Origin of the sequence: Microbacterium sp. Nx66 (genome assembly GCF_904066215.1) — a bacterium.
Classification (GTDB): domain Bacteria; phylum Actinomycetota; class Actinomycetes; order Actinomycetales; family Microbacteriaceae; genus Microbacterium; species Microbacterium meiriae.
Genome location: NZ_LR880474.1, coordinates 2589597 through 2647267, shown reverse-complemented (window position 1 = coordinate 2647267; position 57671 = coordinate 2589597). Strand labels below are relative to the sequence as shown.

The following is a 57671-nucleotide window of genomic DNA, read 5'->3' as shown; positions in this document are numbered from 1 at the left end:
CGCCCGCATCCGGGCGCCGGCGTCTCCGCTCAGCTCGCGGCGCAGGATGTCCACGGCCGCGCGGTCCTTCGCCACCGAAGACGTCAGTGTGGTCTCCACCGGGTCCCGGCCGCGTCGCAGCCCCCGATCGGTGAGGTGCAGGCCGAAATCCGCGAGAGCTCCGCGCACGTGCTCCCATTGGCGCAGGGCGGTGGGGTCGGTGAGCAGGCGCGTCTGCGCGAAACGGGTGAGGACGGTGAGGAGGTCGTCGGTCGTGCAGCGGCCGAACAGCACCGGCGGCAGGAGCGCGCCGAGCGGATGCCCCGGCGCCGCGGCTCGGAGGACGACGCCGGCGGCCCGGGTGAGCGTGAAGTCCGTGGAGAGCGCGTGCTCCAGCCGTGCCCGCCGCGCGATGTCGGGGTCATCCGTCCCCGTCGGTGGCACGGAGCCCGCCGCCGGCTCCGGCTGCAACGTCGCCTCCAGATACGCCACGCCATCCGGCGAGGACAGCACCTGCCCGACGAGATCCGCGAGCAGGGCTTCGTGCCGGCGGATGAAGGCGGCCTCGGTCGGGTCCGGCCGGGTGAACCAGATCGAGTCCCGATAGGGCGCGAGGTGGCCCTCCTTCACCACCGCGGGGGCGGGCACCTCGTAGTCCACGTCTCCGAGCAGGCGCGTGTAGTTCTCGTACTCGACACCGTCGTCGGGGGAGGGGAGCGTCGCCGTCAGGCCGATCAGGACCGGGGGCGATCCCGCGGCCCGGATGCGCGCCGCCAGGTAGGCGACGACCAGCGCCCAATGGTCGAGCAGATGATGGCACTCGTCGAGGATGATCGTGCGCACTCCGGCGGCGACGATCGCGTCGATGAGCGCCACGGCGTTGGGGTGCAGCACCCGGGCCAGCTCCTCCGGGCGCTGCTGCGAGAACGAGCGGCGCACCCGGCGTACCCGCCGCCGCAGTCCTGAGCGGTAGCGGTCGGGGTTGTCGACCTCGAGTGTGGCGAGCCAGGTCGCCGCATCGGCCTCGGACCGATCGGTCTCGGCGAGCTCGGCGATCCACCGATGACGCGCCAGCTCCTCGAACGGCGAACCGTCGCCGGTGACGCTGAGGAGTTGGTAGGTCAGCACGGTGAGGTCTCCGAGCCGCCGCGGATCGTCTGAGACGGCGTCGTCCTCGGGGGCGAGCTTCCGCGCCTCCCGGAGCCATTGCTGGCGGATGGTGAGCGTCGGAGTCAGGACGAGCGTGCGGTGTCCCTCCCGCGCGGCGAGCAGCAGTCCGAGCAGGGTCTTGCCGGAACCCGGCGGTGCGACGACGTGCATCTTCTCGTCGGAGCCGACCTCGATGCGCTCCAGCACCTCGGCCTGGTACGTGCGCAGCGGTCCGCGGAACCGCCACGACGAGAGCGGGTGGGCGAGCGGATCCATGACCTGCACAGTCTCTCAAAGAGTGCGGTGTGTCATCGCGCCGGTCGGTGTCGGGTAGAGTGGACGACGGCTCTCCGCGTGGCGGCATCCAGGCCAATTCCCCCAGGGCGGAAACGCAGCAAGGGTAACCGGGCTCTGCTGGGTGCGCGGAGGGTCTTTTCTTTTGCCCGCGTCCAGCCGGCCGCAGGGTGCGCCTGCGACAATCGAGCGGTGACCGTTCCTCCGCCGGCCAGACCCGAGCATCCGCTGCGGCGATTCGCGTCGCCCGTGCTGCTGCTCGCGGCGATGTGGGCGGTGCAGTTCGCGGACGCCGTGCTGCCGGGCTCGTTCAGCGGCCTCGGCATCCGCTCGTGGGATCCCGCCGGGCTGCTCGGGATCGTGTTCGCCCCGCTGCTGCACGCGAGCTGGGCGCATCTGATCGCGAACTCCGTCCCGTTCCTCGTGCTGGGCTGCCTGGTGGCCGTCGAGGGCACGCGCCGATTTTGGGCGGTCACCGTGATCGTCGCGGTCGTCGGCGGGCTCGGGACCTGGCTCGTGAACGCGCCCGGCACGCTGACGGTCGGCGCCTCCGGACTCGTGTTCGGCTACTTCGGCTACGTGGTGATGCGGGTGTTCGCCCCCGGCCGCGTGGCGCATCGCATCCTCTACGCGGTGATCGCGGTCGTCGTGGTCGGCCTGTACGGCGGCACCATGCTGGCCGGGGTGTTCGGAGTGGCGGACGGCGTGTCCTGGCAGGGCCATCTGTTCGGTGCCATCGGGGGCGGTGCGGCCGCGCTCGCCGGACGGCGTCCCGACCAGCGCCGCGCCGTCGGACGATGACGGCTCCGCGCACGAGAGGGACGACGGGGACGCGGACCACGTCGACCCGGCGGCCCGCCGCGTCGCGCGAGGCCGCCAACCGCCGACGCCGCGAGGCCCGCCGTCGAGCCGCCCGGCGCGCACAGCGGAAGCGGATCCTGCGGCGCGTCGCCGTGTCCGCCGCCGTGATAGCCGCGGGGGCGGCGCTGCTCGTGCTCATCCCGCTGGGGCTGGCGAGGGATCCGGCGCCGGTCTGCCTCGACCGTCCGTCGACCTTCCCCCAGGCAGGGGTGGCCGGATGGAGCGGTGAACAGCTCGAGAACGCTGCGACCATCATCCGCACCGCCGACGAGCTCGGGTTCGCGCGGGACGGCCAGATCCTCGGCGTCATGACCGCGATGGGCGAGAGCAGTCTGCGCAACATCGACTACGGGGACTGGGAGACGCGCGGCTGGACCAATCCGGATGGATCGCGCACGACGAGCATCGGCCTCTTCCAGCAACAGGACTGGTGGGGGAGCGTGGAGCAGCGGATGGATCCGGCCACCGCCGCCCGGTTGTTCTTCGAGCGCCTCGGACGCGTGCCCGACTGGCCGTCGATGGCGCCCTCGCATGCCATCCACCGGGTGCAGGTGAACACCGATCGGGACTACTACACGCGGTATCAGGAGGACGCGACGGCGGTCGTCGACGTGCTCTCCGGCCCGTGCGAGTGACCGCCGCGATTGTCACGGCAGCTGTGGGGTGCGGTGTCGGGGCGCCCGCCTAAGCTGGAGCCGTGTCGCGGAGCATCTACATCACCTCGGCCGAAGGCCACACCGGGAAGTCGACGATCGCCCTGGGGGCGCTCGACGCGCTGATGCGCGTGTCACCGCGCGTCGGGGTCTTCCGCCCGATCGCCCGGGCGGTCGCGGAGCGCGACGAGATCCTCGAGCTGCTGCTCGCCCATGACGGCGTCCAGCTCGACTACGAGGACTGCATCGGCGTCACCTACGACGATGTGCGCGCCGATCCGGAGGGCGCGCTGTCGACCATCGTCGCCCGCTTCAAGGCCGTCGAGGCGCAGTGCGACGCGGTGGTGATCGTCGGCAGCGACTACACCGACGTCGCGAGCCCCGCCGAGCTCGGCTTCAACGCCCGGATCGCGGCGAACCTCGGCGCCCCCGTCCTGCTCGTGCTGAGCGGGCGCGACCAGCAGCGGCAGGCCGAGCAGCTCGGCACCACGACCGCGCGGGTGCCTGCCGCCGTGGGCCAGATCGCCGCCCTCGCGCTGCCGGAACTCGCCGAGGAGCGCGCGGAGCTGTTCGCGGTGGCCGTGAACAGGGCCGACCCGGACGGGCTCGATGCCATCGTCGACGCGGTGCGCGCCGTCCTTCCCGCCGGCACCCCGGTCTGGGCGCTGCCCGAGGACCGCGCGCTCGTCGCACCGTCCATCCGCGGCATCGTCTCCGCCGTCGACGGGACGCTGCTCAAGGGCGACGAGGATCGCCTGACCGCGGTCGCGCTGTCCATCGTCGTGGCCGGGATGTCGATGGTGAACGTCCTGCCGCGTCTCACCGACGAGGCCGTCGTCGTGATCCCCGCCGACCGCACCGAGGTGCTGCTCGCCGCCCTCCTCGCCGACTCCTCCGGCACGTTCCCGCGGATCGCCGGGATCATCCTCAACGGTCCCTTCCCCCTGCCCGGACCGATCCTCCAGCTGCTCGACGGCTTCGCCTCCTCGGTGCCGATCATCACCACCGACCTCGGCACCTACGACACGGCGGTACGGGTGATGGGCGCCCGCGGTCGCATCTCCGCCGACTCGCGCGGTCGCTACGACCGGGCACTCGGACTCTTCCAGGCGCATGTCGACGTGGCCGAGCTCACCGAGCAGCTCGGGCTCGCCGAGTCGCACGTCGTCACACCGCTCATGTTCCAGTACGGACTGATGGAGCGCGCGCGGTCCGACCGTCGCCATATCGTCCTCCCCGAGGGCGACGACGACCGCATCCTCCGCGCGGCGGCGGCGCTGCTGTCCCGTGAGGTGGCGGAGCTGACCATCCTCGGCGACGACGGCGCGATCCGTGCGCGGGCGGCGGAGCTCGGCCTCGACATCGCCGGTGCGCACGTGGTGAGCCCCACCGACCCGGCCCTCGTGGAGCGCTTCGCCGCCGAGTACGCCCGGTTGCGCGCCCACAAGGGGATCACGCTCGCGCAGGCCGCCGACACCGTCACGGACGTCTCCTACTTCGGGACGATGATGGTGCACCTCGGACTCGCCGACGGCATGGTCTCCGGTGCCGCGCACACCACGGCGCACACGATCCGTCCGTCCTTCGAGATCATCAAGACGAAGCCGGGTGTGAACGTCGTCTCCAGCGTGTTCCTCATGGCCCTCGCCGACCGCGTGCTCGTGTACGGCGACTGCGCGGTCATCCCCGATCCCACGGCCGAACAGCTCGCCGACATCGCGATCTCGTCCGCCACCACCGCCCGGCAGTTCGGCATCGACCCCCGCGTGGCGATGCTGTCGTACTCCACTGGTGAGTCCGGGTCGGGAGCCGACGTCGACAAGGTCAGGGCGGCGACGGCACTCGTGCGCGAGCGCGCTCCCGAACTCCTGGTGGAGGGCCCCATCCAGTACGACGCCGCCGCCGACGCGGCGGTCGCCAAGGCCAAGCTGCCGGACTCGGCGGTGGCGGGGCGGGCGACCGTGTTCGTCTTCCCCGACCTCAACACCGGCAACAACACCTACAAGGCGGTGCAGCGCTCCGCCGGCGCCGTGGCCATCGGTCCAGTGCTCCAGGGGCTCAACAAGCCCATCAACGACCTGTCCCGCGGTGCGCTCGTCGACGACATCGTGAACACGGTGGCCATCACGGCGATCCAGGCCCAGGGCGACGAGCGATCGGGGGAGGGGGCGTGAGCGCGATCCTCGTCATCAACAGCGGGTCGTCCTCGCTGAAGTACAGCCTCATCGACACCGCGCACGAGGACGAACTCGCCAGCGGGCTCATCGAGCGCATCGGACAGGAGTCCAGCCCTGTCGCCCACACCGTGCGCCCGGAGCCGGGTGACGGACCGTCGGCCACGATGCTCGACGCCACCTACCGCGACGAGCAGCCCATCCCCGACCACGCTGCGGCCTTCGAGGTCATGCGCGCGCAGTTCGCCGCGCACGGTCCTTCGCTCGATGCCCATCCGCCGGTCGCGGTGGGGCATCGGGTCGTGCACGGTGGGGCGCGCTTCTACGCGCCGACCCTGATCGACGCCGACGTCGAGCGGCAGATCGACGAGCTCGCCGTGCTGGCACCGCTGCACAACCCCGCGAACCTCGCCGGCATCCGGGCGGCCCGCGCCGTGTTCGCCGACGTCCCGCACGTCGCGGTGTTCGACACGGCGTTCCATCAGACGCTCCCGCCGGCGGCCTACACCTACGCGATCGACGCGCAGCTCGCCGCCGCGCACCGGGTCCGTCGATACGGCTTCCACGGCACGAGCCACCAGTACGTCAGCGCGGCCGCCGCGCGTTTCCTCGGGCGCGATCTCAGCTCCCTGCGGCAGCTCGTGTTCCACCTCGGCAACGGCGCCTCGGTCACCGCGATCGAGGGCGGCCGCTCGGTGGAGACGTCGATGGGACTCACCCCGCTCGAGGGGCTCGTCATGGGGACGCGCTCGGGCGACCTCGATCCGGCCGCCCTCGTGCACCTGTCGCGCCGTGCCGGCTACACGATCGACGACCTCGACGCGCTCCTGAACACCCGCAGCGGGCTGGCCGGCCTCGCCGGTCGCAGCGACATGCGCGACATCCTCGCCGGGGTCGCTGCGGGCGAAGAGGCCGCGACACTCGCTTTCGACGTGTACGTCCACCGTCTCCGGGCCTACGCCGGCGCCTACATCGCCCAGCTGGGCGGGGTCGACGTCGTGTCCTTCACCGCCGGCGTGGGCGAGAACGCGGCCCCTGTGCGGGCAGCGGCGATGGCGACGCTCGGCTTCGCGGGGATCGAGATCGATCCCGCCCGCAACGAGGCGAAGGAGCGCGGCATCCGTGTCATCTCCACGGATGCGTCCGCCGTGACGGTCCTCGTCGTCCCCACCGACGAGGAGCTGCAGATCGCCAGGCAGACCGCCGAGATGCTCTGATCCCGGTCCGGGGTTACCCCGCGCGCGTCACCGCCATTACGCTTGCACAGTGGCACGGAGAGGTGCCGACCCTACCCTCGTCCTTCTCCTGGAGGCTCTGTGCCACACGCGCTGCCCGACCTGTTCCACGCCGACGGTGTGCTGTTCGACCTCGACGGCGTCCTCACGCCGACCGCCGAGGTGCACATGCGCGCCTGGAAGGCGGTCTTCGACGACGTCTTCGCCCGCTGGGACATCACTCCGCCGTACACCGACGAGGACTACTTCGCCTACGTCGACGGCAAGAAGCGCTACGACGGCGTCGCGAGTCTGCTGCGCAGCCGCAACGTCGAGGTGCCGTGGGGCTCGGTGGACGACGACCCGTCGGCCGAGACCATCTGCGGGATCGGCAACCGCAAGAACGCCGCGTTCGCGACCTCCCTCCGCAGCCAGGGCATCGCTCCGTTCCCCGGCTCCCTCGCCGTGGTCGAGGCGCTGCACGCCGCCGGGATCCCGCTCGGCGTCGTCTCCAGCTCGAAGAACGCCGAGGAGGTGCTGGCGGCCGCCGGCATCCGCTCCTTCTTCCGCGTCGTGATCGACGGCGTCGTCGCCGAGCGCGAGCACCTCGCCTCCAAGCCCGCTGCCGACATGTTCGCCGCCGGCGCCACGGCCCTCGGCGTCGACCCGGCCCGCAGCATCGCCGTCGAGGACGCCACCTCCGGTGCCGCCTCCGCCGCCGCGGCGGGGTATGCCGTGGTCATCGGCGTCGACCGCGGAGCGGGCGCCGACGCGCTCCGGGCCGCCGGAGCCACCCACGTCGTCGACGACCTCGGCGTCCTGCTTCCCGCCACCCGTACCGACACCCCGGAGACCGCATGATCGACCGCGACCGCTTCCCCGTCGACCCGTGGCGTCTCATCGAGACGCGCTACTCGGAGGAGGGCGTCGGCGAGACGCTGTTCTCGGTCGGCAACGGCTACCTCGGGCTCCGGGGCAACCACATCGAGGGGCGTGGCGCGCAGGAGCACGGCACCTTCATCAACGGTCTGCACGAGACCTGGCCCATCCGGCACGCCGAGCAGGCCTACGGCTTCGCCGAGGTCGGCCAGACCATCGTCAACGCCCCCGACGCCAAGGTGATGCGGCTCTACGTCGACGACGAGCCGATCTCCCTCGACGACGCGGACGTGCGCGAGTACGCCCGCACGCTCGACATGCGCACGGGCGTGCTGGAGCGGCGCGTGGTCTGGGAGACGCCTTCCGGCAAGCGGGTGCGCATGCGGGATCAGCGTCTCGTGAGCTTCGAGGAGCGCCACCTCGCGGTGCTGCGGCTCGAGGTCGTCGTCGAGAACGCCAACGCCCCGGTCACGATCAGCTGCCAGCTCCTCAACCGTCAGGACGGGGCGGGCGTGTATGCCGGCTCTCCGATGACGACCAAGGGCGCCGCCTTCGACCCGCGCAAGGCCGAGCGCATCGCGGACCGTGTGCTGCAGCCGGCCGAGCACTGGCAGGACGGCCTGCGCTCCGCCCTGTCGTATCGGGTCGCCGCGTCCGGGATGACCGTCGCCGTCGTCGCCGATCACATCATCGAGACGGAGAACGACTACAACGTCCGGACGCTCATCGAGCCGGACATCGCCAAGAACGTCTTCCGTGTGCAGGCGAAGGCCGGCGTCCCCATCACGATCACCAAGCTCGTCAGCTACCACTCCTCCCGCGGGGTGCCCCCGCGGGAGCTCGTCGACCGCTGCCGTCGGTCCCTCGACCGGGCCGCGGACGAGGGCGTGGAGACGGTGTTCCGTCGTCAGCGCGAGTGGCTCGACGCGTTCTGGGAGCGCAGCGACGTGCAGATCGGCGGGCGCGACGACCTGCAGCAGGCCACCCGCTGGTGCCTGTTCCAGCTCGCGCAGGCCTCGGCAAGGGCCGACGGCGCCGGCGTCCCCGCCAAGGGGCTGACCGGCTCCGGCTACAGCGGCCACTACTTCTGGGACACCGAGATCTACGTGCTCCCCTTCCTCACCTACACGACGCCGCGGTGGGCCTACAACGCGCTGCGGGCCCGGGTGAAGATGCTCCCCGCCGCGCGTCGCCGGGCCGCCCAGCTCAACGAGGCCGGCGCACTGTTCCCGTGGCGCACGATCAACGGCGAGGAGGCCTCGGCGTACTACGCCGCCGGCACGGCGCAGTACCACATCAACGCCGACATCAGCTTCGCGCTGGGCAAGTACGTGCGGGCGACCGGGGACGAGGCGTTTTTGCGTCGCGAGGGTGCCGACGTCGCGATCGAGACCGCGCGGCTCTGGGCCACCCTCGGCTTCTGGCGGGGGTCGCGGCTCGTGGAGCAGTCCGGTGCCGGCGATGGCCTCCAGACGTTCCACATCCACGGCGTCACCGGCCCGGACGAGTACACGACCGTCGTGAACGACAACCTGTACACGAACGTCATGGCGCGGTACAACCTCCGCTACGCGGCCAAGGTCGTGCGGGAGATCCGCGACAGCTACCCGGAGGACTACGCGGCCCTCGTCGAGCGGACGGGTCTCGGATCCGGTGAGGCGGAGTCCTGGGAGCGGGCGGCGGAGGCGATGTACATCCCGTACAGCGAGAGCCTCGGCATCCACCCGCAGGACTCGCTGTTCCTGGAGCGGGAGGTCTGGGACCTCGCGAACACCCCGGCCGACCAGCGTCCGCTGCTGCTGCACTTCCACCCGCTCGTGATCTACCGCTTCCAGGTGCTCAAGCAGGCCGACGTGGTGTTGGCGCTGTTCCTGCAGGGCAACCACTTCTCGCCCGAGGAGAAGAAGGCCGACTTCGACTACTACGACCCGCTGACGACGGGCGATTCGACCCTGTCGGCGGTCGTGCAGTCGATCCTCGCGGCGGAGGTGGGCTACCAGGACCTCGCGCAGAAGTACTTCGAGCAGTCGCTGTTCGTCGATCTGCACGACCTGCACCACAACGCGGCCGACGGCGTGCACGTCGCCTCGGCGGGTGGGGTGTGGACGGCCCTCGTGTGCGGTTTCGGTGGGATGCGCGACTACGGCGGCGACCTCAGCTTCGACCCGCGGCTCCCGGAGTCCTGGCCCTCGCTGTCGTTCCCGCTGCAGTGGCAGGGCACGGCGATGCAGGTGACCGTCACGCGGCACGAGCTGCGGGTGCAGGTGCGCAGCGGTCCTCCGGTGCCGTTCAGCGTGCGCGACAACGCCTACATCGCGACCCTGGAGGACGACGTCATCGTGCCGCTCGCGAACCAGGGACCCGTGATCCCCGGTCGCCCGACGCTGCAGGAGTTCGCCGACGCCCGCCGCGACGACGGCACCCGGCTCTCCGCCTCGGTCCCGGTGATCACGAGCGCCATCCCCGTCATCGAGCCGATCGACTGACCGCCGACCCACCCCGTTGCGTGCGTCCCACCCCGTTGCGGACGTCCGCAACGGGGTGGTTCGCGTTAAAGAGGCCGGGTCGAGCGAGAGGGGAGCAACGTCGGTGGCACGCCGTAGGCTGGAGGGGTGACCACAGCCCTCTACCGCCGCTACCGACCCGAGACGTTCGGCGAGATGATCGGGCAGTCGCAGGTGACCGATCCGCTCATGACCGCGCTGCGCGGCGACCGTGTGGGTCACGCCTATCTGTTCTCCGGTCCGCGTGGCTGCGGCAAGACCACCTCGGCGCGCATCCTCGCCCGTTGCCTCAACTGCGCGGAAGGGCCGACCGACACCCCCTGCGGGACGTGCCCGAGCTGCGTCGAGCTGTCCAGGGCGGGCGGGGGATCGCTCGACGTCGTCGAGATCGACGCGGCGAGCCACAACGGCGTCGATGACGCCCGCGACCTGCGGGAACGGGCCACCTTCGCTCCGAGCCGCGACCGCTTCAAGATCTTCATCCTCGACGAGGCGCACATGGTCACCCCGCAGGGCTTCAACGCGCTGCTGAAGCTGGTGGAGGAGCCCCCGCCGCACGTCAAGTTCATCTTCGCCACGACGGAGCCCGAGAAGGTGCTGGGCACGATCCGCTCGCGCACCCACCACTATCCGTTCCGACTGGTCCCGCCCGCTGCGATGCTCGAGTACGTCGAGAAGCTGTGTGCGGAAGAGGGCGTGATCGTCGAGCAGGGTGTGCTGCCGCTCGTCGTCCGCGCCGGAGGAGGCTCGCCCCGCGACACGCTGTCGCTGCTGGACCAGCTCATCGCGGGCTCGGACGCCCCGGCCGGCTCGGAGACCGTCACCGTCGGCTACGCGCGCGCGGTGGCGCTGCTCGGGTACACCCACGGGGCCCTCCTCGACGAGATCGTCGATGCGCTGGCGGCGGGCGACGCCGCGACCGCCTTCCCCGCCATCGACCGCGTCGTGCAGACCGGCCAGGACCCGCGGCGCTTCGTCGACGACCTGCTGGAGCGCCTGCGCGATCTCATCGTGATCGCCGCCGTCGGCTCCGGTGCCTCCGCCGTCCTCCGCGGCATCGCGGAGGACGAGCTCGACCGGATGCGCCGGCAGGCCGAGTCGTTCGGCGCCGCGCGCCTCTCGCGTACCGCCGACGTGGTCAGCGCGGCACTGGACGACATGTCCGGAGCCACATCGCCGCGGCTCCACCTCGAACTCATGGTCGCTCGTGTCCTCGCCGCCGCACCCGGAGGCTCGGCGGCGTCCGGCACCGCCGCGTCGGGCGCGCTGCACCCGCCGGCCACCACGCACCCGCCGGTGGTCCCGCCGGCGACCGCGACGCCGTCTCCGACCGTCGCATCCGACACGGGGAGGACGCCCGCTCCGGCGGCGCCCTCGGCGCCCGCGGCGTCGGCTCCATCTGCTCCGACCGCCCCTGCAGACGCGCCCGAGCATACGCCCGCTCCGGAGCCTGAGCGCACCCCGGAGCCCGAGAGCACTCCCGAGCCCGGCCACGCTCCGGAGCCCCAGCCCGCTCCGACCCCGCAGTCGTCCTCCGCGCCGTCCGCTCCCGTCACGTTCGAGCGCGTCCGCGACGCCTGGCCGGCCGTGCTGAAGCGTCTGGAAGGCATCAGCCGCACGTCCTGGCTGCTCGCGACCGCCGTGCAGCCCCTCGCCTACGACGGCGATTCCGAGGTGCTGACCCTCGGGTTCACGAGCCAGCATGACGTCGCGAAGTTCAAGGGGACCACGCCGGGATCCGGCCCCTCCGACCACCTCCGCACAGCCATCGAGCAGGAGGTCGGGGTACGTGTCAAGTACCTCCCGGCACCGATGCCACCCGGCGGTGCGCCGCGGCAGCCGGCCTCGTCCGGATCCACCGCGCCGGCCGACGCCGCTCCCGCATCGGAGCCTGCGTCAGCACGGCCCTCCCGCCCGCAGACGCGCGCCGCCACCGCTCCCGTGACGGAGTGGGCGGTCGCCTCCATCCCGACCGCTGACGCCGCGACACCGGCCGCCGCCCCCGCGGCGCCCCTCGCCGTCGACGACGAGCCGGAGGAGGTCGAGGCCGCCTCCGCCGCCCCGACCCCGCCGGCCGACGGCAGGGTCGACCGCGACGAGCCGCCGCTGCCGGGCGATGACGACGCTCCCGCGTTCGACGAGGAGCCGCCGTACGATCCGGCCTACGAGCCCCCGGCTCCGTACGACCGCCCTCCCTCCCCGCGGACGACACCGACGGCGGCCCCGCAGGCTGCCGCGCGCACGGCCCCCGCGGCTGCTCCGCCGGTCGTCATCGAGCGCACCCCCGCCGCGGGCGGCGTGCAGCGCTACGGTGAGGCCGTGATCCGCCAGGTGCTCGGCGCGACGTTCCTTCGCGAAGAGCCCTACGAGCCCCCCACGAGGTTCTCCTGATGTACGACGGCATCGTCCAAGAGCTGATCGACGAGTTCGGCCGCCTTCCCGGTATCGGCCCGAAGTCGGCGCAGCGCATCGCGTTCCATATCCTGCAGACGCCGACGTTCGACGTCGCCCGTCTCGCGGAGCTGCTGACCGAGATCCGCATCCGCGTCCGGTTCTGCGAGATCTGCGGCAACGTCGCGGAGCAGGAGCGGTGCGCGATCTGCCGCGACCCCCGCCGCAACCAGGCGCTGATCTGCGTGGTCGAGGACGCGAAGGACGTCGCGGCGATCGAGCGCACACGGGAGTTCCGCGGCCTGTACCACGTGCTCGGCGGCGCGATCAGCCCCATCGCGGGCATCGGGCCGGACGACCTCCGGATCGCCCAGCTCATGACGCGACTCGCCGACGGCACCGTGCAGGAGGTCATCATCGCCACGAACCCCAACCTGGAGGGGGAGGCGACGGCGAGCTATCTGAGCCGGCTCCTCACGACGATGCAGATCACGGTCTCACGGCTCGCCTCGGGCCTCCCGGTCGGCGGCGACCTCGAGTACGCGGACGAGGTGACGCTGGGCCGGGCCTTCGAGGGCCGGCGCGTGCTGTGACCCCGCAGTCCGGCTTCTCCCGCCGGGGCTGGCTGCTCTTCGGGGCCATGGCCCTGCTGTGGGGCGTGCCCTACCTCTTCATCAGCGTGGCGGTGGACTCGATCTCCCCGCCGGCGATCGTCGCCGGACGGACGCTGATCGCCGCGCTCCTCCTGCTGCCGTTCGCCCTGCGCAGCGGCGCCCTCCGTGCGGCGCTCCGGCACTGGCCGTGGGTGCTGGCGTTCGGGGCCGTGGAGATGGCCGGACCGTTCCTCCTCCTCGGACACGCCGAGATGACACTGCCCTCCGGCATGACCGGACTCCTCGTGGCCACGGTGCCGCTGTTCGCCGCCCTCATCGCGCTGGGCGGCGGCGACCGCGGCGTGCTGCGTCCCGCCCGCGGCATCGGTCTTCTGGTCGGCTTCATCGGTGTGGCCATCGTCGTGGCGGGTCCCGGGCTCTTCGGGGGAGAGGTGAGCCTGCTCGCGGCCGGGGAGGTGCTGCTCGTCGCGGTGCTCTACGCGATCGCGCCGTTCATCGTGGCGCGCAAGCTGAACGACGTCCCCTCACTCGGCACGATCACGCTGTCGCTGCTCATGATCGGCCTCTTCTACCTCCCGATCGGGCTGCTCACTCAGCATGAGGTGCCGACGCTCCCGTCGATCGGCGCCCTGCTCGCCCTCGCCGTGATCTGCACGGCGCTGGCCTTCCTGGCCTTCTTCGCGCTGATCCGCGAGGTCGGACCGGTCAGGGCGCCGCTGTTCACCTACGTGAACCCGGTCGTGGCGATCGTGCTCGGGGCGATCGTGCTCGCCGAGCCCCTCACCCCTGGTCTCCTCCTCGGATTCCCGCTGATCATCATCGGCTGCTGGTTCGCCGCCACCGGAGGCCGCCTGCGTCCGGTGACGCCCGTTCCGCCTGCGCCGGCCTGAGCCGTCACATGCGCGGGGCGGCATGCGCGCCGATCGTAGAATGACCGTGGGCGGATCCGCCCGACATCCCAGGGAGTGAACGTGGCCCTCATCGTGCAGAAGTACGGCGGCTCGTCCGTCGCCGACGCAGAGAGCATCAAGCGCGTCGCCAAGCGCATCGTCGACACCCGTCGCGCCGGTCACGACGTCGTCGTCGCCGTGAGCGCGATGGGCGACACGACCGATGAGCTGCTGGACCTCGCGAACGAGGTCGCGCCGATCCCGGCTCCGCGCGAGCTCGACATGCTCCTGTCCAGCGGCGAGCGGATCTCGATGGCGCTGCTGGCGATGGCGATCCACTCCATGGGCTTCGAGGCGCGGTCGTTCACCGGCAGCCAGGCCGGCATGATCACCGACTCGCAGCACGGCGCGGCGCGCATCGTCGACGTCACGCCCGTCCGGCTCCGCGAGGCGCTCGACGAGGGCGCGATCGTCATCGTCGCGGGCTTCCAGGGCTTCAACCGCGATACCCGCGACATCACCACGCTCGGCCGCGGCGGGTCGGACACGACGGCGGTCGCGCTGGCGGCCGCGCTGTCCGCCGATGTCTGCGAGATCTACAGCGACGTCGACGGCATCTTCACGGCCGACCCGCGGGTGATCCCGAAGGCGCAGAAGCTCGACCACGTCTCCAGCGAGGAGATGCTGGAGCTCGCCGCCAACGGTGCCAAGGTCCTCTACATCCGTGCCGTGGAGTACGCCCGCCGGCACGGTGTCCTCATCCACGCCCGGTCGACGTTCTCGTCGGCCGAGGGCACATACGTTCTGGGCGAGGGCATGAAGAACCCTCGCGAAGCCGAGGGAGCAGTCATGGAAGAACCGATCGTCGCCGGCGTCGCCACCGACTTCAGCCAGGCCAAGATCACCGTCGCCGGGGTGCCGGACGTCCCTGGTAAGGCCGCCGAGATCTTCAAGATCGTCGCGAAGTCCGGCGCCAACGTCGACATGATCGTCCAGAACGTGTCGGCGACGGGACGCACCGACATCTCCTTCACGGTTCCCAAGGCCGATGCCGCTGCGGCGCTCAAGGCCCTCGCCGGCGAGCAGACCGAGGTCGGCTTCCAGAACCTCATCCACGACGACCAGATCGGCAAGCTGTCCGTGGTCGGCGCGGGCATGCGCACGCACTCCGGCGTCTCGGCGACCCTGTTCGAGGCCCTGTCCGCCGGCGGCATCAACATCGAGATGATCTCCACCTCGGAGATCCGCATCTCGGTCGTGCTCCGCGACACCGATCTCACGGAGGCCGCCCGCACGGTGCACACCGCTTACGGCCTCGACGGCGACGCGGAGGCCACGGTCCACGCCGGCACCGGTCGCTGACCCCCTCACGAGCTCCCTCTTCTCCCGCCAGCGCAGGCTTTCGCGCCTGTTCAGGCCGTGCTGCCCACGCTCGCCTGCTGTCGCGCGCTCGCCTGTTTCCGCGGGTCTGCCTGATCTCCCGCACCCGCGCCACCGCAGGCTTTCGCGCGGGCGCAGGCTCTGTCGTCCACGCTCGCCTGTGCTCGCGTGTCAGCCTGCTCTCGCGAGCGGCGTACGAGGAGAGCCGAGGGGAGCGTGGCGCGATAGACTCGCGGAAACCCTGACACCGGCGCCAGGCGCAGCCTCAGCATCCCGACGCCGCGCCCGAAGCCTCGTACGCCGTACCGCACGAAGCCAAGGAACATCATGACCCGCATCTCCGAATCAGGACTCTCCGTCGCCATCGTCGGCGCCACCGGCCAGGTGGGCACCGTGATGCGCGAGATTCTCGCGGAGCGTTCGTTCCCGATCCGCGAGCTGCGGCTGTTCTCGTCGGCGCGTTCCGCCGGCACGGCGATCGAGTTCGGTGGGCAGACGGTGATCGTGGAAGACGTCGAGGCGGCCGACCCGTCGGGCATCGACATCGCCCTGTTCTCCGCCGGTGCCACCGCCAGCCGGGCATACGCGCCGCGCTTCGCCGAGGCCGGCGCCGTGGTCGTCGACAACTCCAGCGCCTGGCGCATGGACCCCGAGGTCCCGCTCGTCGTCAGCGAGGTCAACCCGCACGCGATCGACGACCGCCCCAAGGGCATCATCGCCAACCCGAACTGCACCACGATGGCCGCGATGCCGGTGCTGAAGGTCCTCGACGCCGAGGCCGGCCTCGAGCGCCTGATCGTGTCGACCTACCAGGCGGTGTCCGGCTCCGGACTCGCCGGCGCGCAGGAGCTGCTCGGCCAGGTCGAGGGCGTGCTCGCGCAGGGCGACACCCTCCGCCTGGTCCACGACGGCTCCGCGGTCGACTTCCCCGAGCCCGAGAAGTACGTCGCCCCGATCGCCTTCGACGTGATCCCGCTCGCGGGCAACCTCGTGGACGACGGGGACAACGAGACCGACGAGGAGAAGAAGCTCCGCAACGAGAGCCGGAAGATCCTCGAGCTGCCCGGCCTCCGCGTCGCCGGCACGTGCGTCCGGGTGCCGGTGTTCACGGGCCACTCGCTGTCGATCCACGCCGAGTTCTCCCGCGATCTGACGCCCGACCGCGCCAGGGAAGTGCTGAGCGCGGCGCCCGGTGTCGTGCTCGACGAGGTGCCGACCCCGCTGCAGGCCGCGGGCAAGGACCCGAGCTTCGTGGGCCGCATCCGCGCCGACCAGTCGGCTCCGGAGGGCAAGGGCCTCGTGCTCTTCATCAGCAACGACAACCTCCGCAAGGGGGCGGCGCTGAACGCGGTGCAGATCGCCGAGGTGCTCGCGGAGCGTCTCGCCCCGGTCTCCTGACGGCCGCATGGTCTGCGGTGTCCTGCCCGCGAACTAGACTGTTCGGGTGACTGAAAACGTCGATGTCGTCCTGATCGGCGGTGGCATCATGAGCGCCACCCTGGGTACCCTGCTGCACGAGCTGCAGCCGGACTGGAAGATCGTCGCCTTCGAGCGGCTGTCGGACGTGGCGCAGGAGAGCTCGAATCCCTGGAACAACGCCGGGACCGGGCACGCCGCGCTGTGCGAGCTGAACTACATGCCGCAGCAGGGTGACGCGCCGCTCGACCCCGCCAAGGCGATCTCGATCAACGAGCAGTTCCAGCAGAGCCGCCAGTTCTGGTCCTCCCTCGTCGAGAAGGGCGTGCTGGACGAGCCGTCGACCTTCATCAACGCGACGCCGCACATGACGTTCGTGCGCGGCGAGAAGGACGTGGCGTACCTCAAGAAGCGTTACGAGGTGCTCAAGGAGCAGCCGCTGTTCGCGGGCATCGAGTACAGCGAGGACTCCCGCGTCATCAACCAGTGGGCGCCGCTGCTCATGCAGAAGCGCCGCAAGGGTGAGCCGTTCGCGGCCACCCGGGTGCCCGCCGGCACGGACGTCGACTTCGGTGCGCTCACGCACCAGCTCTTCGGCCACCTCCGCGACTCGGGCGTCTCGGTCCGCACGAACCACGAGGTCAAGTCGCTCACGCGTCAGAAGGACGGCACCTGGCTCATCAAGTACCGCACCACGATCGGCCGCACTCCGAACGAGATCAAGGCGAAGTTCGTGTTCGTCGGCGCGGGCGGGTGGGCGCTCAAGCTCCTGCAGAATTCCGGCATCCCCGAGATCAAGGGCTACGGCGTCTTCCCGATCGGTGGACAGTTCCTCAAGACGACCAACCCGAAGATCGTCGCGCAGCACAAGGCCAAGGTCTACTCGCAGGCCTCGGTCGGCGCCCCGCCGATGTCGGTCCCACACCTCGACACGCGTGTCGTCGACGGCGAGGCCTCGCTCATGTTCGGCCCGTTCGCGACGTTCAGCCCCAAGTTCCTCAAGAACGGGTCGATGCTCGACATCGTCACGCAGGTCCGTCCGCACAACCTCTGGCCGATGCTGCGGGTGGCTTTCGCGAACCCCGACCTCATCACGTACCTCATCAGCGAGCTGATGAAGAATCACCGCAAGAAGGTCGACAGCCTCCGCACCTTCATGCCCACCGCGAAGGACGAGGACTGGACGCTCATCGACGCCGGTCAGCGCGCCCAGGTCATGAAGAAGGACCCGAAGAAGGGCGGCGTGCTCCAGTTCGGAACCGAGGTCGTCGCGGCCGGTGACGGCTCGATCGCGGGCCTCCTCGGTGCGTCGCCCGGCGCCTCCACGGCCGTGCCGATCATGCTCGACCTGCTGAAGAAGTGCTTCCCCGGCGAGTACCCGGGCTGGGAGTCGCAGCTGCGCGAACTCATCCCCACCTTCGGCCGGAAGCTCAACGGTGACGCGGAGCTCGCGGAGGAGTCCACCACCGCCACTGCCGCCGTCCTCGGCATCAACGCCTGACCCGGGACCGTGGCGAAGCTCTACTTCCGCTACGGCGCGATGAACTCGGGCAAGTCTACCGCCCTCCTGCAGGCTGCCTACAACTATGAGGAGCGCGGCCAGCACGTGCTGCTCGCCAAGCCCGCGATCGACACCAAGGGTGCGGGGGAGATCGAGAGCCGCCTCGGGGTCACGCGTCCGGTCGACGTCCTCATCGGACCGGAAGACGACGCCCGCGCGCTCTTCGCGATCCATCGGGAGCGCATGCGTCGGTCGACGGAGGAGGAGCTCATCCCGACGGGGCCCGTCGACGTGGCCTGCCTGCTCGTCGACGAGGCGCAGTTCCTGACGCCGACCCAGATCGACGACCTCTTCCGGATCGCGGTGGAGGACGGCATCCCGGTGATGGCCTACGGGATCCGCAACGACTTCCGCACGCACGCCTTCCCCGGATCGGCCCGGCTCCTCGCCATCGCGCACTCGCTCGAGGAACTGAAGACGATCTGTCGCTGCGGGCGCAAGGCGGTGTTCAACGGCCGGGTGGTCGGCGGCCGGTTCGTGTTCGACGGCGACCAGGTCGCGATCGACGAGGGCGCCGACGGTTCTTCCTCGCCCGAACTCACGACCTACGAGTCGCTGTGCGGCACCTGCTACCTGGAGGAGTCCGGCGGCCGTCTCGGCTGATCCCACCTCCGACCCACCCCCTTCCGGTCGACCCACCCCTCTGCGCGCGTACGCAAGCGGCCGGGACGCACGAAAAGGGGTGGGCCGGCGGTGCAGCGGTCCCGCATTGCGTGGTCTGACCACACGCGCTAACCTGTGGTCTGACCACAGGAGGCGGGATGACGGAGCAGCCGGCGCGTGCATGGCGACTCGTGCTCGAGCACATCGAGCGTGATCTGCTCGACGGTCGCCTCGGCCCGGGCGACCGGCTGCCGTCGGAGCGCGACCTCGCCAGCGACCTCGGCGTCGGGCGATCGAGCGTGCGGGAGGCCTTCCGGGTGCTCGAGGTGCTCGGGCTCATCCGCACCGCGACCGGCTCCGGCCCCCAGTCGGGCGCCATCGTCATCGCCACCCCCACCGGCGGCATGTCCGCGCTCCTGCGGCTCCAGGTGGCCGCGCAGGGCTTCCCGCTCGACGACGTGGTCCGCACGCGTCTCGTGCTGGAGGACGCGGTCGTCGAGGCCATGGCCGCCGCCTCGGACCGCGACACCTCCCGGGCCCACGAGCTGCTCACCGCGATGGATGACGGTGCCCTCACGCCGGCCGAGTTCCTGGCCCTCGATGCGCAGCTGCATCTCTCCCTCGCCGAGGGCAGCGGCAACACGGTCATCGCGGCGATGATGGCGGGGCTCCGTTCCTCCATCGAGTCCTACGTGCTCGCCGGGGCCGCGACCGTCGACGACTGGGATCGGATGGCCGCCCGCCTGCGCTCCGAGCACCGCGCTCTGGTCGCGGCGATCGACGACGGCGACGCCGACACCGCCCGCCGTCTCGTCCGCACCCATATCACCGGCTACTACACCGCCGCGGGTCTCACCCGTGCCATCACACCGCAGAACTGAGAGGCAGAACATGGTCCAGCGCCAGCTCCCCAACCCCGCCGAGCTGTTGGAGCTCATGAAGTTCAAGAAGCCGGAGCTCGACGGGCGCAAGCGGCGCCTCGACGCCGCGCTCACCATCGACGACCTGCGGAAGATCGCCAAGCGCCGCACGCCGAAGGCCGCCTTCGACTACACGGACGGTGCCGCCGAGGGTGAGCTGTCGCTGAGCAGAGCACGCCAGGCGTTCCAGGACGTCGAGTTCCACCCCGGGATCCTCAAGCCGGCCCCGGACGTCGACACGGCCGTCGACATCCTCGGCGGTCCTTCCGCGCTCCCGTTCGGCATCGCGCCGACCGGCTTCACCCGTCTCATGCAGACGGAGGGCGAGGTCGCGGGCGCCGGAGCCGCGGCCGCCGCGGGCATCCCGTTCACACTGTCCACCCTCGGGACGACGTCGATCGAGGACGTCAAGGCAGCGACGATCCGGGAGCCGCAGGGGCCCGTGCCCGGTCGGAACTGGTTCCAGCTCTACGTGATGCGTGACCGCGAGATCTCCTACGAGCTCGCCCGTCGTGCCGCGGCCGCCGGCTTCGACACCCTGCAGTTCACCGTCGACACCCCGGTCGCCGGTGCCCGTCTCCGTGACAAGCGCAACGGCTTCAGCATCCCGCCGCAGCTCACGCTCGGCACGATCATCAACGCGATCCCGCGGCCGTGGTGGTGGTTCGACTTCCTGACCACCCCGAAGCTGGAGTTCGCGTCGCTGAGCACGACCGGCGGCACCGTGGGCGAGCTCCTCGACGCGGCGATGGATCCGACCATCAGCTACGACGACCTCGCCGTCATCCGCGACATCTGGCCCGGCAAGATCGTCATCAAGGGCGTGCAGAACGTCGAGGACTCCGTGCGCCTGCGGGATGCGGGCGTGGACGGCATCGTCCTGTCGAACCACGGCGGCCGTCAGCTCGACCGCGCGCCCATCCCGTTCCACCTCCTGCCCGAGGTCCGTCGTGCGGTCGGCGACGACTTCACGGTCATGATCGACACCGGGATCATGAACGGCGCCGACATCGTGGCGTCCGTCGCGCTGGGCGCCGACTTCACGCTGATCGGCCGCGCGTACCTCTACGGCCTGATGGCGGGCGGACGGCAGGGCGTCGACCGCACGATCGCCATCCTGCGCAGCGAGATCGAGCGCACGATGCGGCTGCTCGGCGTCGCGTCGCTCGCGGAGCTCGAGCCGGCCCACGTGACCCAGCTCACGCGCTTGGTGCCCGTCTCCCGCGCCGCCGGCATCGAGGTGCACTGACCCACCTGCACGGCCAGGTCACGCCTGCACGACGGACTCCGCCCTCCCGTCGTGCAGGCGTGCCGAAGTCGTGCGGGCGAGCGTGTCAGACCCGGGTGGAGAGGGTCGGCAGCAGCTCCTGCAGGCGGGCGGCCGTGTCCTCCCAGCCCTCGACGGCCACCGACGGCACTCCGAGCGCGAGGACGGGGTAGTCGTTGCCGCCCTCGTCGAGGCGGTCGCCGTAGAAGAGCATCGCGGTCAGGTCGATGCCGGTGTGGGTGGCGAGCTGCCGCATGCCGAACGCCTTGTCGATCCCCGCGCGGGTGATGTCGATCGAGGTCGAGCCGCCCGAACGCACCTCGAGGCCCGGGAGCCGTGCGGCCACGGCATCGCGGAGGGCTCCGCGCTTCGAGCCCGTCGGATCCCACGCGTGCTTCGCGTCGCGCGGCGCCTGCTGACCGAGCGCGGAGAACGTGATCTGCGAGCCGCGGTCTTCCAGGATCTCCCCCCAGGGCTCCGCCTCCCACAGTCCGAGGCGCTCCGCCTCCTCGCGCAGGGCGGTGAGGGCGGCGGTCTTCTCGTCGTCGCTCAGGTCATGCGCGTACACCGCGACGAAGTCGGTGCCGTCATGCCGCAGGTAGCGCGTGCCGCATGTCGGCAGCAGGTGCAGGCGGGCGAGCGCCTCCGGATCGGCATCCGCGAGCTGAGCGACGACCTGCGAGCGGAACTGCGCCTCGTTGCCGCCGGAGATGATCGCGACCTCCACCGACCGCAGCAGCTCACCCAGAAGCGCGGCGATCTGCGGGTCGATCGTGCCCTTGGACGGCGCGAGCGTGTCATCGAGGTCGAAGGCGACGAGAGAGGGCGATGTCATGATGCCTCCACTGTAGGTGTTCGCGGCCGGGAGGACGGTGTGGCGGCGAGCAGCGTGCAGAATATCGCGAGGACGACGCCGATGGTCGCGCCGGTGGAGTTGGCCACCACGTCGCTCACGGTCGCAGCGCGATGGGGGAGGGCGACATACTGCGCGGTCTCGATGGCGAGGGACAGCGCGGGGCCGACGAGCAGCGACAGCGGCCACGTACGACGGGGGACGAGCAGGAAGGCGAGGACGCCGACGGGGATGAAGACGGCGATGTTCGCCAGCACCTCGAGGCGCGTGAAGTCCAGGCTCGTCCAGCCGAGCCGCTGGACAGCGCGAAGCAGGAGATCGAGCAGATTGGGCATCGTCTGCTCCACGCGGGCAGGCGTGAGGGTGAGGAGGGCCACCCCGATGAGGAAGGGGAGTCCGAGGGCGACGGCCCACAGGCGCGTCGAACGTCGCGGCGGTGGCAGGAGCCTCCCCATGCGTTCCCCTCTCGCACGACATCCCGATACAGAGAAGGCCGCCCCTGCGGGCGGCCTTCTCGTGTCACTGGTCGGGGTGACAGGATTTGAACCTGCGACCTCTTCGTCCCGAACGAAGCGCGCTACCAAGCTGCGCCACACCCCGTTTTGCAACCCTCCGAGTCTACAGCGAAATGCCTCCAGCACCGAATCGAGCCCTCCCACCCGCGTGGCGGATCCGTCTCGCGAGTCAGGCGCGCGGGGTCAGGGTGAGCAGTGTCGCCTCGGGGCGGCACGCGAAGCGGACCGGCGCGTAGATCGAGTGTCCGCAGCCGGCGCTGACGTTCAGGGGTACGGAACGGTCGCCGTGCGTCCAGGTGCTGAGCCCCTTGGCCTGCTTCAGTGGGATGTCGCAGTTGGCCACGATGGCCCCGAAGCCGGGGAGGCAGACCTGCCCGCCGTGCGTGTGCCCGCCGAGGATGGCGTCCGCGCCGAGGTCGACGAAACCGTTGAGCACGCGCTGATACGGCGCGTGCGTGACTCCGAGCACCGGCGTCGCATCCGTTCGGGGGCCCAGCGCCTCGAGGGCCGCAGGCAGCACGTCCAGCCGCTCCCAGTCGCGGTGGGCGTCGTCGACGCCGAACAGGTCGACGGCGGCGCCCCGCACCGTGAGGCGCGTCGCCGTGTTGTTCAGGTCGGCCCAGCCGAGCTCGTCCGTGAAGTAGCGGTCCATCGCTGCCGTGTCGAGCAGCGTGGGCTCGCGGTGCTTCTGCGACGGTCCGGAGAAGTACCGCAGCGGATTCCGGGGGGAGGGGCCGTTGACGTCATTGGAGCCGTGCACGAACACCCCGGGAATACCGGCGAAGGGAGCGAACGCCCGGCGGATGCCCTGCAAGCCCTCTTCGTGCCCGAGGTTGTCGCCCGTGTTGACGATGAGGTCGGGCTTCAGGTCGGCCAGGGACGCGAGCCAGTCCTGCTTCCGGTGCTGCCAGGGCGCCATGTGCGCATCGGAGAGATGCAGGATGCGCAGCGGCGCCGCGCCCGTCGGAAGCGCCTCTGCCGAGACCTCCCGCACCGTGAACAGATACCGCTCGATGCCGATACCCCAGATCGCCGCGGCCGCACCGACGGCCCCCACCGCGCCGAGCGCGATGAGGGCCGGGTGCGCCGCGCGGGACGCGCCTACTTGCACGACACTCGGATCGGCGTGGCCTTCGTGGCCGCGGAGTTCGCAGCGGGGGTCGTCGCGGTCACGGTCGCCCCTTCCGCGTTGCAGGATCCTTCTCGCTCGACCGTCGTGAAGCCGGCGGCGACGAGGGCGGCGTTCGCCTCGGTCGGACTCTGCCCCGTCACGTCGGGGACGGTCGCGCCCTTGCCGTTGCTGGGCGAGATCGTGATCGTGGCTCCGGCAGCCGCCTGACCGGACGGGTTCTGCTCGACGACGATGTTCGTCGCCTTGTCGCTGTCCACGGGGGCGCCCACGGAGACATCGAAACCGGCGCGCTCGAGGGTCGCGGTCGCCTCCTCGACGGTCTGCCCGACGACATCCGGCACGTCGACCCGGATCTGTCGGATGAGGTTGCCGTCCGGCTCCGGGAACCGGTCGCCGCCGTACGCCTGGTTCGCGGCATGCTGCGCGGCCCTCGCGAGGGGGTACCGCACCTCGTTGAGCAGGTGACTGCCGGTCCAGACGTTGAACACGTTGTCGTGGTTGCCGTTCGAGCGGCCGGCCCAGACCGCGGTCGCGACCTTGGTGCTGGACTCGATCATCATGGTCGACCACAGGTCGTGTGTCCCGGTCTTGCCGATCAGCGGGGTGCCGTCGAACGGGTTGGCTCGCGCGCCGGTGCCGCCGCCGGCCATGACGCCCTGCAGTGCATAGGCCGCGGTCGCCGCGACCTCCTTCGAGAGCACGCCCTCGGTGCAGGACGCCTTGGGAAGCGGACGCTCCTTGCCCTCGGCGTCGATCACCTTGTCGATGGCGCGGGGCGTGCAGTACGTGCCGCCGCTGGCGACCGTCGCGTAGGCGTTGGCCATCGCGATGGGGGAGATGTTCTTCGGGCCGAGGACGTCGTAGGGGACGTTCTCCTCCGTGACCTTCTCGCCGCTGGCCAGGGTGACGCCCATCTTGTCGGCGACCTTGTTGATGTCGCAGACGTCGAGCTTGGAGGCCATCGCGAAGTACCCGCTGTTGAGCGACTGCGCGGTGAACGTCATCGGCGTCCCCGGATAGCCGCGGCTGCGGCCGAAGTTGCCGATCTTCGCGGTGTCCGTCGACTGCGGGCTGCCGCAGACCGGGATCTGCAGATTGGTCTGCACGGTTCCGTTCAGGTTCTCCCGCACGGAGTGGCCCTTCTCGAGCCAGTCGATGAGCGTGAAGAGCTTGTAGGTCGACCCGACCTGGAAGCCGCCGGATTTGCCGTACTTCTGGTCACCGGCGAAGACGAGCGACGAGTACTGCTGGTCGGTGGTCGGGGTCTCCGAGAACTTCGTGTTCTGCGTGATGGAGAGGATGCGGCCCGTGCCGACCTCGATCGAGACGCCGGCAGCGCCGAAGTACTTGTTGTCGAAGTTCGCGGGGACGACGTTGGCCATCTCCTCGGCCGCCGGGTCCTGCACGCGGAAGTCCAGCGTGGTGTAGATCTTCAGGCCACCGCGGCGCAGGAGGTCACGGCGCTCCTGGATGTCCGCACCGAACGCCTCGTCGTTCTCGACGATCGACTTCACGTACTGGCAGAAGTACGCGTTGCGGCCGGCGGCCGCGCACCCCTGGGTGGGGACCTTGATGGCGGGCTCGATCGCCGCGGCCTTCGCCTCGTCATGCTGGGCCTGGGTGATCTTGCCGTCGGTGAGCATGCGGCCGAGCACGTAGTCGCGGCGATCCTTGGCGTCCTTGTAGCCGTCCTCAGCGGAGTTGTGCGCGACGCCGTCGTCGGTCGTGTACGTCCCGCCGGGCTTGTCGATGCGGTACGTGTTCGGGTTCTGCACGATGCCGGCGAGCGTCGCCGCCTGGCCGACGGTGAGCTTCGCCGCCGACGTCGAGAAGTAGTAGCGCGCGGCGGCCTCGATCCCGTAGACGGTACCGCCGAAGTTCGCGATGTTCAGGTACCCGAGGAGGATGTCGTTCTTCGAGTAGTCCTTCTCGATCTGGATGGCGTAGCGCATCTCCTGGAGCTTGCGCTCGATGCCGTCCACACCGGAGGCGTTGGTGGCGTCCTGCCAGCACTGCTGCAGCTCGTCCGCATACGTCTCGGAAGCCGTGTTGACGTTCTGCTCGCACTGCTGGATGCGGACGTTCTTCACGAACTGCTGGCTGATCGTCGAGGCGCCGCGGCTGGAGGTGCCCCGCACGTTGTCGACGAGGGCCTTCACGGTCGCGCCGAGGTTGACGCCGCCGTGGGTGTAGAAGTTCTTGTCCTCACTGGAGAGGATCGCGTCGTAGAGGACCGGTGCGACCTGCTCGTAGGTGACCGGCACGCGGTTCTGCTCGTAGAACGACGCCAGCACGACCGGCTTGCCCTCGGGGTTGGTCGCGTAGATCGTCGACTGCTCCATCGGGGTGTCGACCTTGAGCACCTCGGGCAGCTCATCGAAGATCGTCAGTGCCGTGGAGCCGGCGACGCCGGTCATCGCGAGGACGGGGGTGACGCTGGCGGTGACCAGCAGACCGGCGATGGCGCTCAGTCCGACGAGCCCGACGAGACCGCCGAGCACGCCCTTCACCGTGCGGTTCTTTTGGGGCATACGCTTGATCGTAGGGGAGTTCCCTGAATACCGGCTTTGATGAGCGCGGCCCGGTCTGCCCTGGACGCGCCCTGATCGACAGGAGTGCCATGACCACGTGGGAGTACCTCACCACGCCGCTGCTGATCCACAACACCGCGGCCATCCTCAACAACTGGGGCAAGCAGGGCTGGGAGCTCGTCCAGGTGGTGCAGGGTCCCGAAGGCGGTCTGGTCGCCTACTTCAAGCGCCCCGTGACGACGGACGGCTCGGCCAACGCCGGTCTCGCCGCCGCCGCCGAGGCCTCGCGCCAGTTCGAGGGAGGCCAGGCATGAGTGTCGCCGCCCGTCTCTCCGAGCTCGGCATCGAGCTGCCCGCCGTCGCCGCTCCGGTCGCCGCCTACGTGCCGGCGGTCGTGCACGGCGGACTCGTCTACACGTCGGGCCAGCTCCCCTTCGTCGACGGCGCCCTCCCCGCGACCGGCAAGGTCGGCGCGGAGGTCTCCGCCGAGGACGCGAAGGCGTACGCCAGGACGTGCGCCCTGAACGCGCTCGCCGCGGCCGCCGATGTCGCGGGCGGTGTGGATCGGATCGCCGGTGTGGTCCGCGTCGGCGGCTTCGTCGGCTCTGCGGAGGGCTTCACCGGACAGCCTGCCGTCATCAACGGCGCGAGCGAGGTGCTCGGCGAGATCTTCGGCGAGGAGGGACGGCACGCTCGCGCTGCTGTCGGTGTCGCGGAGCTTCCGCTCGGCAGCCCCGTCGAGGTCGAGGTCACGTTCCGCCTCGCGTAGTCCCCGCGCCCGGCCCGCCGAGACCCCGCGCAAACGTCGAGACCCCCTGCTGCAGACATCTGCAGCAGGGGGTCTCGACGTGAACCCGGGGTCTCGCGTTACTTGACCTGGGCGGAGATGATGCTCATCACGGCGGTGTCGGCGAGCGTCGTGGTGTCACCGACCTCGCGGCCCTCGGCGACGTCGCGCAGCAGGCGTCGCATGATCTTCCCGGAGCGGGTCTTCGGCAGCTCGCCCACGATGTACACGTCGCGGGGACGCGCGATCGCGCCGATCTGCTCGCCCACCCAGAGCCGCAGCTGCTGCGCGAGTCCGGCCGGGTCGTGGGCGGAGAGGTAGCTCTCCTTGATGATGACGAACGCCACGACCGCCTGACCGGTGGTCTCGTCCGATGCGCCGACGACGGCGGCCTCGGCGGTGGCCTCGTGTGCCACGAGGGAGGACTCGATCTCCGCGGTCGACAACCGGTGGCCGGAGACGTTCATCACGTCGTCGACCCGGCCGAGCAGCCAGAGGTCGCCGTCCTCGTCGAGGCGGGCGCCGTCGCCGGCGAAGTAGTAGCCCTTGTCCTCGAACTTCTCCCAGTACGTCTCGCGGAAGCGCTCGGGGTCGCCCCAGATGCCGCGCAGCATGCTCGGCCAGGGCTCCGTGACCACGAGGAGACCGCCGTTGCCGTTACCGACCTCGACGCCCTGCTCGTCCACCACGTCGATCGAGATGCCCGGCAGCGGCACCTGCGCGGAGCCCGGCTTCGTGGCGGTCACGCCGGGGAGGGCGGACACCATGATCGCGCCGGTCTCGGTCTGCCACCAGGTGTCGACGATGGGGGCAGTGCCGGCGCCGATGACCTCGCGGTACCACATCCACGCCTCGGGGTTGATGGGCTCTCCGACCGAGCCGAGCAGACGCAGCGACGACAGGTCGAACTTCTGCGGGACGCTCCGGCCGATCTTCATGAAGGAGCGGATCGCGGTCGGGGCCGTGTAGAAGATCGAGACCTTGTACTTCTCGATGAGCTCCCACCAGCGGCCCGGGTGCGGGGTGTCCGGGGTGCCTTCGTACAGCACCTGGGTCGCGCCGTTGGCGAGGGGTCCGTAGGTGACGTAGCTGTGTCCGGTGATCCAGCCGATGTCGGCGGTGCACCAGTAGACGTCGGTCTCCGGCTTCAGGTCGAAGACGTTCTTGTGCGAGTACGCCGCCTGGGTGAGGTAGCCGCCGGAGGTGTGCAGAATGCCCTTCGGCTTCCCCGTCGTGCCCGAGGTGTAGAGGATGAAGAGCGGGTTCTCGGACGGGAAGGCCTGGGCGGTGTGGTCGGCCGAGGCCGCGGGAACGACGTCGTGCCACCACAGGTCACGGCCGTCCGTCCACTCCACGTCGTTCTCGCCGCGCTTGACCACGAGCACGTGCTCGACGGTCTGCTGCTCGCCCTCGCCGCGGTCGGCCAGGGCCTGGTCGACCGCCGGCTTCAGCGCCGAGACGCGGCCCTTGCGGTAGCCCCCGTCCGCGGTGATGACGAGCTTGGCGCCGGCGTCGTCGATCCGGGAGCGCAGGCTGTCCGCGCTGAAGCCGCCGAAGACGACCGAGTGGATCGCGCCGACGCGGGCCACGGCGAGCATCGCGGCGATCGCCTCTGGGATCATCGGTAGGTAGATCGCGACCCGGTCGCCCTGACCGATGCCGAGCCCCTCGAGCACGTTCGCGACGCGCTTGACCTCGTCGGTCAGCTCGGCGTAGGTGATGCGACGGCTGTCTCCGGGCTCGCCCTCCCAGTACAGCGCGACGCGGTCGCCGTTGCCGGCCTCGACGTGACGGTCGAGGCAGTTGTACGCGACGTTGAGCTCGCCGTCGTCGAACCACTTGGCGAAGGGCGGGTTGCTCCAATCGAGGACCTGCGTGAAGGGCTTGTGCCAGTGCACGAGCTCGCGTGACTGGTCGGCCCAGAAGCCCTCCCGGTCCGCGGCTGCGCGCTCGTAGAGCTCCTGCGAGGCGACGGATTGGGCGGCGAACTCCTCCGACGGCGCGAAGCGCCGGGTCTCGTCGAGAAGGTGATCGATCTGACTGCTCATCGGCAGGCGCTCCTTTGCGGCGTTCGGGTCATGCAGGCATGGCCGCAGGGGGAGTGCGACCAGGTCAGGGCGAATCTATCCCCGCCCCTGACCGCCGAATACTGCCGAAAGTCGGTACTCGGATGGGTTTTGTCAGGACGGTCGCCTTGCGTACACTCGACGACAGCCGAAATCTCATTCCGGCCCTGGCGCGCCCGATTCCCCCGATCGAGAGCCGCCGTGGGCGGCATCTCATTCCCCCCGTGAGGTGCCGCCCTTTCTCATGGGAGCGCTCTCTCCGGTTCGATGCCCTCCGCCCGCTCCTCCACTGCGGATCGGTCCGTGGGGTTGTGCACATCCTCTGTGAGCGCCCACGCACGTCCGCTGGCTGAGCTCCGCAGGCCGCCTAGCGTCGCCGTATGCCCGATCGATTCGTCATCCACCCGCGGCCCTCAGGGCCCGCGGATCCGGTGCGCGCCCCGCAGGAGGCGCTCCGGAACGAGCCGGCGTTCGCTCCGCTCGCCGCCTTCCTCGACGAGGACGTCACGGACCTGTTCGTGAACGGCGCGGACACGCTGTTCGTGGACCGGGGAAGCGGCGCGGAGCGCGTGCCGTCCTGGCGCGCCACGGAGCGCGAAGTCCGTGAGCTCGCCGTCGCCCTCGTGGCCCTCGGCGGCCGCCATCTCGATGACCAGACGCCGTGCGTCGATGTGCGGCTCGGTTCCGGGGTGCGCGTGCATACCGCATTGGCCCCTATCGCGGCGCAGGGCACCGCCATCTCTATCCGGGTTCCACGCGTACACGCGGCTGACCTCGACGCCCTGGCGGAACGCGGAGCCTTCGACGCCCGGCAGCAGCGATGGCTCGGCGGACTCGTGCGCGACCGGGCGAACCTCCTCCTCACCGGGGGGACGGGAACCGGAAAGACGACGCTGCTGTCGGCGCTCCTTTCCGCCGCCCCACCCGGTGAGCGGATCGTCACCATCGAAGACGTGGCGGAGCTCAGACCCCGGCATCCGCACCACGTGGCGCTGGAGGCGCGTCAGGCCAATCTGGAAGGAGCGGGTGGGATCGATCTCGCGCGGCTGGTGCGGGAGTCCCTGCGGATGCGACCGGATCGGCTCGTGGTGGGAGAGTGCCGGGGCGAGGAGGTACGAGAACTCCTCACTGCTCTCAACACCGGACACGACGGCGGGGCCGGCACACTGCACGCGAGCGGCCTGGCCGACGTGCCGGCGCGGCTGGAGGCGCTGGGAGCGCTCGCCGGTATGGACGCGGTGGCCCTCGGGCGTCAGGCTGTGAGCGCGTTCACCATGGTGCTCCATCTCGAGCGGGCGCCGGGCGGGACGCGGCGACTCGCGAAGGCCGGCCGGCTCGTGATGGCGAGGGATCGTCTCGCGATCGAGGAGGTGCAGCCGTGGTGAGGCTCGTCGCGCACGCACCGTCGGCGGAGCAGGGATCCGACGTCGCCGATTCCGTGCAGACGCTCGCCGTGCTGCTCCAGGCCGGCGCGGTCCCGCTCGTCGCCTGGCGTCATCTGGCGAGCACCGGAGACCCGGTGGCCGTGGCGGTGCTGGCACGAACGGAAAAGGGTGTGCCGTTGATCTCCGCGATCGAGGAGCAGGGCGGGATGTGGACGGAGTTGGCGGCGGCGTGGGAGATCGCCACCACCGTCGGGGCCCCACTGGCCGATGTGCTGCGCTCGATCGCCGAGGCTCTGCGCGACGCCGCATCCGCGGCTGACGACGTGCGGGTCGCGCTCGCCGAGCCTGCGGGCACGGCGCGCCTGCTGCTCTGGATGCCGTTGGCCGGTCTGCTGCTCGGCGTCGCGCTGGGATTCGACGCCTGGGGCGTCATCGTCGGGAACCCTCTGGGGGCCGCCTGCGTCGTCACCGGTCTGCTGTTCGTCGTCCTCGCCCGGCTCTGGACGCAGGCTCTGCTGCGCCGCGCGCGGCCGCAGCCGGGGACCCCGGGGATGGCTGCGGAGCTCGTGGGGGTGGCGTTGGCGGGAGGCGCACCGATCGACCGCGCTGTCGAACTGGTGGCAGAGACGAGGGTGGTCGATGCGGCCGGACGCGACCGTGTGCAAGAGGTGCTCGATCTCTCCCGTGCGGCCGGCGTCCCCGCCGTCGAGCTCCTCCGCGCGACCGCGGCGCAGGACCGGCACCGCGCACGGGTCCACGGTCGTCTTCGCGCTGCTCGGCTCTCCACGCGCCTGCTGCTTCCGCTCGGCGTCTGCACACTGCCGGCGTTCCTCCTGCTCGGCGTGGCACCGCTGCTGCTCAGCGTGTTCGCCGCCACACCGCTGCCGACCTGACGACCCCCTCCACACCGATGAAGAAAGAGGTACCGAAGATGAACGACACCCTTCCCACCCTGAACCGACGCCGCGCTCGCGCTCTCTTCGGGGACGACACCGGCGCGGCGACCGCCGAGTACGCCATCACCACGATGGCCGCCGTCGTCGGCAAAGGCATACTCTGCCAGGATGGCGCTATGCCCTCTGCAGACATCCATGCCCCGCGCGTTGCCATCTACGCCAGGCAGTCGGTTGACGAAGATCAAGGCATCGCTCAGCAGCTCGACGACTGTCGCGCAGAAGTGCAGCGCCGTGGATGGCGCGTCGTCTCGGAACACCAGGATAACGACACGTCCGCCTCCAAGGAGCGAGGACCGAAGACCGCGTGGTCAGCAATGCTGAAAGCGTTTGACGCTGGCGTGTTCGACACCATGATCGTCACCGAGACGTCCCGCATCACACGCAGCCTTGTCGACGTGCTCGACATACGACCGCCGCGCCGCAACATCCGAGTCGTCGTGATCCGCGAGGGCATCGACACTGAGCTCGATGACTTCATGCTCAAGCAGCTCGTGCTTCTCGCTGAACGCGAGGTCCGAATCAAGACGGAGAGAGCTGCTCGCTATGCCGTGGGGCGGCGGCTCGCGGGGCATCCCACGCCAGGCAAGCCCCCGCACGGGTACAGCTGGGTGCCGAGCATCGAACGAGATTCTGCCGGCACGAGGTACAGAGTCAACGACGCCGAAGCAGCAGACGTTCGACAGATCTTCCGCGAGTTCCTCGCAGGCGCGCCGCTTGCTCAGATCGCTCGAGACCTCAGCGAGGCTAACAGGCTGACGCGTCGAGGCGTTCGCTGGCAGTCAACGACAGTTCGACGGGTCCTGCTGAACCCGCTGTACGCGGCGCTCCTCCCACCAGCTCAGCCGACGGGCGAGTTTGACGCGACCGCCATCGACCTTGAGGCCTGCACGCCGGGCGCATGGGAACCCATCATTGAGCGCGAACAGATAGTTGCAAGTCGTGGACGCCTGATCGGCGTGCGACCGAACCACAGCGGGACCGCACGAAAATGGCTCCTATCCGGGCTCGCTGTGTGCGCGATATGTTCGCGCTCCGTCCGTTCAGCCAGCGGCGAGACCCATCCCACAGCACGCAAGGGTGGCGGCGGCGCGGCACCGTCGCGTCGCTACCACGCGTATCGGTGCCCGAATGGTCACTTCATGCGCAACGGCGACATCATCGACCAGTACGTCTCAGAGGTCTGCATCGCGCGCCTCGCGGAGAAGGACGCGGCTGACTTGGTGGCACCGCGTTCAGAGTCAATCGACGTCGCGATGCTGAACTCGACACGCGAAGCGTTGAAGCGCCGCCGGCAGTCGATTGCGAGCTTTGTCGCGCGCGGGCTGATGACTGACACCGATGCAGACGAGAGCCTGATGAGTATCGCGGGCGAGCTGCAGACGATCGACGACCAGATAGCGCGCGCTGTTCTGAATGATCCGCTGGCTGAGCTGGCTCTTGTCGACGACGTCCGAGCTTGGTGGGATGCCGCGACTCTAGCTCGACGACGTCTCCTGGTCGAGACGCTCATGGTGGTCAGAATCCACCCGGTGGGCCACGGCAAGCGAGTGACGACTATCGACGGTGCCGCAGAGAGCGTCACATTGGAATGGACGAAGAGGTAAAGCTCTTCACGGTGCACACTCTTGAGGTACGTGGCGCAGGCTGATTGGCAGCGATCGTTACCCGCACCGATTCGTTGTTCGACGATGCCTTCCGTCCCCCGGTAGCGTCCCCTGCGGCGGACGACCGCGGTATGGCGCACCGCATGGCTCGGAACCAGCACCTGTACTTCCTGGTACACGCCTCGCATGAGCGGTTCAAGGTTGGCCTCGCGACGAACCCTCGGTTGCGCTGGGCCGGGATCCAGCCTCGTGCTCAGACAGATTTTGCGAGGTCGCTCGTATTCGACATCAGCAGCGAGGTGAGAGCCAAGTGGACCGAGGAGACGCTACACCGCGCGTTATCCGACTCGCGCTTCAGGATGTCCGCAAACATCGCCGGGCATACCGAGTGGTTCAACTTCGCTGCCTTTGACAGAGCGCGCGACTACGCGAGCTCGAACCGCGAATTTCTCGGCATCAGCGAGGGGTACACGATCCCCGCTCGGCCGCGCCCGCCCTCTGGAGGGGACGGACGTAATCGAACTTCGTCGCGAATGTCTTTAGCCGAGCGCATCGCCCTGTCGGTTCCGCGCAACGCGTCGACTGCGGACATGGTCGAGGCATACACATCATTGCTGATCGCTAGCGACGCACTTCTCGGGTCCGCGGTCGACGAGTTCGGAGAGATGAATCTCTATCTGCATCTAGGGCGTGTGGATTAAGTCGGTCTTGATCCAGATCAGCGTGGCGGCGAGAGCGATTGCGGCGCGGTAGGAGCGGGCTGTCTTGTCTGAGCGCATCGCGATGCCGCGCCATTGCTTGAGTTTGTTGAAGCAGCGCTCGACGACGTTGCGTCCCTTGTAGCGCTCCTGCTGGGCTTCCCCGAAGTCGATGGGCCGGCCAGGCTTCCTGCGGCGGTGCGCGATCTGGTCGTCGCGTTCCGGGATCGTCGCGGCGATCTTCCGCTCCCGCAGCCACGCCCTGTTCTTCTTCGACGGGTAGCCCTTGTTGGCGAGCACCCGATCCGGGCGCCGCCTCGGACGGCCGACAGCTCGAGGGACGTGGATCTGCTCGAGTGTGGCGGTCATCATCGTGGTGTCGTTGATGTTCGCGCCGGTGATCACCCAGCTCAGCGGACGTCCACGCCCGTCGCAGACGAGATGCACCTTGCTCGTCAACCCGCCACGGGAGCGGCCGATCCCGTGATCAGGCGGCTCTTCCCGCGGATTCTTGTGATTCGACACAGCCCCCTGTGTCGCGGCTGAGGGTCGCGCCATGCTGGTGCACGCGCGCGATCGTCGAGTCGATCGACACCACCCAGTCGAGCTTGCCGGCCTCGTCCGACTGCTTCTGCACCTCGGCGAGCAGCCTCTCCCAGGTGCCGTCCTCGGCCCACCGCGCGAACCGCTTGTAGATCGAGTTCCACTTCCCGAACCGCTCCGGCACATCCCGCCAGGTCGCCCCCGTGCGGTACTTCCAGGCCATGCCCTCGACCGCGAGACGATGATCCGTCCACGGCCGCGACCTGCCGACCGGCACCGGCATCAACGGCTCCAGAACAGCCCACGGGCGTGAGGAACGAACTGGTGACAGGTTCGGTTTAGGCCGCGAGTGTGAGCGGCTCGGCTAGCTTGGCTTCGAACTCGATGGGCGTCAAGCCGCCGAGGGTGTCCTGGGCGCGCTGGTGGTGGTACTTCCGCTCGATCCAAACGACGATGGCGAGTCGCAGCTCTGCCGGGTCGCCCACCGTTGCTGGTTGAGGGCGTTCGTTTGCAGCAGTGACCAGAACGACTCCATGGCCGCGTTGTCCCCCGCAGCGCCGACTCTTCCCTTCGATCCGACCATGTCGTGGCGGCGCAACTCGCGGGCCATCGCGCGGCTGCGGAACTGGCTGCCCCTGTCGGCGTGCAGGATGCAGCCGGCGACCTCACCGCGGCGCGCGACAGCATTTCGGACGGCGTCTACGGCGAGTTTCGCGGTCATCCGATCTGAGATCGAGTACCCGAAGATTCGGTTGGAGAACACGTCCTTGATCGCGCAGCAGTAGAGCTTGCCTTCGCTCGTCCAGTGCTCCGTGATGTCCGTGAGCCAGAGCCGGTTCGGTGCATCGGCGCGGAACACGCGCTGGACGTGGTCGTCGAACACGGGCGGCCCGGCCTTCTTCCCCTTCCCGCGTCGCCGGCGTTGCGCGGACGAGAGAATCCCCGCCTGCGAGCACAGCTTCCACGCCGTCCGCCGGCTCATCCGCCACCCTGCTCGGCGGGCCTCGTCGGCGAGGTATCGGTAGCCGAACGTCGGGTCCTCGTGGTGCGCATCATGCAGCGCGTTGATCCGATATGCGCGGAGCACGTCAGCGTCCCGGACGGGGTCGTTGCGCCACCGGTAGTAGGGCTGGCGGGCGAGCTTGAGAACCCGGCACGACACCGTCACGGGGATCCCCGCGTCGGCGAGCTCAGATACGAGCGGGTACGTCATTTTGGGGAGCCACCAAGCCGCAGGTTCGCCTGCGACAGATACGCCGCCGCACGGCGGAGGACCTCGTTCTCCTGCTCGAGCAACCGGATCCGCTTCTTCAACTCCCGCGCCTCGGCGGCGTCCGCGGCGGTCTGGCCGGGACGGTTACCGTCTTCGACGTCGGCTTGACGGAGCCAGTTCTGCAACATCGCTTCGCTGATACCGAAGTCGGCGGCGATCTGTTTGATGGTGACGCCGCTCTCGCGGCTGCGAGCAACCGCAACGACGTCCTCGCGGAACTCTCTGGGATAGGGGCCGGGCATGATGACATCCTCCCCGTCAGCGCCTCCCGGCACTAACGATCAGTTGTCACCAATCCGTTCCCCACGCCCTCCCGTCGCTGGTCGCTCACCGGGGGTCGATCACGAAGCGCACTATCGCCTGGGCTATCGGACAGCTACGAGGCGAGCACGCGACCATCGCTGGGCTCGCCCGTCAGCTCGGAACATCGTGGAAGACCGTGTGGCGCGCCGTCGAGCCCGAACTCGTGTGCCTCGCCGCGGACGAATCCCGGTTCGATGGCGTCACGACGCTCGGTGTCGACGAGCATGTCTGGCATCACGTCGATCCACGCAAGCGCGGTCCGAAGGAACTGACGGGGATGGTCGACCTCACCCGCGACGAGCACGGCCGGGTGCGTGCGCGGCTACTGGATCTCGTACCCGGCCGGTCCGGGAAGGCCTACGCGACTTGGCTCGGTGAGCGCGGCGACGCGTTCCGGAAAACGTGGAGGTGGCGGCGTTGGATCCCTTCGCCGGATACAAGACCGCGATCAACGACAAGCTGGAAGACGCTGTCGCGGTGCTCGACGCGTTCCATGTCGTGAAACTCGGCACCGCCGCGGTCGACGAGGTCCGCCGCAGAGTGCAACACGACACGCTCGGCCACCGCGGACGCAAGGGTGAGCCGCTCTACGGGATCCAGACCATCCTGCGCGCCGGAGCGGAGAACCTCACCGACAAGCAGCGAGTTAGGCTGGCCGCGGCGATCGAGGCAGATCCTGCGCACGACGAGGTGTTCGTTGCGTGGCAGTGCGCGCAGCAACTGCGATCCGCCTACCACGCGAAGGATCTCGCCGAGGGCCGCCGAATCGCGGAGCGAGTCGCCGAGACATTCCACACCTGCCCGATCCCGGAGATCGCCCGCCTCGGTCGCACCCTGCGCCGGTGGCGGTCAGCGTTCCTCGCGTATTTCGCGACCGGGCGCGCGAACAACGGCGGCACCGAGGCGATCAACGGAATCATCGAGCTGCACCGGCGCCTCGCCCGCGGCTATCGCAACCGGCACAACTACCGCCGCCGCATGCTCCTCGCCGCCGGCGGCCTCACCCCATGACCCCCACCGAATGTCCGAAGAGCCACTTTGCACCGGGCTGAGATGCAACTAGTATCTATCTTGTTCATCAGCACGGGGACGGGGTCATGGAGCATCAGGAGACGGAGGCATCCGCCGCGGATGCCGCGTACGCGAAGGTCAAGGAGCGGATCCTCGACGGCGATCTCGCCGGCGGGACGATGGTCAGCGAAGGAACGATCGCCGACGAACTCGGGATGAGCCGCACCCCCGTCCGCGAGGCGTTCCTGCGCTTGCAGGTCGAGGGGTGGATGCGGCTGTACCCCAAGCGCGGTGCGCTGATCCGCGATGTGACGCCGGGAGAGCTCGACGACGTCGTCGAGGCGCGCATCCTCATCGAGACCGATGCCGTGCGGCGGCTCGTCCGTGACTCCGAACGGGTGCAGGACGTCGTCGACGAGCTCTCCGACATTCTCGACGAGCAACGCCGCGCGTACGAGGCATCCGACCTCGCGCGGCTCGCCGAGGCAGACACGGCCTTCCACGCCCGGATCGTCGCGGCCGGCGGGAACGCCCTGCTCGCAGAGTTCTTCGCGACGCTGCGCGATCGGCAGAGGCGGATGCTCGCGTGGTCGCTCTGGCGACGCGACGACCGAGCCGAGCAGGTGCTCGATGATCACGGATTGCTCGTCCGCCTCATCGGCGATGGCGAGACCGCGGCGTTCGAGGTGGCACTCGGCCGTCACATCAAGAAGACCCACCGGGAGCTGCTGTCATGAGTGAGATGTCCTCCGAGGGAGCCGCCGCCGGAGAGCGGATCGCGATCGTCCCCTGGATGCGCGTGAGCGCTGCCCTGTTCGCTGTCGCGTGGGGTGGAAACGAGTTCACACCGCTGCTCGTGATGTACCGCCAGATCGACCAGATGAGCGCCTTCAGCGTGAATGTACTGCTCGGGGCATATGTCCTGGGCATCGTGCCCGCGCTCCTTCTCGGCGGCCCGCTGTCCGACCGGTACGGCCGCCGACCGCTGTTCGTCCCCGCCCCGATCATCGCGATTGCGGGCAGCACGCTCCTCGCCGTCGGGGCTTCCTCGATGCCGCTCCTGTTCGCCGGGCGGGTGCTGTCGGGTATCGCGCTGGGGCTCGTGATGGCAGTCGGCACGAGCTGGGTGAAAGAGCTCTCCGAGCCTCCGTTCACGACCCGCGCCGTCGACGGCCGTGGCGCCTCACGCGCTGCACTCGCACTGACGTCCGGGTTCGCGCTGGGCGCCGGATTCGCTGCGGCGCTCGGGCAGTTCGGCCCGATCCCCACCGCTTCGCCCTACCTCCTGCACATCGCTCTCACCCTCGTCGCGCTCGTGCTGCTGTGGGCGGCGCCGGAGAGCCGGCCGCGCCGAGACACCTCTGGGCCGCTCCTCGCCGACCTGCGCATCCCCACCGCGATGCACCGCCGGTTCCTCCTCGTCGTCGTCCCGATGGCGCCGTGGGTCTTCGGCACCGCCGCAAGCGCGTACGCGATCCTGCCGGGCCTCATGATGTCGCAGGCGCCGGGACTGCAGATCGGTGTGTCGGGTCTGCTGTGCGTCGTCGCGCTCGGCTGCGGTGTCGCGGTGCAGCGGTTCGCCGCGAAGGTCGACACCCCGCTGTCGGCCCGCGGCATCGGGATCGCGCTGACGGTCACCGTTCCCGCCATGATCCTGGCCGCCGTCGCGGTGAGCCTCAACTCGCTCGCCTGGGCGTTCGTGGCCGCCGCGGCACTCGGCGCGGCCTACGGCATGCTGCTCGTCGGGGGACTGCGCGAGATTCAGCGGATCGCCGGTCCGCGCGATCTTGCCGGACTCACCGCGGTGTACTACTCACTGACGTATCTCGGGTTCTTCATCCCGGCGATCCTCGCCGCGCTCGGCGCGTGGATCCCGTACACGACGATGTTCCTCGCCGGCGCGGTCCTGGCGGCGGTCAGCGTCGGGATCGTCGCGCTCAGCTGGCGCCGGCACCTGCCGGCGGCCTGATGAGGAACCGGCCGGGCGCGGCGTCCTCGCGAAGACTTCGCAAAAAAGGGGGCGCGGGAAGGACATGTCCTCCCCGCGCCCCCTTCGGATGCATCAGTTGTAGAGCATTCCGCCGTCCACGAGCAGCACCTGGCCGGTCACGTAGTCGGCCTTCTCGCTTGCGAGGAACGACACGACGTTCGCGACGTCTTCGGGCGTCTCGATGCGGCCGAGGGCGATGCTCTCGACGTTCTCCTTGAGGTTCTGGCCCCGCGGCTTGCCGTTGATCTCCGACAGCTTCTCGTCGATGAGGTCCCACATGCCCGTGCCGACGATGCCGGGAGCGTACGCGTTGACGGTGATGCCCTTCGGGGCGAGCTCCTGCGCCGCGACCTGCGTGAGGCCGCGCACGGCGAACTTCGACGCCGAGTACGCGCCGAGGATCGGGAAGCCCTTGATCGACGCGATCGAGGCGGCGGAGATGATCTTGCCCTTCACACCGAGCTCGATGAACTTGTCGGCAGCGGCCTGGATGCCGAAGACCACGCTGTTCACGTTGATGGAGAAGATCTTGTCGAGCTCTTCCGCCGTCACGTCGAGGATCGGCTTGACCTGCGCGATGCCCGCGTTGTTCACGATGACGTCGAACCCGCCGAGCTGCGTGGCGGCTGCGTCCACAGCGGCGACGACGTCTTCCTTCTTCGACACGTCTGCAGCCACGAAGATCGCACGGCGGCCCAGCGCCTCGATCTCCGCGACGACGCCGCGCGCCTTCTCCTCCTGGAACGTGAGGTCTGCGACGGCGACGTCGAAGCCGTCCTTCGCGAGCTGGAGCGCGATTCCGCGACCGATTCCCTGACCTGCGCCCGAGACGAGAGCGACCTTGGCAGTGGACATTCCGACTACTCCTTCATTGTTCGATGAAGCGCTGTCGCGCTCCGAGAGAAGGTCGCCCGAAGGCACGTTGCTCGGCGCCGCACGACCCTCGACATCCTCGCAAAACTCATCGAGTCGGACGGAGATGGCAAGTATGCTCGCGAAGACCGCGTCCACGAGCTGCTTTTCCCCTTGCGCAAGGACTCGAACGATGTCGGGGTCGATGCGTCGAACCTGTGGATTCTGGACGAGCGGCTCGTCTTCCACACTACCTCGCGTCCGACAAGACTCTCAAGAGCATGCCCGTCACGGACGACGCCTCGACGAACCGACCGGACATACTGGCGACACGCGTGCTCGAGGCGGACTCGCCCGTGCTCGCGACCGCGGGGCAGAAGTTGCCGCTGCAGTCGATCGTCGTCGTCGAGCTCAAGCGCCCCATGCGCAACGACGCGACGACGGAGGACAAGAACCCCATCGCGCAGTGCCTTGACTACGTCGCGCGGGTTCGCGAGGGCAAAGTAACGACGGCAACCGGGCGGCTGATTCCGTCGAGCGCGCAGGAGCCGCCGGCCTTCTGCTACGTCATCGCCGACCTGACGCCAACGATGGAGCGCATGTGCAAGCTGTCGAACTTGACCAAGACGCATGACGGGCTCGGGTACTTCGGCTACGTCGAGCCGTACAAGGCGTATGTCGAGGTCATCAGTTTCGACGGCCTCGTCAACGCGGTCACGGAGCGGAACAGGGCGTTCTTCGACAGGCTCGGCCTACCGTCGAGCTAGGCGAGTCTGATTGCTGCGTCGATCTATGGGGTGAGGGCAGTGGCCGACATCGCGGTCCGAACTATCGCGGTCCGAACTATCGCGGTCCGAACTATCGCGGTCCGAACTATCGCGGTCCGAACCTACCGGAGTCCGAAAGTACCGCGGTCCGAAACTATCTGATGCGCATCTTCTACAATGAGGATGCGCGTATGCACATGCATACGCACACGCACACTCCTTGGACGCCGTAGCGAGCTTCCGGGCAGACGGTCGCAGACGTCGTCCCCCTGGCTCGTTTCCCCGCCCATCAAAAAATGAACGACCGCGGACTAGCTCGGATCAAGGCGACATCCCCTCAGCATCATGACGCGCTTGTGATGCAACTGGATATAGGGAGCTTAGAGATGACGCAACCAGGACAGACCACCACGACTTCGCACGAAGCGATCGATGCGTTCAAGAGAATCGTCGGCGACGAACATGTACTGACCTCTGAGCGTGCCACGATGCCATTCAGCAAAGGCTATCGATTCGGCGGAGGACCAGTCTTCGCCGTGGTGCGCCCCGGCACGCTGGTCGAGATGTGGCGGGCGCTGCAGGTATCCGTCGACAACAACCTCATCGTCATCCCGCAGGCATCGAACACGGGCCTGACTGGTGGATCCGGCCCCGGCTTCCAAGACTACGATCGCCCCATTGTGATCATCTCGACTCACCGCATCGATGAGGTGCACCTCATCAACGACGCGCGCGAGGCGATCTCGCTCGCGGGCACCCCGCTGACACACCTGACCGACGCGCTCGCCAAGCACCAGCGCGAGCCGCACTCGGTGATCGGGTCGACAACAATCGGCGCCTCGGTCATCGGCGGCATCGCGAACAACTCGGGCGGCAGCCAGATTCGCAAGGGTCCGGCATTCACGCGCGAAGCGATCTTCGCCCGCGTCAACGACGACGGCAAGGTCGAGCTGGTCAATCACCTGGGCATCTCGCTCGGAGACGACCCTGAGGTCGCACTCGACCGTCTACAGCGCGGCGAGTGGTCTCCCGAGGATGTCACCCCAGCTCCCGAAGACTCGAACGAGACCGAGTACGCCGAGCACTTGCGCAAGATCGTGCCTTCGCCTGCTCGCTACAATGCGAACCCCGAGTACCTGTTCGAGGCATCCGGCTCGGCCGGCAAGCTGATGGTGTTCGCGGTGCGCACCCGCACCTTCCCTCGCGAAGTGCACCCGACCGTGTTTTACATCGGCACGAACAACACGCACGAGCTCGAAGAGATCCGTCGGTTGTTCCTCGAAGCGGACATGCCGCTGCCTATCTCTGGTGAGTACATGGGCCGCAGTGCCTTCGACTTGGCCGAGAAGTACGGCAAAGACACCTTCGTCTTCCTGAAGTTCATGAGTCCAGCGCTGCAGACGCGCATGTTCTCGTTCAAGACGTGGGCCAACGGCTTGTTCTCGAAGATTCCCGGCATTGGTCCGACCTTCGCCGACACGGTATCGCAAGCCATGTTCAGCGTGCTGCCCAACCAGCTGCCCAAGCGCATGATGGAGTACCGCAACCGTTTCGAGCATCACCTGCTGCTCACCGTCAGCGAGTCGCAGAAGGCCGCGAGCGAGAAGATGCTCAAGGAGTTCTTCGCAGAGCCCGAGCACACTGGTGAGTTCTTCATCTGCACGTCTGATGAAGAAAAGAGCGCGTCGCTCAACCGGTTCGGCGCGGCCAGTGCCGCCACTCGCTACGCCGCGTTGAAGCGCCGGCACATCGCAGGGCTCATCCCCATCGATGTGGCCCTGCGTCGCGACGATTGGAACTGGCTCGAGGTGCTGCCGGAGGAGATCGACGACCAGCTTGAGGTCAAGGCGTATTACGGGCACTTCTTCTGCCATGTGATGCACCAGGACTATGTCGCCAAGCAGGGCGTGGATCCCGAGGCGCTGCACGACCGCATCCAGCACCTGCTGGAGGAGCGCGGCGCGAAGCTGCCCGCCGAGCACAACTACGGTCGCATCTACAAGCTGCCGGAGTCCATGGAAGAGCACTTCAAGGAGCTCGATCCGACGAATACGTTCAACGCCGGTATCGGCGGCACGTCGCCGCACAAGGACTGGGCCTAAGTCCCCAAGGTAGCGCGACGCCGTGAGAGCCTGAGCGATGTCTTATCCATCTCGGGTGGACCTAGGCCGTGTTGATCAAGAGGCGGGGCCGGGCGCGGCCAGTGATTCCATCCGACGGGAAGGTCGCGGAGGACGGGCTTGGCGTCTTTGAGGCGCTGGGCAGGAAGATCTTGGGAGCGGGATTTCCCGGAGCTCGCGCCGTCGGGATAGGTGAAGGCGTAATCGACCCAGGGGCGAAGTCCGCGTTCGATCGTCTCTCGGTAGTTGCCGCTGACGGTCGCGAACACTTGCTGCTCGAGTTCATCGGCTTCGGCCTCCCAGTTCGAGTCGCAAGCGTCGCAACCGCAGACTGGGTAGTGGAAGTCGTGCAATAGTCCCGCGTGCATGTAGATCCCCGGATAAGCGGTGAAGACCAACGTCAAGGACGCGCACTTCGGATCATTAGGACGTATCCGCACCGCGCGCACCACATCATGAAACGCGGGACGCAGCAGATCCGCTGCCACCTCAACACCCTCATCGACCTCGACGTCATACGTCTCTCGGAGGTGGGCGATAAGGGCGTCAGCGACAACGTGCAGCGGTGCGAACCGCTCGGGATGCGTGTCGACCGAGTAGGTGTCTTCCGGAGGTGACCCGTGCCACCGACTCCCGTAGTTGATCACCGCGCCGTCAGCATCGCGGAACACCGGCGCTTCGATCAAAGGGCGAACGTAGGAACTCATCCCGTCATCCTGCCGCATCGGCGCGGCGCCGGCCGGCCTATGGCCAGGCCGGACGGGACAGGTCCGTCTTCATCCAGATCAGCGTCGCAGCGAGGCTGATCGCGGCACGATAGTTGCGAGCGAGCTTGTCCGAACGCATCGCGATGCCGCGCCACTGCTTGAGCTTGTTGAAGCAGCGTTCGACGACGTTGCGGCCCTTGTAGCGTTCCTGCTGCTGATCGCCGAAGTCGATCGGTCGGCCTGGCTTCTTGCGGCGGTGCGCGATCTGATCGTCCCTCTCGGGGATCGTGGCCGCGATCCCTCTCGTGCGCAGCCATGCACGGTTCGCCTTCGACGGGTAGCCCTTGTCGGCGAGCACCCGGTCGGGGCGGGTGCGCGGCCGGCCCTTCCCGTCGCGGGGCACGCGGATGTCCTCAAGCACGGCGGGCATCATCGTGGTGTCGTTGACATTCCCACCGGTGATGACCATGCCCAGCGGCCTTCCGCGGCCGTCGCAGACCAGGTGCAGCTTGGTCGTCAGGCCGCCACGGGAGCGTCCGATCCCGTGATCAGGCGGCTCGAACCACGGATTCTTGTGATTCGGCAGGGCCCCCTGTGTCACGCTTCAGTGTCGCGCCGTGCTGATGCACACGTGCAATCGTGGAGTCGATCGAGACGACCCAGTCGATCTTCCCGGCGGCGTCGGCCTGCTTCTGCACCTCGGCCAGCAGCTTCTCCCAGGTGCCGTCCTCGGCCACCGGTTGAACCGCTTGTAGATCGAGTTCCACTTACCGAACCGCTCCGGCACGTCCCGCCACGGCGCCCCGGTGCGGTACTTCCACGCCATACCCTCGACCGCGAGGCGATGATCCGTCCACGGCCTCGACCTCCCGGTCACCGTCGGCATCAACGGCTCCAGCACGGCCCACACCTCGTCCGAGATCTCCTGCCGCGTCACCGTTCAAGACTCGCCCAGCGGAGAGTGAACCCTCTTGATCAACACGGCCTAGACGGCATCGCACTAGAGGAGGTGCTTCTAGCGAGGAAAATACCTTGGTGGGAAAACGGCCCTGGACTCGCGCGCATCTTCGGAACCATCGTCTACGACAACGCGTTTATCCGGCTTGGCATCATTTCGCCGTTCAACGGTTTACCGAAGCGTGGCGGCTTCGCTCCGTGGATACCAACAGCCCCAGGATTCGAACGAGTTCGTTCAGCTCTTGACCGCCTGATAGCAGCGACGCCCAGCCTTCACGTTACGCACCCAGCACGCGTCCTGGATTCCCACGCATTCTGGCCGTAGCCAACTCTCCGCGAGCCTCGGTAGAGGCGTCGGAGGGCCGGCGATACGAGCGACGTTGACCGCGCCCTTCCGACATGCCAAGGGTTCGACTGCAGCGAACGAGCCGATGATGCGAGGTGGCCTCCGGCTGGACCCGACGTGACCACTATGTGGCCACAACGGCGAGCACGACACTTGCGGTGGCCAGCACATGGTCACCTTGGAGCCATTAGAAGGCCAGCTCAGGGTCACCTATAGGTCCTCCTCTTTGCGGGTCATCAGGTGGCCACTATGTGGTCACCGGTGGCCTCATAGTGGCCACGGGAAGACCACCAGGCTAGGTTGCCGCAGCACGCGGTCCGCGTTCGCGCGAATGCCCCGCCGAGCAGTCGGATGCGTCAACGCCACCGCTGCGTCTCGAGGATCTCCTCGAGCTCGTCAATCCCGCCGCCAGCACGGAACCATTCGACTGGCGTGTGCTTGCCCTCGATCACCATAGTGTCCTGGGGCGTGGACATCAGCCCGGATACGGAGATCCAGTGCTCCTCTTCGAGGAGCGCGATAATCTCGGTCAGACGCGGCAAGAGTTTGCCGGGCGACGACAGGCTGAACTGCCACCACGGGAAGCGACGCTGACCCGCGACCTCGACTGCGTATAGCCTCCCCTCGGTCACGAAGTCGTTGAGTTCCGGGTCATTGAGATCCAAGAAGCCACGGACGTCGTCGTCCGACATAGTGCGGTGAAGGCCCGCGACCAGGGCGTTCGCCGCACCCGCCGGCAACGCGCCCCGTCGGACTCGTGAGGCGATGTCTTCGAACTCTTCGCGAGTGAAGTCACCAGATGAGATCAAGTACTCGGCCTCCTCCGGGGTAAGAGATGGCTCGTCCGTCATTGGACGCTCGGCAAGGAGCGACTCGGCCAACGCCCGGGCGATGTAGTCACCGTCCCCATTGACGCGAGCGATTGCATCCTCGAGGGCGTGCATGGCCTCCTTTGAGGGGCGAGGCTGCAGGCGAACGGTAGCTTTCGGTTGCGATTCATCAGCGGTCATACGGCCAGCGTAAGAGTAGCCGCGGACGTAGAGGAGGAGCAGTCGCTCTCGCCTGCCCCTCCTCTTCGCGAGCTCTAGAGCTCGAGCGCGTCTCGGGGCTTTTCGACGTGAGTCGGAGCTGGCCCGAGCTTGGCTTTGATCTCGCTACGCATCCTGATCCGATCCTCTTCAAACCGCTTCCGAATCGGCTTCCCATTGATCGTCGTCTTATCTAGCCAGCGCTCGAAGAACGGCGGGAGGCTTTCGAGCCGCTGATTGTTCAGTGCCAGGCGTTCGCGCTCGGCCGCGGCTTCTTCGCGAGCACGTTCTGCCGTCAGATGCACCTCACGAGCGCGCAATGATGTGGTTCTCGCCGCCGCGGCTTCATCCGCCGCTCTCGCGCGCGCGGCAGCGGCTTCCCTTTCGCGCTCAGCAGTCTGCGCCTCTCGTGCCTCGAGCTCCTTCTCTCGCTCATCCAGCGCGGTGGAGCGCTTAGCCAGGCTCTTGTTTCTCTGCAAGCTCACGTCGAGCTCGAACTCGAGCGCGCTCGTCGCATCACGTAGCCGGTCCGCCTTCGACTGGAACTCACTGCTGCTGAGGTGCTCGCGCGATCGTTCGGTAACCCGATACTCGACGTCGTAGCCTGCAGCGGCCACGGCGTCCCGAACTCCCCGGTGCTGCCGTTTGAGATCCGCCGGCCCCTTGAAGAAATCCTTCTGGGCGAGCCGTCCGTCCGGCGTGATGGGAGTAATCATGACCTGCAGGCCGGGAGACACCTCATCTAGGTGCATCGACATGCCGATGATGTTCTCTTCTCCGAACTCGCCACGCGCCCAGCGGATCGCAGCATGCGTGTACTCGGCGGCTTGCCGATTCAACCCCTCTTCGCGCCAGTCGGGGTTGTGTTCTTCAAACCACTTCGGATCGAGCTGGAGTACCACACCTCGGATGAGCACAGCATCCTTCCGCAGCGCACGCGTAACCGTGCTGAGACGCTGCTGAAGATAGTCATCGAACTCGTCGCTCGGCGGCCGACCGTCGACAGACTGGGGACGCCTGTAGCCGCCGTTGCCGTCGTTCACGAAGGTGCTGTTGAGCTTCGTCCGGTCGGGCACGATGTTGCGATTGGCCTGAGGGAATGAGAAGCCGGCCGCTTGATCCACGTCTCTCGCGATGTGTCGGAAGAAGGCCTTCGCGTGCCCTCCGCGCCCCACCTTGTGGGACACGTCGTAGGTCATCGTGTAGCTCATGCTTCGCTCCTCTCGACCTCTTCCGTGGTCTGTTCCGTCCTCGACGCAACAGACCACGGAGCCTCCGGCGGCTCTCCCGAGGGGCTTCTCCTGTCGCTCATCCGAACACCACCCCTGTGCTTCCTTCGGTGGGTGGTGTTCTCCTTCGCGTCAGAAGAAGGTGTAGCCCCATACACTTCTGAGCCCGCTTCGCTCGTCAGAAGCTCCTGGTGCCCTCCGGGGGCCGCTGCGCGGGTGAGGCAGCAACAGTGTCGACGAGCGCTCATGACGCACCTCCCGAGGCCGGCAGGTTGAGACTGCCGATGCCCGAGGTCATCATCTGCGAGAGCCAAGGCTCAAGCTCTGAGAGAGGCAGCATCTGAGACGTTCGCTCCGGTCGACGAGCGTTCTTCCAGTCACCTTCGCTCACCGTGCCGAGCCCCCATCGCGCGAGCCACTCGAGACGCTCGGCGACGCTGAGCTCGCGAGCCGCCAGCGTTGGAATCGTGACGATGCCCTGTCGGTGCGCCATGACGATCGACATCAACACTGCGCGGCGAGGGGTGACTATCCTGTGGCCCCTCCCATGGGCGAACCGGACGTGCCACTCCCTCCATTCATCGACGATCCGCAGGCATCCAGTGTTCGCAATCTCTCGCGCGATGGCTCGCGCGCGAAGGCAATCCTCGATGCTTTCCCATGGAGCCGTCGGGAAGGTCGCCATCTCGTGCGTCGATCCGTCCGGCAGAGGCACTGCCTCCGGAACCATCGATGCCATCAAAGGCCGACGCTTGAGATCGAAGTCCATGCTGACGGCTCGTTCGACGGTGGATGGAATGAAGTCCTTGCGTCGTTCTTTTTTCGAAAGCTCCTGGAAACTCGGAAATCGACGGTACGCGTTCTCGACTCGGCCTTCGCGAGTGACGACGTTCGCCAGAAGCTCCTCACGATCCTCGCGACTATCGGCGGCGATACCGTCGGAACGCTTCAGCCCGTTGTGCGCACATACTCCGTTCGGAAGGAGCGAGACGTTACCGCGGGTGGTGAAGTTCACCAGGTCGTCTTGTTCGTGCTTGGCCTCCCAGATGGTCGGGTCACCAGTGAGCGCTGTCCGCGCTTCCCTGAGGTGGCCAGCGAGACCGTAGAGATCAAGTGCCTCGACATCACTGACTGTCCAATCGGTGATAAAGCCATCTGTCGTGACCGAGAACACCTGACCGCCTCGTTCAGCGATCTGATTCATCGTTGCCAACAGCTGGGCCCGGACGAGGCTGGTGGTGGTCGCAGCGTGGGAAGGGCTCGAGATCGCGGACCCACCCACGTTGTCCATTTCCTGCTTGTAAGCGTCCCACGAGCGCTGTTCAGCGACGTCCTGGGCGGTCTTCCCGTAGATCGTGTTGACACTCGTCTTTAGTGTCTGCTCTTCAAGCGACCCCTTCCCGAAGAGACGTTTGGCGGTCGCTCGGTCCTCAATCAGCTGACGCACACCATGACGCAACGAAAGGCTCAACGAGCCATCGAAGCGGCGAGCGGCTCGCCCGGCGAACCCGATCTGGCAGAAGACGGTCGCGCCGAGCTTGAGAGCGAGCCAGAGTTCAGGACCGCAGACCCAGGTCCCTGCTACCCCTTCGCTCGTGCGCGGATAAATGAGTGTTCCGTCCCCCACGATCGGGAGCGTCGGATAGGTGACGCTCTCGGGGAAGTCGAACGACACAAACCCGACGAATGATGAGGTCGGCTCCGGCACGTCATCGGGAGTCAGCTGCCGTTCATGGATGACGTTCTCGATGCACCCCGTCTCCCAGTCGAGATCGGGTACAAGCGCCATGGCTGTGGGGTACGCGTTCTTCGCATCAATATCGATGGTGCGGATTGGGTAGTACCCCGGGGAGGGACAGGCGTTCAAGCCCCCGTGATACGCAGAAGCGAAGGCTTTGCTGAGCTGAGCCGCGGCGCCATCGACAGGCGCCCGACCCCGCTTCGCGTAAAACGTCAGCTCGTCGCCTTCCTCGACCACATCCACCGCTTCCTCCTCCACGAGCCCCGAGAATGCGAGCCTGAACTCTTTTGGCGTAGTAACCCCGAAGTAGTCCGACCCCGAGGCAACAAGGGACGCGGCGGCGCCACCGCCGAGAGTTACGGGAGGGAGCACGCCTTCGCCCCAGATTCGCGCAAGGAACTCCACGACGATCTCCGCGTCGTTCACGCCGTAGTCGAGAAATTCGCTGAGATGATGCTGGCGGTACTCAGTCATCCGCGAGATCCAGTCGCCGGGCACTTCGAGCTTCTCGATGCCAGCGGCCGCGCCAATGGCCGCGAGTGTCCTCTGCCCTGCCGGAGCGTGGGTCATCGTGTCGCGCACAGTGACGCTCAGCGACCGCCACCAGCCGTAGTCGTCGCCTCGCTGATCGCCGTTCTGAAGGCGGAAGGGCAGAAGCGTGACGAGCCCGCCCGCAGCGGACGTCAGCCGCGTGAGGTGATCCGTGACCCGACCGCCGCCCCGGAATGTCGTGAGGTCTGCCGCGCCGAAGTGACAGGCGAGCACGATGGGAACCCGCCAGGGTGCGAGCGCAGACGCGCGCGCCTCCCAATCTCGAGGATCCGCGGCCCAGGCGCGAGCGGCGTCCCCGGAAGGCCCGGCGCCGGCGCGCTCAAGAACAGTACTTCGGCGCACGCCACGGTCGTCCACACCGTCCCGAACCAGAGGCGACTGCCACAGAGACGCAGCTCGAACGACCTCCCAGAGGGCAGTGTGCATACCGACGCGTCGCCCGTTGAGCGGCAGGATGACGACCTGAACCATCAGCGTCGGATCACTCAGATCGGGCGTCGCGAACTGCCAACTGTCAACGTTCCGCACCCCTCCGAGGGTCGTGAACTCCGTGTCGAAGCCCACGATGATCGCCCGGCGCTCAGTCCCCATCGAACGGACCGAGACAAGATCGCCGAAGTTAGCGCCCGCGGTGGCGAGAACACCGGAGCTCGCGCGGCCGGCGGACACGGGGTCATAAGCACGGGGACCCATAGGCGGCTTATGACCCCGCCGCGGGATCCGCGGAAAATCAAGGGTTTCATGCGCTCGCTTGCGCTCGATTGCTGGGGGTCTTGTCTGAAGACCCCCGCCAATTGAGCGCATCTGAGCGGTCGGAACTTGGCGCGGCACCCGGCGGCTTAGTACCTCGAACCGACCGCCTGCGTCCGTCAGCTCTTTCGCTTTCCAGCCTGTGTCAAAGGGGGTGTTCACGAGGCACCCCCGATGATCACGGCGAGCCGCTCGCGCTGCTCCGCGGTGAGGCGGGGAGCAGCCGCGACGACACGCGCGACCGCGGAGTCAATCTCTTCGGCTGCACGCGGGCGACCGATGGCAGTGGTAGCCATCGCATCGAGATGTGCGGACTGCACGTAGATTCGTCGGCCGATTCGTTCCGCTGGCAGCGTGCCGTCAGCGATCCACTTGCGAAGTGTCGAATATCCGATCCGTCGAGCGTTGGCAGCTTCCTGAAGGGTGAGTAGTGGCCGGGATTGGGTTACGGCGTGAGCAGGCAAGCCCGCTCCTCTCTTTCGAGAAGGAGCACCTGCATGTCTCACGGGACACCTGCCAGTGCCACCCCGCCAGGATCGCGCCTTTACGATCCGTTGTTCACCAGAGCGTTGACCCAAGGTTCAAGCATGCACTGGTGATCGCATTCGCCTTGGGCTTTGGCCTCTTCTATAAGACGGGCGGGCGGCCATCCCCGGTTCCGTCTGGTGCAGCCCGAAACTTTTTCGAACCGAGATAAACGTAACGTTCACGAGCGCTCGCGTCAACACAAATTTGCTCATTTATGAGTGGATAGCGCAGACGCGAGGCAGCCAGTATAGAACAAATCTTCGAATGTTGGTATCGTACTCTCGGCGGGAGAAAGGACGCCGGATGGGGACGAGTAAAAGGTTAGCCCCCTACTACGACATGCAAGCTCAGCACTAGGCCGTACTGGCGGCGGCTCGAGTCGGACCGTTGCAGTCGCTCTCCGATCGGGAACTGGCACTTCGGGAACAGCCCCTGACGATGTACCCGCAGCCGTACCGACGGGTGCGAGCATGGGTCCGCTTTGGTCCCGAGGCGATACGTGTAGACGCCAAACTCGCTCGCTCAACGCCCACTGCCGCTGGCATTGAGTTCCGGGCAGGCGACCGGGTCTTCCGTTGCTGGGTATGGGGGAACGCAGTTACCGCGTCCGACGATATCTAGCCCGCCCTATGCCAACCCCGCGTAGAGTCGCTCGTATGTGCGGCCGATTCGCGAACGACGCCAAGACTGACGAGCTGATCCGAGAGTATGTCGCGGAGGGCGGCAAGCCCGAGGACTGGTGGAAGACGTGGGCCGGCGCATACTCGATCGCCCCGACCCAGGGTACACCGATCGTCCGCGACCGCGGCGAGGCACGCATCCTCGAGCTCGTGCGCTGGGACTGGCAGAAGCCAGCGAACCGCCCCAAGGGCGCCCCGATCATCAACGCGCGCATGGAGAAGCTTGCGCAGGGCTTCTGGGCGCCGGCGTTCTCGGCCGCCAGGTGCATTGTTCCGATGCGGGGCTACTTCGAGTGGACCGGCGAGAAGATTCCGAAGACACCGCATTTTCTCCATGGCGATGGACTGCTCTCGGCCGCGGGACTGACCTGGTCCATGGAACTACCCAATGGTGAGAAGTCCCGCTGCTTCGTCGTCATCACCCGCGAAGCACGCGATGCCAGCGGCGAGGTGCACGACCGGATGCCCGCATTCCTCACGCCCGACACCTGGGACGCCTGGCTGACACCGGAGAAACTCACCGGCGACCGCAAGGCTGAGACCCTGGCGATGCTCGAGCACACCTCGAGCGACGTCGCCTCCACGATCCGTGAGCACATCGTCGACCGCAAGATCAGCAACAGCCGCACCGTCGATCCGACCGACCCGACTCTGCTGGAGCCGGTCAGCTGACCAATCATCGCCGCGATCCGTACAGCTCTACTGCCAGAATGAGCGTCATGTCTCTCACGCCTGACAACGTCAGTCCAGAGGTCTTCGCTCGGATGCTCATCGATCCCGAGCTGAGACCTCTCCTCGGCATGAACATCTCTGCCACAACGGCAGACACCGTCGCGGCGTCGCCAGGACTGACCGCGCACTACTACAACCAGTGGGCAGCTGGCGCCCGGGCAGCAGAGCCAGCCGTGGTCCCTGAGACCACTCATGCCCTGACCAGAGACCTCACCACATCACCGCGTCTCGCTGCGCCGCACGTCGTGCATCACGTCGACACAGCACGACCGACATCCACTGACGCAGCATCCAGCCTCCGACCACTCGATCTTCGCCTCGCAGTGCATGCCGTTGTCTGGCCGGCGGCGAGCCTCGTCATGGTCGGGCTCACCCTCATCCTCGCCATCGCGCTCGCCCGTAGTAACGATCGCAACCTCGGCCCGCAGGCGGCGATCTACTGGACAGGAGTAGGGTACTTCTTCGCGATCATCCTGGGGATCCTCGGGATAGTCTTCGGCATCAAGTCGATCCACCAGGGTCTTCGGTCCAAGATCGGTACGCCAAGACGTTTCGCAGCAATCACCTGGGGAACCATCGGACTGGTCGCCAGCGTCTGGTTAGTCCTCAGCTGGCTTGTCGGCTGGGTCACTCTCTGAAGGTCGAAGACAGCGACTCGCATGCACCTCGAGATCACTGCAACCACGCGCGAAACCCTCGTGTGGGCGCCGACCGTGCAGGCTGCGCAGGAGCTGCGGCGGGATCTCTCTGAAGACGGTTACCTCGTACTCGACGCAGACCCGCATGAGCTCGCCAGCTCCGGTCTCATCCCCGCGGGCGAGCACCTCGAGTTTGACCCGGCACGGATCTTCAACGTCTCGATCGGCTCGGATGCGAACGCGACGCTGCACGCGCTGACCGACTCAGGTTACGTGCTCGTCTGGCACCCTTGGCAGACCAGACTCGCCCGCAAGGTCTGGGGTGTCCCCGTCGCGATCCCCCGCAAGGGCGCACCACGACCTGGCTCAACGGAGAGCGCCACGCACTTCGGCACGACCGTGCGCAGCACCCGAGGCCTCGGCCTCCGAATCTCTCGCGAGACATACGCCCGGATCAACAAGCGCTCGTCCCTGTCGCGCATGTACCGCGAGGACAACCCCGCGTTCTGGGACGCGGTCGACGAGGACTACGACGACGCGGAGCACCGCATCCGTTCGGACGCCTGGTGCGAAGCGCAGCGCGCGGACGCGCTGCTGAACTTCGACCTGAACATGGCCCACTTCGCCTCCCTCGATCGCGAGGAGTTCGAGAGCGCACTGCAGTCGGCTGTCGCCACCCGGCGCGGCATGCGAGAAGTCACCGACCTGACGAAGTGGGACGGCGTTCCCGGGCTATACATCATGGTGCTCGACGAGTACGCCCAGGTGTACGTCGGCGTCGCGAACTCGTCGACGGGCATCGCGAAGCGCATCCGGCAGCACTGGACCCACCAGAAGGAGTTCGACCGTCTCATCTGGGGTGCCGTGGACGAATCGATCCTCTCGATCGACAGCTTCCGTGCCCTGGACACCACCCGCATCTTCGCCATGAAGACCGAGCGCTTCTTCGCAGGCGAGAACCCGCTCCTCGAGCAGTTCCCGAGGAAGTTCACGCTGAACCGCGTCATGGGCGGCAACGACGTCGTCCACCTCGCCGGCTTCCTCGGAGTCGGCGCCGTCATGCGAACTCGCGTGTTCGAGCGTCCCACTGAGCTGACCTAGCCCTCGCTCCTGGCGGATCCGCCTGTGGAGGATATATCGGGCGCGAGATCCCAGGCGTCTACAGTTCGAGCATGGTCCCGCACGTGTACGCCTCCCCGGACCCTGAGCCTCCCACCGACCGGGAGCTCTGTTCGCGGTGTGACCGCTCGATGGATTGGATTCGAGTCGAACCGGGATACCTCTGGCAGTGCTGGACATGCGGCGACATCAACTCCCCTCAACCGCAGAGCTCGTGACGCGGCGGCCGCGCGACGAGCGCCCCTACTGCAGCTCGCATCTCGACCGACTTCTCCCGTGAATGACCGGGCTTCAGCTTGAGCTCGCTCGTCCGGCTTCATCGACGATCCTTCGGCTCCAGCACCGCTCGCGCGAAGCGATGGCTTCGTTCAGCCGTGCTTGTCGATCGCGTCTGCGAGGGCTCCTGCAACCAGATTTCTCAAGGTGCCCTTGTGCGCCCATCCACTGGCGGAGGGTGCCAGGACGTACGCATCGATCGAAGACTCAGCCCCCCGCCCGAAGATCACGTGCGTCCCGGTCGTAAATTCGGCAAAAGCGACCTGCTGAGCCGACTCCGCAAACGGGGATGGCGTAGGAAGTTCGTGGATAGGCAGATCGAAGAAGCCGCCCGTACGGAACACCTGTTCTGCGTGCTGGCGAGCCATGCCGAGATCGATCCGAGGAGCCATGGGACGAAGCTGTCCCGGGTCGCAGATCGCGATCCCGTCCAGGACCACGAAGCCAGGCGCTGAGATCGTTTCGGGCGCGTACCCCCGATCAAAATCAGTGCGCGTGCGAGCACCCTTCACCACACGCTGCGGAAAAATGGGGAGAGGTACGAGCTCGTCGCCGCCGACCGGCACATACCTACTTCCGTGCAGTATCCATCCGACCTCGTCCGCTGTGAATCGCTTCGTCTTCGACGACCAATACTCGTGCGCGTCGCGCCACAACTCCTCGAGTTCGGCAATGAAGGCCCGTGCCTCATTGCCCTCCCGAGACTCCGCCTCAGCCCGCTCGAGGCGGATTCGCTCGACATCTGCACCGAAACCCATGGCGTCATTATGGCGTAGCCACGAAGATACTCTTCGCCTTCCAGTTCGAGCTCTTCTCGAAGTGCTGCGCCTGTCCCATGTCGCGGGCCTACTGACGAGGTCGGACGCGCGGGGTCATAAGCCCGGCGGTGCCGTGAGTGCTTATGACCCCGTGATGAACTTCCGCATGATTCCGCGGTTTTCATGCGCTCCCGAGTGCTCGATTGCTGGGGCACTCCGACGAAGCCCCCCAGCAATCAAGCGCATGAGCGGTCGCCTGAGCAGCGCCGCTCACCCAGGCGGTCTCCTCGTCGTCCCTGATCGTCAGGGTCCGCTAACCCCGGACGTCGGATCCCGAAGCTACACTGATACTTCGGCGGTCTGGACCGCCACGCTCCAAGTCCGATCCCCCACGCGGGTCGAACGCAGAGGACAACCAAGGCGGATCCAGAGCTGCAGTACCTGCCGAGTCACCTCCTCATGAGGACCTCGCAGGCGTGGGATGCGACGTCCAGAAATGAGTACGAGATGACCAACACCGACCGTCACCCGGCGATCTCCCGCGACGCGAAGGCCTGGCGCGATGCCGCCGGCGTGAAGCACACCGAGGCGCTGCGCCTAATCGAGGATCCGCTCCACCAGGGCATCCTCGGCGACCGCATCGTCGTGCGCGACCTGCTTCGGGTGCTCGAGGAGCACCCGATCATCGGCTCGAGGCACTCCTCGACCGTCTTCGGCCGCCGAGGTCTCATGGACGACGAGCCGATGGTCCACGAGCTCTCGGCCGACCTTCTGCGTGAGACTCTGCTCGCCGTCGAGTTCCTCCGGATGTTCACCCCGGTCAGCGCCTCCGACCAGCACGAGAGGAACGAAGTCGGCAGCTACACCCTCAAGCACATGGCTGAGGAGCTGCTCGGGCGCACCGTGGGCGGCTACCTGCCCAACGGCGCACTGATCTGGGCTGCCGCTGTACTCGGCCTCCCCATTCGCGAGAGCGGCGACGCCGGCGAGAGCCGCAACGTCACGGTCTACCTGCTGCGCGAGGAAGTCGACTTCATGCGCGCCGGCCACCCCGTGCGCATCGGACGCCGCAACGGCGCCCACTTCCAGCCTCCCGGCCACGCGCGCCTCACCGCGGTGATCGAGCGAGCCAGCAACGGCGATCCGTTCGACGACGAGCTGACAATCCCCGTGCAGGCACGCCCTGCGTGGTCGCCCTTCCACGTCTGGCTCTCCGAACAGAGCGGCCGCGACGGCTTCGAGGGACGATTCGCCAGCGACTACCTCGCCGGCGTCAACGCCAGCGACCACCGCCCGGCGGCATCCGGCAAGGACCTGCTGGAGATCCTTCGCGACGTCCGCATCGACCCCGAGTTCCTCGCCGCGGCGAAGGCGCTGGTCGCTGAGTACGAGGTGACCAGCTCGCGTGGCTGATCGTCGACATCCGAAGAGACGCCCGTACGCACCAACGGGCGTCTCTTCGTCGTCGTTTCGATCAGGGGATCCCCGTAGGTGACGGTTCGATCACTCTGGACGTCCCTAGCTGTACTGACCGGGGACGTTGATCGAACGGGGACGGTGCGCGGTGAATCGGACGAGCGACGGTCACGACTGATAGAGGGCGGACACTTGCCGAGCTCGTTCGGTGAGAGCCTCGCGAAGGGTTTCTGGAGAGATGACTTGCGCATCGATGTCGAGCTGCCATATCGCCCAGACCGCGTGGCGTAGGTCCTCGAATGCCACGTCGAGGCGAAGCCAGCCGTCGGGTTCTGGTTCTTCGACCCGGAGCGCGCGTGCGGTATTCAGCAGTTCTTCTCGTCGTGACGATCGGACTCTGACGATCACGGGTAGGTGGTTCTCGGAAAGGAACTGCGCGCTCCGTTCAGCCCAGATACGGTCGAGGTCGACTTGGGTGAGACGATCCGCTGCCTGGGGAAGCTGTTCGGCGCTCAGCATCCGCGACACTCGGTAGGTTCGGTCCTCGCCTGACTTCGCGGCGAGGAGATAGATGCGGCCGCGGACGGTGACGAGGCCGATCGGATCGACAGTGTGCGAGCGTGGTGGTTTGTCGGGGGGCGCGTAGTCGAAGCGGAGTTTTCTGCCGGAGAGCACGGCTCGGCGGACGTCGTTCATCACCCCCTCGGCCATGTCCTCAGAGATCAGCCGCCGTGAAAGCAGGTCGATCTCGGGTTCCACGAGAAATCGTCGGGCTGCATCGCCCACCTTCTCTCGGTGCGCCTCAGGTAATGCGTCGACGACTTTGCGCATAGCGGAGGCGAGTGGTGCGCTGAGCCCGAAAATCTTCTCACCGCGTCCCGAGCCGGCGGTAAGTAATGCAAGCGCTTCGTCGTGGTTGAGGCCGGTCAATTCGGTTCGGAACCCGGCCAGCAGCGAGAAGCCGCCGTGGCGGCCTCGGTCGACGTAGATCGGGACGCCTGCGGTTGAGAGGGCATCCATGTCGCGCAGCACCGTTCGCGTGGACACCTCCAACTCTGCCGAGATCTCGTCCGCTGTCATGCGGCCCCTCTGGCGCAGGAGGAGCACCAGCGACACAAGCCGATCTGCACGCATACGGACATCCTTGCCGAAATACACGACACAGGGTGTCGTGATTCGTCGAGAGAGTTGTATTCGAGCGTCGGTCATGGCGCTCGTACGCCGACGGACGTCGGCGGGAGAACCGAATGGAGTGGCAATGGAACGGACAGCAGTCAACCCGGTGACGTGGTCTCAGGAGATGGGTTTCAACCAGGGCGAGGTCGTATCTGGGGAGACGCGCACGCTGTACATCTCGGGTCAGACCGCGATGAGTGCGGCCGGCCGACCCGAACACGACGGCGACATGGCCGCACAACTCGCTCTGGCGGTCGACAACCTCGAAGCAGTCCTCACGGGGGCCGAGATGTCTCTGTCCAACCTGGTCCGCCTCAACGTGTACACCACCGACGTCGACGCACTATTCCCGCACTACGGGGTGCTCGCGGGGAGGCTCGGAGCTGCTGGAGTCGCGCCGACCACCACGATGCTTGAGGTCACCCGCCTTGCTATCCCGGGCCAGCTGATCGAACTCGAAGGAACAGCCGTCGCGTAGCGGCACCAGCACCCTCACCAAGAGACGGCCAGTGGCGAACGCCGCTGGCCGTCTTAACAACGGAAGGAGAAAAGTGCCCCACGCGAACGCGGCGCTGACGCCCCGTCACCGATTGAAAGTTGCTCGCCTGGTCGTTGATGATGGCTGGCCGATCAGTGAAGTTGCCGCGCGTTTCCAGGTCGCCTGGCCTACCGTCAAGCGGTGGGCCGATCGCTACCGTGCCGGCGAGACGATGCAGGATCGATCCTCGCGGCCGAGAAACTCACCCGGCAAGACGAGCCAGAAGGTGACGAAGCGGTGCCTGAGTCTCCGAATGAGATTGCGGGAGGGTCCGATCCAGCTCGCTGCGCGGCTTGGAATTGCGCCGTCAACCGTGCACCGCATCCTGACCAGCGCGCGCTTGAATAGGCTCTCCTACGTCGACC

The 57671-nt window shown here is 67.8% G+C and carries 46 protein-coding genes, 1 tRNA gene, 1 other RNA gene and 4 pseudogenes (2 of these 52 cut by a window edge); 33 read left to right on the top strand and 19 right to left on the bottom strand.

All coding sequences use genetic code 11. The annotated features are described in order from the left end of the window. Positions 1-1404 carry the 5' end (the start) of a DEAD/DEAH box helicase family protein gene (locus MICNX66_RS12670; RefSeq protein WP_187662169.1) on the bottom strand. It extends 1530 nt beyond the left edge of the window, so 1404 of the gene's 2934 nt are visible here — the first part of the coding sequence; its start codon is at positions 1402-1404; the stop codon falls past the left edge of the window. A 65-nt stretch (positions 1405-1469) separates the two neighbouring features. On the opposite strand from MICNX66_RS12670, the gene ffs reads away from it, so the two are divergent. From ffs to MICNX66_RS12590, 16 genes are all read left to right on the top strand, one after another. Then, positions 1470-1566: signal recognition particle sRNA small type (gene ffs, locus MICNX66_RS12665), an RNA gene on the top strand. Between the two features lie 48 nt (positions 1567-1614). Continuing rightward, positions 1615-2223 carry a rhomboid family intramembrane serine protease gene (locus MICNX66_RS12660; protein WP_187662168.1) on the top strand — a complete coding sequence of 203 codons (609 nt, stop codon included), beginning with the start codon at positions 1615-1617 and terminating at the stop codon, positions 2221-2223. Then, entirely contained in the window at positions 2220-2918 is a 699-nt protein-coding gene (locus MICNX66_RS12655) for a hypothetical protein (RefSeq protein WP_232089081.1), read from the top strand. Before MICNX66_RS12660 ends, MICNX66_RS12655 begins: the two co-directional genes overlap by 4 nt. 62 nt (positions 2919-2980) lie before the next feature. Continuing rightward, on the top strand, positions 2981-5110 hold the full coding sequence (gene pta, locus MICNX66_RS12650) for a phosphate acetyltransferase (RefSeq protein ID WP_187662167.1): 2130 nt from the start codon (positions 2981-2983) through the stop codon (positions 5108-5110). After that, positions 5107-6327, top strand: a complete 1221-nt coding sequence (locus MICNX66_RS12645) for an acetate/propionate family kinase (RefSeq protein WP_187662166.1) — start codon at positions 5107-5109, stop codon at positions 6325-6327. The genes pta and MICNX66_RS12645 overlap by 4 nt, the downstream gene beginning before the upstream one ends. Positions 6328-6426: 99 nt before the next feature. Beyond that, positions 6427-7185, top strand: a complete 759-nt coding sequence (locus MICNX66_RS12640; protein ID WP_187662165.1) for a beta-phosphoglucomutase family hydrolase — start codon at positions 6427-6429, stop codon at positions 7183-7185. Beyond that, complete coding sequence (locus MICNX66_RS12635; protein WP_187662164.1) at positions 7182-9689, top strand: glycoside hydrolase family 65 protein; 2508 nt, start codon at positions 7182-7184, stop codon at positions 9687-9689. Before MICNX66_RS12640 ends, MICNX66_RS12635 begins: the two co-directional genes overlap by 4 nt. Positions 9690-9815: 126 nt before the next feature. After that, positions 9816-12098, top strand: a complete 2283-nt coding sequence (locus MICNX66_RS12630) for a DNA polymerase III subunit gamma and tau (RefSeq protein WP_187662163.1) — start codon at positions 9816-9818, stop codon at positions 12096-12098. After that, on the top strand, positions 12098-12691 hold the full coding sequence (gene recR, locus MICNX66_RS12625) for a recombination mediator RecR (protein WP_025104255.1): 594 nt from the start codon (positions 12098-12100) through the stop codon (positions 12689-12691). Before MICNX66_RS12630 ends, recR begins: the two co-directional genes overlap by 1 nt. Continuing rightward, complete coding sequence (locus MICNX66_RS12620) at positions 12688-13602, top strand: DMT family transporter (protein ID WP_187662162.1); 915 nt, start codon at positions 12688-12690, stop codon at positions 13600-13602. The genes recR and MICNX66_RS12620 overlap by 4 nt, the downstream gene beginning before the upstream one ends. Before the next feature lie 81 nt (positions 13603-13683). Continuing rightward, a complete protein-coding gene (locus MICNX66_RS12615) occupies positions 13684-14964 on the top strand; it encodes an aspartate kinase (RefSeq protein ID WP_025104257.1) in 1281 nt (426 codons plus the stop codon). 345 nt (positions 14965-15309) lie between these two features. Continuing rightward, entirely contained in the window at positions 15310-16380 is a 1071-nt protein-coding gene (locus MICNX66_RS12610; protein WP_187662161.1) for an aspartate-semialdehyde dehydrogenase, read from the top strand. Between the two features lie 46 nt (positions 16381-16426). After that, complete coding sequence (locus MICNX66_RS12605) at positions 16427-17899, top strand: malate:quinone oxidoreductase (protein WP_187662160.1); 1473 nt, start codon at positions 16427-16429, stop codon at positions 17897-17899. Between the two features lie 9 nt (positions 17900-17908). Further along, the gene (locus MICNX66_RS12600) at positions 17909-18562 is read left to right on the top strand and encodes a thymidine kinase (RefSeq protein ID WP_187662159.1); all 654 of its coding nucleotides are present in this window, start codon (positions 17909-17911) and stop codon (positions 18560-18562) included. A gap of 158 nt (positions 18563-18720) precedes the next feature. Further along, entirely contained in the window at positions 18721-19443 is a 723-nt protein-coding gene (locus MICNX66_RS12595; RefSeq protein WP_187662158.1) for a FadR/GntR family transcriptional regulator, read from the top strand. Positions 19444-19453: 10 nt separating this feature from the next. Continuing rightward, a complete protein-coding gene (locus MICNX66_RS12590; RefSeq protein WP_187662157.1) occupies positions 19454-20731 on the top strand; it encodes an alpha-hydroxy acid oxidase in 1278 nt (425 codons plus the stop codon). A gap of 85 nt (positions 20732-20816) precedes the next feature. On the opposite strand, the gene MICNX66_RS12585 is transcribed toward MICNX66_RS12590, so the two are convergent. The 5 genes from MICNX66_RS12585 to MICNX66_RS12565 form a co-directional block, all read right to left on the bottom strand. Next, entirely contained in the window at positions 20817-21584 is a 768-nt protein-coding gene (locus tag MICNX66_RS12585; protein WP_187662156.1) for an HAD-IIB family hydrolase, read from the bottom strand. Then, positions 21581-22057 carry a VanZ family protein gene (locus MICNX66_RS12580; protein WP_187662155.1) on the bottom strand — a complete coding sequence of 159 codons (477 nt, stop codon included), beginning with the start codon at positions 22055-22057 and terminating at the stop codon, positions 21581-21583. The genes MICNX66_RS12585 and MICNX66_RS12580 overlap by 4 nt, the downstream gene beginning before the upstream one ends. A gap of 68 nt (positions 22058-22125) precedes the next feature. Then, positions 22126-22202: transfer RNA gene (locus tag MICNX66_RS12575), tRNA-Pro, on the bottom strand. Positions 22203-22286: 84 nt separating this feature from the next. Then, entirely contained in the window at positions 22287-23228 is a 942-nt protein-coding gene (locus MICNX66_RS12570; protein ID WP_187662154.1) for a metallophosphoesterase, read from the bottom strand. After that, positions 23219-25780, bottom strand: coding sequence for a transglycosylase domain-containing protein (locus tag MICNX66_RS12565; protein WP_232089080.1), 2562 nt, complete (start codon positions 25778-25780; stop codon positions 23219-23221). Before MICNX66_RS12565 ends, MICNX66_RS12570 begins: the two co-directional genes overlap by 10 nt. Positions 25781-25869: 89 nt before the next feature. Here MICNX66_RS12565 and MICNX66_RS12560 point away from each other — a divergent pair, with 89 nt between their 5' ends. Continuing rightward, a complete protein-coding gene (locus MICNX66_RS12560; protein WP_060921874.1) occupies positions 25870-26094 on the top strand; it encodes a hypothetical protein in 225 nt (74 codons plus the stop codon). Continuing rightward, on the top strand, positions 26091-26549 hold the full coding sequence (locus MICNX66_RS12555; RefSeq protein ID WP_187662153.1) for a RidA family protein: 459 nt from the start codon (positions 26091-26093) through the stop codon (positions 26547-26549). Before MICNX66_RS12560 ends, MICNX66_RS12555 begins: the two co-directional genes overlap by 4 nt. A 98-nt stretch (positions 26550-26647) precedes the next feature. Here MICNX66_RS12555 and acs read toward each other — a convergent pair whose 3' ends face one another. Further along, positions 26648-28615, bottom strand: a complete 1968-nt coding sequence (acs, locus tag MICNX66_RS12550) for an acetate--CoA ligase (protein WP_187662152.1) — start codon at positions 28613-28615, stop codon at positions 26648-26650. 398 nt (positions 28616-29013) lie between these two features. Between acs and MICNX66_RS12545 the strand changes: the two genes are divergently transcribed. From MICNX66_RS12545 to MICNX66_RS12530, 4 genes are read left to right on the top strand one after another with little or no spacing between them, the layout of a single operon-like run. Beyond that, entirely contained in the window at positions 29014-30018 is a 1005-nt protein-coding gene (locus MICNX66_RS12545; RefSeq protein ID WP_187662151.1) for a TadA family conjugal transfer-associated ATPase, read from the top strand. Next, positions 30012-30911, top strand: coding sequence for a type II secretion system F family protein (locus MICNX66_RS12540; RefSeq protein WP_187662150.1), 900 nt, complete (start codon positions 30012-30014; stop codon positions 30909-30911). Before MICNX66_RS12545 ends, MICNX66_RS12540 begins: the two co-directional genes overlap by 7 nt. A gap of 38 nt (positions 30912-30949) precedes the next feature. Then, positions 30950-32578: a recombinase family protein gene (locus MICNX66_RS12535; RefSeq protein ID WP_187662149.1), complete on the top strand. Its 1629-nt coding sequence runs from the start codon at positions 30950-30952 to the stop codon at positions 32576-32578. A 44-nt stretch (positions 32579-32622) separates the two neighbouring features. Beyond that, the gene (locus MICNX66_RS12530) at positions 32623-33279 is read left to right on the top strand and encodes a GIY-YIG nuclease family protein (RefSeq protein ID WP_187662148.1); all 657 of its coding nucleotides are present in this window, start codon (positions 32623-32625) and stop codon (positions 33277-33279) included. Here the strand turns inward: MICNX66_RS12530 and MICNX66_RS12525 are convergent. Beyond that, positions 33262-34150, bottom strand: a protein-coding gene (locus MICNX66_RS12525; RefSeq protein ID WP_442922894.1) for an IS5 family transposase whose coding sequence is annotated in 2 segments (ribosomal slippage) — positions 33262-33769 and positions 33768-34150 — 891 coding nt in all. Because the reading frame shifts where the segments join, the coding sequence is not laid out codon by codon here. The two genes, MICNX66_RS12530 and MICNX66_RS12525, sit on opposite strands and share 18 nt — an antisense overlap. A 7-nt stretch (positions 34151-34157) precedes the next feature. Continuing rightward, positions 34158-35334, bottom strand: a pseudogene (locus MICNX66_RS12520) (IS3 family transposase). A 68-nt stretch (positions 35335-35402) separates the two neighbouring features. Here MICNX66_RS12520 and MICNX66_RS12515 point away from each other — a divergent pair. The 3 genes and pseudogenes from MICNX66_RS12515 to MICNX66_RS12505 form a co-directional block, all read left to right on the top strand. After that, positions 35403-36406, top strand: a pseudogene (locus MICNX66_RS12515) (ISL3 family transposase); the annotation flags it as partial. 86 nt (positions 36407-36492) lie between these two features. After that, positions 36493-37143, top strand: a complete 651-nt coding sequence (locus tag MICNX66_RS12510; RefSeq protein WP_114306374.1) for a GntR family transcriptional regulator — start codon at positions 36493-36495, stop codon at positions 37141-37143. Further along, positions 37140-38375 (top strand): MFS transporter, encoded by a 1236-nt coding sequence (locus tag MICNX66_RS12505; RefSeq protein ID WP_051216769.1) that lies wholly within the window; start codon positions 37140-37142, stop codon positions 38373-38375. Before MICNX66_RS12510 ends, MICNX66_RS12505 begins: the two co-directional genes overlap by 4 nt. A 93-nt stretch (positions 38376-38468) precedes the next feature. On the opposite strand, the gene MICNX66_RS12500 is transcribed toward MICNX66_RS12505, so the two are convergent. Next, on the bottom strand, positions 38469-39251 hold the full coding sequence (locus MICNX66_RS12500; RefSeq protein ID WP_155049184.1) for an acetoin reductase: 783 nt from the start codon (positions 39249-39251) through the stop codon (positions 38469-38471). Positions 39252-39529: 278 nt separating this feature from the next. Here MICNX66_RS12500 and MICNX66_RS12495 point away from each other — a divergent pair, with 278 nt between their 5' ends. Together MICNX66_RS12495 and dld are read left to right on the top strand one after the other, a co-directional pair. Continuing rightward, positions 39530-40015 carry a hypothetical protein gene (locus tag MICNX66_RS12495; protein WP_197971847.1) on the top strand — a complete coding sequence of 162 codons (486 nt, stop codon included), beginning with the start codon at positions 39530-39532 and terminating at the stop codon, positions 40013-40015. A 386-nt stretch (positions 40016-40401) separates the two neighbouring features. Then, on the top strand, positions 40402-42117 hold the full coding sequence (gene dld / locus MICNX66_RS12490) for a D-lactate dehydrogenase (protein ID WP_187664207.1): 1716 nt from the start codon (positions 40402-40404) through the stop codon (positions 42115-42117). Here the strand turns inward: dld and MICNX66_RS12485 are convergent. The 7 genes and pseudogenes from MICNX66_RS12485 to MICNX66_RS17070 all read right to left on the bottom strand — a co-directional run. Then, positions 42114-42842, bottom strand: a complete 729-nt coding sequence (locus MICNX66_RS12485) for a DUF6226 family protein (RefSeq protein WP_232089078.1) — start codon at positions 42840-42842, stop codon at positions 42114-42116. The two genes, dld and MICNX66_RS12485, sit on opposite strands and share 4 nt — an antisense overlap. A 37-nt stretch (positions 42843-42879) precedes the next feature. Next, a pseudogene (locus MICNX66_RS12480) lies at positions 42880-43728 on the bottom strand (IS5 family transposase). 773 nt (positions 43729-44501) lie between these two features. Beyond that, a complete protein-coding gene (locus MICNX66_RS12475; protein ID WP_187662147.1) occupies positions 44502-45155 on the bottom strand; it encodes a hypothetical protein in 654 nt (217 codons plus the stop codon). Positions 45156-45229: 74 nt separating this feature from the next. Beyond that, positions 45230-46384: a plasmid recombination protein gene (locus MICNX66_RS12470; protein WP_187662146.1), complete on the bottom strand. Its 1155-nt coding sequence runs from the start codon at positions 46382-46384 to the stop codon at positions 45230-45232. A gap of 262 nt (positions 46385-46646) precedes the next feature. Beyond that, positions 46647-49259 (bottom strand): hypothetical protein, encoded by a 2613-nt coding sequence (locus MICNX66_RS12465; RefSeq protein WP_232089077.1) that lies wholly within the window; start codon positions 49257-49259, stop codon positions 46647-46649. 344 nt (positions 49260-49603) lie between these two features. Continuing rightward, positions 49604-49741, bottom strand: a complete 138-nt coding sequence (locus MICNX66_RS16930) for a hypothetical protein (protein ID WP_232089076.1) — start codon at positions 49739-49741, stop codon at positions 49604-49606. 6 nt (positions 49742-49747) lie between these two features. Further along, positions 49748-49951: pseudogene (locus MICNX66_RS17070) on the bottom strand (helix-turn-helix domain-containing protein); the annotation flags it as partial. A 678-nt stretch (positions 49952-50629) separates the two neighbouring features. Between MICNX66_RS17070 and MICNX66_RS12455 the strand changes: the two are divergent. The 3 genes from MICNX66_RS12455 to MICNX66_RS12445 are packed head-to-tail and all read left to right on the top strand — an operon-like array spanning position 50630 to position 53124. Further along, the gene (locus MICNX66_RS12455) at positions 50630-51325 is read left to right on the top strand and encodes an SOS response-associated peptidase (RefSeq protein ID WP_187662143.1); all 696 of its coding nucleotides are present in this window, start codon (positions 50630-50632) and stop codon (positions 51323-51325) included. A 47-nt stretch (positions 51326-51372) separates the two neighbouring features. After that, complete coding sequence (locus tag MICNX66_RS12450) at positions 51373-52023, top strand: hypothetical protein (protein WP_187662142.1); 651 nt, start codon at positions 51373-51375, stop codon at positions 52021-52023. 21 nt (positions 52024-52044) lie between these two features. Beyond that, positions 52045-53124 carry a hypothetical protein gene (locus MICNX66_RS12445; RefSeq protein WP_187662141.1) on the top strand — a complete coding sequence of 360 codons (1080 nt, stop codon included), beginning with the start codon at positions 52045-52047 and terminating at the stop codon, positions 53122-53124. Between the two features lie 386 nt (positions 53125-53510). On the opposite strand, the gene MICNX66_RS12440 is transcribed toward MICNX66_RS12445, so the two are convergent. Then, the gene (locus MICNX66_RS12440; RefSeq protein WP_187662140.1) at positions 53511-54176 is read right to left on the bottom strand and encodes a hypothetical protein; all 666 of its coding nucleotides are present in this window, start codon (positions 54174-54176) and stop codon (positions 53511-53513) included. Positions 54177-54683: 507 nt separating this feature from the next. On the opposite strand from MICNX66_RS12440, the gene MICNX66_RS12435 reads away from it, so the two are divergent. Further along, positions 54684-55589, top strand: coding sequence for a hypothetical protein (locus MICNX66_RS12435; RefSeq protein WP_187662139.1), 906 nt, complete (start codon positions 54684-54686; stop codon positions 55587-55589). 171 nt (positions 55590-55760) lie between these two features. Here the strand turns inward: MICNX66_RS12435 and MICNX66_RS12430 are convergent, their stop codons facing one another. After that, positions 55761-56801 (bottom strand): helix-turn-helix transcriptional regulator, encoded by a 1041-nt coding sequence (locus tag MICNX66_RS12430; protein ID WP_232089075.1) that lies wholly within the window; start codon positions 56799-56801, stop codon positions 55761-55763. Positions 56802-56850: 49 nt separating this feature from the next. On the opposite strand from MICNX66_RS12430, the gene MICNX66_RS12425 reads away from it, so the two are divergent. Further along, positions 56851-57246, top strand: coding sequence for a RidA family protein (locus tag MICNX66_RS12425; RefSeq protein WP_187662138.1), 396 nt, complete (start codon positions 56851-56853; stop codon positions 57244-57246). A 73-nt stretch (positions 57247-57319) separates the two neighbouring features. After that, positions 57320-57671, top strand: partial view of an IS481 family transposase gene (locus tag MICNX66_RS12420; RefSeq protein WP_187662137.1) — the 5' portion only. 635 nt of this gene lie beyond the right edge of the window; the window shows 352 of its 987 coding nt (coding positions 1-352); it begins with the start codon at positions 57320-57322; its stop codon lies beyond the right edge, outside the window.

Coding starts and splice junctions, on each gene's coding strand:
- MICNX66_RS12485 (WP_232089078.1), bottom strand. CDS start 42,842: ATGAGTTCCTACGTTCGCCCTTTGATCGAAGCGCCGGTGTTCCGCGAT.
- MICNX66_RS12440 (WP_187662140.1), bottom strand. CDS start 54,176: ATGGGTTTCGGTGCAGATGTCGAGCGAATCCGCCTCGAGCGGGCTGAG.
- MICNX66_RS12580 (WP_187662155.1), bottom strand. CDS start 22,057: ATGGGGAGGCTCCTGCCACCGCCGCGACGTTCGACGCGCCTGTGGGCC.
- MICNX66_RS12475 (WP_187662147.1), bottom strand. CDS start 45,155: ATGACCGCTGATGAATCGCAACCGAAAGCTACCGTTCGCCTGCAGCCT.
- MICNX66_RS12495 (WP_197971847.1), top strand. CDS start 39,530: ATGCCCGTCACGGACGACGCCTCGACGAACCGACCGGACATACTGGCG.
- MICNX66_RS12655 (WP_232089081.1), top strand. CDS start 2,220: ATGACGGCTCCGCGCACGAGAGGGACGACGGGGACGCGGACCACGTCG.
- acs (WP_187662152.1), bottom strand. CDS start 28,615: ATGAGCAGTCAGATCGATCACCTTCTCGACGAGACCCGGCGCTTCGCG.
- MICNX66_RS12450 (WP_187662142.1), top strand. CDS start 51,373: ATGTCTCTCACGCCTGACAACGTCAGTCCAGAGGTCTTCGCTCGGATG.
- recR (WP_025104255.1), top strand. CDS start 12,098: ATGTACGACGGCATCGTCCAAGAGCTGATCGACGAGTTCGGCCGCCTT.
- MICNX66_RS12585 (WP_187662156.1), bottom strand. CDS start 21,584: ATGACATCGCCCTCTCTCGTCGCCTTCGACCTCGATGACACGCTCGCG.
- MICNX66_RS12455 (WP_187662143.1), top strand. CDS start 50,630: ATGTGCGGCCGATTCGCGAACGACGCCAAGACTGACGAGCTGATCCGA.
- dld (WP_187664207.1), top strand. CDS start 40,402: ATGACGCAACCAGGACAGACCACCACGACTTCGCACGAAGCGATCGAT.
- MICNX66_RS12470 (WP_187662146.1), bottom strand. CDS start 46,384: ATGAGCTACACGATGACCTACGACGTGTCCCACAAGGTGGGGCGCGGA.
- MICNX66_RS12500 (WP_155049184.1), bottom strand. CDS start 39,251: ATGTCCACTGCCAAGGTCGCTCTCGTCTCGGGCGCAGGTCAGGGAATC.
- MICNX66_RS12565 (WP_232089080.1), bottom strand. CDS start 25,780: ATGCCCCAAAAGAACCGCACGGTGAAGGGCGTGCTCGGCGGTCTCGTC.
- MICNX66_RS12505 (WP_051216769.1), top strand. CDS start 37,140: ATGAGTGAGATGTCCTCCGAGGGAGCCGCCGCCGGAGAGCGGATCGCG.
- MICNX66_RS12610 (WP_187662161.1), top strand. CDS start 15,310: ATGACCCGCATCTCCGAATCAGGACTCTCCGTCGCCATCGTCGGCGCC.
- MICNX66_RS12635 (WP_187662164.1), top strand. CDS start 7,182: ATGATCGACCGCGACCGCTTCCCCGTCGACCCGTGGCGTCTCATCGAG.
- MICNX66_RS12555 (WP_187662153.1), top strand. CDS start 26,091: ATGAGTGTCGCCGCCCGTCTCTCCGAGCTCGGCATCGAGCTGCCCGCC.
- MICNX66_RS12445 (WP_187662141.1), top strand. CDS start 52,045: ATGCACCTCGAGATCACTGCAACCACGCGCGAAACCCTCGTGTGGGCG.
- MICNX66_RS12435 (WP_187662139.1), top strand. CDS start 54,684: ATGACCAACACCGACCGTCACCCGGCGATCTCCCGCGACGCGAAGGCC.
- MICNX66_RS12590 (WP_187662157.1), top strand. CDS start 19,454: ATGGTCCAGCGCCAGCTCCCCAACCCCGCCGAGCTGTTGGAGCTCATG.
- MICNX66_RS12430 (WP_232089075.1), bottom strand. CDS start 56,801: ATGACCGACGCTCGAATACAACTCTCTCGACGAATCACGACACCCTGT.
- MICNX66_RS12510 (WP_114306374.1), top strand. CDS start 36,493: ATGGAGCATCAGGAGACGGAGGCATCCGCCGCGGATGCCGCGTACGCG.
- MICNX66_RS12595 (WP_187662158.1), top strand. CDS start 18,721: ATGACGGAGCAGCCGGCGCGTGCATGGCGACTCGTGCTCGAGCACATC.
- MICNX66_RS12425 (WP_187662138.1), top strand. CDS start 56,851: ATGGAACGGACAGCAGTCAACCCGGTGACGTGGTCTCAGGAGATGGGT.
- MICNX66_RS12545 (WP_187662151.1), top strand. CDS start 29,014: ATGCCCGATCGATTCGTCATCCACCCGCGGCCCTCAGGGCCCGCGGAT.
- MICNX66_RS12560 (WP_060921874.1), top strand. CDS start 25,870: ATGACCACGTGGGAGTACCTCACCACGCCGCTGCTGATCCACAACACC.
- MICNX66_RS16930 (WP_232089076.1), bottom strand. CDS start 49,741: ATGGCTACCACTGCCATCGGTCGCCCGCGTGCAGCCGAAGAGATTGAC.
- MICNX66_RS12535 (WP_187662149.1), top strand. CDS start 30,950: ATGAACGACACCCTTCCCACCCTGAACCGACGCCGCGCTCGCGCTCTC.